Origin of the sequence: Oscillibacter valericigenes (assembly GCF_021531435.1) — a bacterium.
Taxonomy (GTDB): Bacteria; Bacillota; Clostridia; order Oscillospirales; family Oscillospiraceae; genus Oscillibacter; species Oscillibacter valericigenes_B.
In genome coordinates this window covers 1-56,370 of the sequence record NZ_JAFBIS010000016.1, presented here as the reverse complement: position 1 = coordinate 56,370, position 56,370 = coordinate 1, and the positions used below count along the sequence as shown (strand labels likewise).

General features: G+C 62.5%; 53 protein-coding genes and 6 tRNA genes (1 of these 59 only partly in view). 39 read left to right on the top strand and 20 right to left on the bottom strand.

Going from position 1 to position 56,370, the window contains the following annotated elements:
• From JQM68_RS09920 to nifU, 17 genes are all read left to right on the top strand, one after another.
• Positions 1–459: the end of an SPFH domain-containing protein gene (locus JQM68_RS09920; protein ID WP_235222850.1), read on the top strand. 504 nt of this gene lie to the left of the window's left edge; the window shows 459 of its 963 coding nt (coding positions 505–963); its start codon lies off the left edge, out of view; its stop codon occupies positions 457–459.
• A 13-nt stretch (positions 460–472) separates the two neighbouring features.
• Positions 473–1,306, top strand: coding sequence for a zinc ribbon domain-containing protein (locus tag JQM68_RS09915; protein ID WP_235222849.1), 834 nt, complete (start codon positions 473–475; stop codon positions 1,304–1,306).
• A 373-nt stretch (positions 1,307–1,679) separates the two neighbouring features.
• Positions 1,680–2,153 carry a transcription elongation factor GreA gene (greA, locus tag JQM68_RS09910; protein WP_235222848.1) on the top strand — a complete coding sequence of 158 codons (474 nt, stop codon included), beginning with the start codon at positions 1,680–1,682 and terminating at the stop codon, positions 2,151–2,153.
• 12 nt (positions 2,154–2,165) lie between these two features.
• Entirely contained in the window at positions 2,166–3,671 is a 1,506-nt protein-coding gene (gene lysS / locus JQM68_RS09905; protein WP_235222847.1) for a lysine--tRNA ligase, read from the top strand.
• 72 nt (positions 3,672–3,743) lie between these two features.
• Positions 3,744–4,505 carry a TrmH family RNA methyltransferase gene (locus tag JQM68_RS09900; protein WP_235222846.1) on the top strand — a complete coding sequence of 254 codons (762 nt, stop codon included), beginning with the start codon at positions 3,744–3,746 and terminating at the stop codon, positions 4,503–4,505.
• Between the two features lie 17 nt (positions 4,506–4,522).
• Complete coding sequence (gene dprA, locus JQM68_RS09895) at positions 4,523–5,704, top strand: DNA-processing protein DprA (RefSeq protein WP_235222845.1); 1,182 nt, start codon at positions 4,523–4,525, stop codon at positions 5,702–5,704.
• A 46-nt stretch (positions 5,705–5,750) separates the two neighbouring features.
• On the top strand, positions 5,751–8,054 hold the full coding sequence (gene topA, locus JQM68_RS09890; RefSeq protein ID WP_235222844.1) for a type I DNA topoisomerase: 2,304 nt from the start codon (positions 5,751–5,753) through the stop codon (positions 8,052–8,054).
• Positions 8,055–8,101: 47 nt separating this feature from the next.
• Positions 8,102–9,409, top strand: a complete 1,308-nt coding sequence (trmFO, locus tag JQM68_RS09885) for a methylenetetrahydrofolate--tRNA-(uracil(54)-C(5))-methyltransferase (FADH(2)-oxidizing) TrmFO (protein ID WP_235222843.1) — start codon at positions 8,102–8,104, stop codon at positions 9,407–9,409.
• A complete protein-coding gene (gene plsX / locus JQM68_RS09880; protein WP_235222842.1) occupies positions 9,406–10,452 on the top strand; it encodes a phosphate acyltransferase PlsX in 1,047 nt (348 codons plus the stop codon). The genes trmFO and plsX overlap by 4 nt, the downstream gene beginning before the upstream one ends.
• An 85-nt stretch (positions 10,453–10,537) precedes the next feature.
• A complete protein-coding gene (gene acpP / locus JQM68_RS09875; RefSeq protein ID WP_235222841.1) occupies positions 10,538–10,783 on the top strand; it encodes an acyl carrier protein in 246 nt (81 codons plus the stop codon).
• A 49-nt stretch (positions 10,784–10,832) separates the two neighbouring features.
• Positions 10,833–11,516: a ribonuclease III gene (rnc, locus tag JQM68_RS09870; RefSeq protein WP_235222840.1), complete on the top strand. Its 684-nt coding sequence runs from the start codon at positions 10,833–10,835 to the stop codon at positions 11,514–11,516.
• 123 nt (positions 11,517–11,639) lie between these two features.
• Positions 11,640–12,482, top strand: coding sequence for an undecaprenyl-diphosphate phosphatase (locus JQM68_RS09865; RefSeq protein WP_235222839.1), 843 nt, complete (start codon positions 11,640–11,642; stop codon positions 12,480–12,482).
• A gap of 22 nt (positions 12,483–12,504) precedes the next feature.
• Positions 12,505–15,093 (top strand): FtsK/SpoIIIE family DNA translocase, encoded by a 2,589-nt coding sequence (locus JQM68_RS09860; protein ID WP_235222838.1) that lies wholly within the window; start codon positions 12,505–12,507, stop codon positions 15,091–15,093.
• A 311-nt stretch (positions 15,094–15,404) separates the two neighbouring features.
• Positions 15,405–16,607: a pyridoxal phosphate-dependent aminotransferase gene (locus JQM68_RS09855; protein ID WP_235222837.1), complete on the top strand. Its 1,203-nt coding sequence runs from the start codon at positions 15,405–15,407 to the stop codon at positions 16,605–16,607.
• 1 nt (position 16,608) lies between these two features.
• Positions 16,609–16,890, top strand: a complete 282-nt coding sequence (locus JQM68_RS09850; protein ID WP_235222836.1) for a Dabb family protein — start codon at positions 16,609–16,611, stop codon at positions 16,888–16,890.
• Positions 16,891–17,090: 200 nt separating this feature from the next.
• Positions 17,091–18,278, top strand: coding sequence for a cysteine desulfurase NifS (nifS, locus tag JQM68_RS09845; protein WP_235222835.1), 1,188 nt, complete (start codon positions 17,091–17,093; stop codon positions 18,276–18,278).
• A gap of 16 nt (positions 18,279–18,294) precedes the next feature.
• Positions 18,295–18,741 carry a Fe-S cluster assembly scaffold protein NifU gene (gene nifU, locus JQM68_RS09840; protein ID WP_235222834.1) on the top strand — a complete coding sequence of 149 codons (447 nt, stop codon included), beginning with the start codon at positions 18,295–18,297 and terminating at the stop codon, positions 18,739–18,741.
• Positions 18,742–18,790: 49 nt separating this feature from the next.
• Here the strand turns inward: nifU and JQM68_RS09835 are convergent, their stop codons facing one another.
• From JQM68_RS09835 to JQM68_RS09825, 3 genes are all read right to left on the bottom strand, one after another.
• Positions 18,791–19,276 (bottom strand): hypothetical protein, encoded by a 486-nt coding sequence (locus JQM68_RS09835; RefSeq protein WP_235222833.1) that lies wholly within the window; start codon positions 19,274–19,276, stop codon positions 18,791–18,793.
• A 73-nt stretch (positions 19,277–19,349) separates the two neighbouring features.
• Positions 19,350–19,817, bottom strand: coding sequence for a metallophosphoesterase (locus JQM68_RS09830; RefSeq protein WP_235222832.1), 468 nt, complete (start codon positions 19,815–19,817; stop codon positions 19,350–19,352).
• A 248-nt stretch (positions 19,818–20,065) separates the two neighbouring features.
• Complete coding sequence (locus JQM68_RS09825) at positions 20,066–21,484, bottom strand: FAD-dependent oxidoreductase (protein ID WP_235222831.1); 1,419 nt, start codon at positions 21,482–21,484, stop codon at positions 20,066–20,068.
• A gap of 114 nt (positions 21,485–21,598) precedes the next feature.
• Here JQM68_RS09825 and JQM68_RS09820 point away from each other — a divergent pair, with 114 nt between their 5' ends.
• A complete protein-coding gene (locus JQM68_RS09820; protein ID WP_235222830.1) occupies positions 21,599–21,892 on the top strand; it encodes a hypothetical protein in 294 nt (97 codons plus the stop codon).
• Between the two features lie 27 nt (positions 21,893–21,919).
• Here JQM68_RS09820 and yfcE read toward each other — a convergent pair whose 3' ends face one another.
• Positions 21,920–22,462, bottom strand: a complete 543-nt coding sequence (yfcE, locus tag JQM68_RS09815; protein WP_235222829.1) for a phosphodiesterase — start codon at positions 22,460–22,462, stop codon at positions 21,920–21,922.
• A gap of 135 nt (positions 22,463–22,597) precedes the next feature.
• On the opposite strand from yfcE, the gene JQM68_RS09810 reads away from it, so the two are divergent.
• A complete protein-coding gene (locus JQM68_RS09810) occupies positions 22,598–23,260 on the top strand; it encodes an acyltransferase (protein WP_235222828.1) in 663 nt (220 codons plus the stop codon).
• A gap of 377 nt (positions 23,261–23,637) precedes the next feature.
• On the opposite strand, the gene JQM68_RS09805 is transcribed toward JQM68_RS09810, so the two are convergent.
• Positions 23,638–23,726, bottom strand: a tRNA-Ser gene (locus JQM68_RS09805).
• A gap of 94 nt (positions 23,727–23,820) precedes the next feature.
• On the opposite strand from JQM68_RS09805, the gene JQM68_RS09800 reads away from it, so the two are divergent.
• The 6 genes from JQM68_RS09800 (at position 23,821) to JQM68_RS09775 (ending at position 25,057) form a co-directional block, all read left to right on the top strand.
• On the top strand, positions 23,821–24,426 hold the full coding sequence (locus tag JQM68_RS09800) for a gamma-glutamyl-gamma-aminobutyrate hydrolase family protein (protein ID WP_235222827.1): 606 nt from the start codon (positions 23,821–23,823) through the stop codon (positions 24,424–24,426).
• A gap of 99 nt (positions 24,427–24,525) precedes the next feature.
• Positions 24,526–24,600, top strand: a tRNA-Gly gene (locus JQM68_RS09795).
• Positions 24,601–24,605: 5 nt separating this feature from the next.
• Positions 24,606–24,682, top strand: a tRNA-Arg gene (locus JQM68_RS09790).
• A 57-nt stretch (positions 24,683–24,739) separates the two neighbouring features.
• A tRNA-His gene (locus tag JQM68_RS09785) sits at positions 24,740–24,815 on the top strand.
• Positions 24,816–24,864: 49 nt separating this feature from the next.
• Positions 24,865–24,939 (top strand) — tRNA-Gln (locus JQM68_RS09780).
• Positions 24,940–24,981: 42 nt separating this feature from the next.
• Positions 24,982–25,057, top strand: a tRNA-Lys gene (locus JQM68_RS09775).
• Positions 25,058–25,388: 331 nt separating this feature from the next.
• On the opposite strand, the gene JQM68_RS09770 is transcribed toward JQM68_RS09775, so the two are convergent.
• Positions 25,389–26,765 (bottom strand): ROK family protein, encoded by a 1,377-nt coding sequence (locus JQM68_RS09770; RefSeq protein ID WP_235222826.1) that lies wholly within the window; start codon positions 26,763–26,765, stop codon positions 25,389–25,391.
• A 144-nt stretch (positions 26,766–26,909) separates the two neighbouring features.
• Positions 26,910–28,040, bottom strand: a complete 1,131-nt coding sequence (locus tag JQM68_RS09765) for an anaerobic sulfatase maturase (protein WP_235222825.1) — start codon at positions 28,038–28,040, stop codon at positions 26,910–26,912.
• Between the two features lie 203 nt (positions 28,041–28,243).
• On the opposite strand from JQM68_RS09765, the gene JQM68_RS09760 reads away from it, so the two are divergent.
• The 8 genes from JQM68_RS09760 (at position 28,244) to JQM68_RS09725 (ending at position 38,319) form a co-directional block, all read left to right on the top strand.
• On the top strand, positions 28,244–29,029 hold the full coding sequence (locus tag JQM68_RS09760; protein ID WP_235222824.1) for a sulfite exporter TauE/SafE family protein: 786 nt from the start codon (positions 28,244–28,246) through the stop codon (positions 29,027–29,029).
• Between the two features lie 124 nt (positions 29,030–29,153).
• Positions 29,154–30,605 (top strand): sulfatase-like hydrolase/transferase, encoded by a 1,452-nt coding sequence (locus JQM68_RS09755; protein WP_235222823.1) that lies wholly within the window; start codon positions 29,154–29,156, stop codon positions 30,603–30,605.
• A 14-nt stretch (positions 30,606–30,619) separates the two neighbouring features.
• Entirely contained in the window at positions 30,620–31,402 is a 783-nt protein-coding gene (locus tag JQM68_RS09750) for an ABC transporter permease (protein ID WP_235222822.1), read from the top strand.
• Positions 31,378–32,169 (top strand): ABC transporter ATP-binding protein, encoded by a 792-nt coding sequence (locus tag JQM68_RS09745; RefSeq protein ID WP_235222821.1) that lies wholly within the window; start codon positions 31,378–31,380, stop codon positions 32,167–32,169. Before JQM68_RS09750 ends, JQM68_RS09745 begins: the two co-directional genes overlap by 25 nt.
• A 54-nt stretch (positions 32,170–32,223) precedes the next feature.
• A complete protein-coding gene (locus JQM68_RS09740; RefSeq protein WP_235222820.1) occupies positions 32,224–33,282 on the top strand; it encodes an ABC transporter substrate-binding protein in 1,059 nt (352 codons plus the stop codon).
• Positions 33,283–33,523: 241 nt separating this feature from the next.
• A complete protein-coding gene (gene cysK, locus JQM68_RS09735; protein ID WP_235222819.1) occupies positions 33,524–34,456 on the top strand; it encodes a cysteine synthase A in 933 nt (310 codons plus the stop codon).
• A gap of 144 nt (positions 34,457–34,600) precedes the next feature.
• Entirely contained in the window at positions 34,601–36,085 is a 1,485-nt protein-coding gene (locus JQM68_RS09730; protein WP_235222818.1) for a DUF1846 domain-containing protein, read from the top strand.
• A gap of 74 nt (positions 36,086–36,159) precedes the next feature.
• Positions 36,160–38,319 (top strand): Tex family protein, encoded by a 2,160-nt coding sequence (locus JQM68_RS09725; RefSeq protein ID WP_235222817.1) that lies wholly within the window; start codon positions 36,160–36,162, stop codon positions 38,317–38,319.
• Positions 38,320–38,349: 30 nt separating this feature from the next.
• On the opposite strand, the gene JQM68_RS09720 is transcribed toward JQM68_RS09725, so the two are convergent.
• Genes JQM68_RS09720 through JQM68_RS09705 form a run of 4 tightly spaced genes read right to left on the bottom strand, consistent with a single transcriptional unit; the run spans position 38,350 to position 40,238 of the window.
• Entirely contained in the window at positions 38,350–38,673 is a 324-nt protein-coding gene (locus JQM68_RS09720; RefSeq protein ID WP_235222816.1) for a hypothetical protein, read from the bottom strand.
• Positions 38,660–39,277 (bottom strand): hypothetical protein, encoded by a 618-nt coding sequence (locus JQM68_RS09715; RefSeq protein ID WP_235222815.1) that lies wholly within the window; start codon positions 39,275–39,277, stop codon positions 38,660–38,662. The genes JQM68_RS09720 and JQM68_RS09715 overlap by 14 nt, the downstream gene beginning before the upstream one ends.
• A 3-nt stretch (positions 39,278–39,280) precedes the next feature.
• The gene (locus tag JQM68_RS09710; protein WP_235222814.1) at positions 39,281–39,739 is read right to left on the bottom strand and encodes a hypothetical protein; all 459 of its coding nucleotides are present in this window, start codon (positions 39,737–39,739) and stop codon (positions 39,281–39,283) included.
• Positions 39,720–40,238, bottom strand: coding sequence for an RNA polymerase sigma factor (locus JQM68_RS09705; protein WP_235222813.1), 519 nt, complete (start codon positions 40,236–40,238; stop codon positions 39,720–39,722). The genes JQM68_RS09710 and JQM68_RS09705 overlap by 20 nt, the downstream gene beginning before the upstream one ends.
• Before the next feature lie 136 nt (positions 40,239–40,374).
• Here JQM68_RS09705 and JQM68_RS09700 point away from each other — a divergent pair, with 136 nt between their 5' ends.
• The 4 genes from JQM68_RS09700 to rd all read left to right on the top strand — a co-directional run bounded on the left by JQM68_RS09700 (position 40,375) and on the right by rd (position 44,443).
• A complete protein-coding gene (locus tag JQM68_RS09700) occupies positions 40,375–41,373 on the top strand; it encodes an XdhC family protein (protein ID WP_235222812.1) in 999 nt (332 codons plus the stop codon).
• Between the two features lie 89 nt (positions 41,374–41,462).
• Positions 41,463–41,963 carry a deoxycytidylate deaminase gene (locus tag JQM68_RS09695; RefSeq protein WP_235222811.1) on the top strand — a complete coding sequence of 167 codons (501 nt, stop codon included), beginning with the start codon at positions 41,463–41,465 and terminating at the stop codon, positions 41,961–41,963.
• Positions 41,964–41,987: 24 nt separating this feature from the next.
• Positions 41,988–44,198 (top strand): Coenzyme F420 hydrogenase/dehydrogenase, beta subunit C-terminal domain, encoded by a 2,211-nt coding sequence (locus tag JQM68_RS09690; RefSeq protein ID WP_235222810.1) that lies wholly within the window; start codon positions 41,988–41,990, stop codon positions 44,196–44,198.
• 86 nt (positions 44,199–44,284) lie between these two features.
• A complete protein-coding gene (gene rd, locus JQM68_RS09685) occupies positions 44,285–44,443 on the top strand; it encodes a rubredoxin (RefSeq protein WP_235222809.1) in 159 nt (52 codons plus the stop codon).
• Positions 44,444–44,500: 57 nt separating this feature from the next.
• Here rd and JQM68_RS09680 read toward each other — a convergent pair whose 3' ends face one another.
• The 4 genes from JQM68_RS09680 to dusB all read right to left on the bottom strand — a co-directional run bounded on the left by JQM68_RS09680 (position 44,501) and on the right by dusB (position 47,691).
• Complete coding sequence (locus JQM68_RS09680) at positions 44,501–45,001, bottom strand: QueT transporter family protein (protein ID WP_235222808.1); 501 nt, start codon at positions 44,999–45,001, stop codon at positions 44,501–44,503.
• A gap of 283 nt (positions 45,002–45,284) precedes the next feature.
• Positions 45,285–46,118 (bottom strand): anti-sigma factor family protein, encoded by an 834-nt coding sequence (locus tag JQM68_RS09675; protein WP_235222807.1) that lies wholly within the window; start codon positions 46,116–46,118, stop codon positions 45,285–45,287.
• Entirely contained in the window at positions 46,115–46,723 is a 609-nt protein-coding gene (locus tag JQM68_RS09670) for a sigma-70 family RNA polymerase sigma factor (RefSeq protein ID WP_235222806.1), read from the bottom strand. Before JQM68_RS09670 ends, JQM68_RS09675 begins: the two co-directional genes overlap by 4 nt.
• Positions 46,720–47,691, bottom strand: a complete 972-nt coding sequence (gene dusB, locus JQM68_RS09665) for a tRNA dihydrouridine synthase DusB (protein ID WP_235222805.1) — start codon at positions 47,689–47,691, stop codon at positions 46,720–46,722. Before dusB ends, JQM68_RS09670 begins: the two co-directional genes overlap by 4 nt.
• A 192-nt stretch (positions 47,692–47,883) precedes the next feature.
• On the opposite strand from dusB, the gene JQM68_RS09660 reads away from it, so the two are divergent.
• Together JQM68_RS09660 and JQM68_RS09655 are read left to right on the top strand one after the other, a co-directional pair.
• Positions 47,884–49,920, top strand: coding sequence for a SpoIIE family protein phosphatase (locus JQM68_RS09660; RefSeq protein ID WP_235222804.1), 2,037 nt, complete (start codon positions 47,884–47,886; stop codon positions 49,918–49,920).
• Between the two features lie 79 nt (positions 49,921–49,999).
• Positions 50,000–50,272 (top strand): hypothetical protein, encoded by a 273-nt coding sequence (locus tag JQM68_RS09655; protein WP_235222803.1) that lies wholly within the window; start codon positions 50,000–50,002, stop codon positions 50,270–50,272.
• Between the two features lie 39 nt (positions 50,273–50,311).
• On the opposite strand, the gene JQM68_RS09650 is transcribed toward JQM68_RS09655, so the two are convergent.
• The 5 genes from JQM68_RS09650 to infB form a co-directional block, all read right to left on the bottom strand.
• Complete coding sequence (locus JQM68_RS09650; RefSeq protein WP_235222802.1) at positions 50,312–51,208, bottom strand: bifunctional riboflavin kinase/FAD synthetase; 897 nt, start codon at positions 51,206–51,208, stop codon at positions 50,312–50,314.
• 1 nt (position 51,209) lies between these two features.
• Positions 51,210–52,076 (bottom strand): tRNA pseudouridine(55) synthase TruB, encoded by an 867-nt coding sequence (gene truB / locus JQM68_RS09645; protein ID WP_235222801.1) that lies wholly within the window; start codon positions 52,074–52,076, stop codon positions 51,210–51,212.
• Positions 52,077–52,100: 24 nt separating this feature from the next.
• On the bottom strand, positions 52,101–53,057 hold the full coding sequence (locus JQM68_RS09640) for a DHH family phosphoesterase (RefSeq protein WP_235222800.1): 957 nt from the start codon (positions 53,055–53,057) through the stop codon (positions 52,101–52,103).
• A gap of 3 nt (positions 53,058–53,060) precedes the next feature.
• Positions 53,061–53,453 carry a 30S ribosome-binding factor RbfA gene (gene rbfA / locus JQM68_RS09635; RefSeq protein WP_235222799.1) on the bottom strand — a complete coding sequence of 131 codons (393 nt, stop codon included), beginning with the start codon at positions 53,451–53,453 and terminating at the stop codon, positions 53,061–53,063.
• Between the two features lie 320 nt (positions 53,454–53,773).
• Positions 53,774–56,122, bottom strand: a complete 2,349-nt coding sequence (gene infB, locus JQM68_RS09630) for a translation initiation factor IF-2 (RefSeq protein ID WP_235222798.1) — start codon at positions 56,120–56,122, stop codon at positions 53,774–53,776.
• Positions 56,123–56,370: the final 248 nt, after the last annotated feature.

The following is a 56,370-nucleotide window of genomic DNA, read 5'->3' as shown; positions in this document are numbered from 1 at the left end:
GCCATTGCAGAAGCAATTTCTGAATTAAAGATTCCTGTACTGGATATTGCTTCCGACTATCGAAAACTCGCAGCACTGATTAAGGAAAAAGTTCAGCTCAAGGCACAACCTCTTGGCATCGAAATCGTTGAGACAACGATTGAAAATATTAGTTTGCCTCCAGAGGTAGAAAAAATGATTGATGAACAGTCTGGCATAGGACTTGCTTCAAAGGATATGAGTACCTTTATGCAGTATCAAACAGCCAGAGCTATGCGTGACGCTTCAAAACAGCATGGAGGTCTGGCAGGACTTGGCGCTGGGATGGCATTGGGAAATCAGGTTGCAAAGGCTGTTAATGACGTAGTACCAGAAGTAAGCCCGACCGAAAAATTGAGGGAATACAAGAAACTTTTGGATGAAGAAATCATTACCCAAGAGGAGTTTGATTCTCTTAAAAAGAAATTGCTAAAGATTTGAGGAGGAAGATTAGATGGTTACAAAATGTGATTCATGCGGTGCTCCTGTTGAAAACGGACGTTGCACATATTGTGGAAAGATGTTCACTGACCACAATGCGGTGCCTTCTCAGCAAGCGGCACCTTCCGAAGAGAAGGTAAGCTATTCTGAACCAAAGCTGGATAAAAAGGCACTGAAAAAAATGACAAAGTGCAAGTCCTGCGGTTCAATGATTGCAAAATCTGCAAAAGTATGTCCTTCTTGCGGGGCAAAGAACAAGAAACCGTTTTATAAAAAATGGTGGTTCTGGCTTTTAGTCATACTTATCATTGGCGGATTGGGTGGACAATCCAATTCCGATAAGGACAAAACCCCTTCCACCGTGGATTCAACTATCGAAGAAAGTGCATCTGTTAACGCAAATAACACAAATAACGCAAATACTGAAAGTACGGATATAACCGAAACTCCGTCCCAAGATACCGATTCTTCTACCCAATCTGATGAACCTGTGGAATCTGCACCCGCAGGCAATAGCACAGGATTGACTGCGGAAGAAAGATACCAGAGCATTTTGGATGAATATTCCGAAAAGTTGAAGGCTGCAACCCCCGGGTTGATTGAAGAATACAAGGCAGAAGAAGCGAATAACACATCCGGCCTTGAAGGCTTAGCCCAGCTTTCCAACGAAAAAATTGAAGAACTTGCTGCAATCGCCAATGATGGTGTCGCTGAAATGGCTAAGGTCATGTATAAAACAGGTAGCGGTAGCTATGACGAGTACGAAGAATGGGCAAGCAAATTGTATGACGTCTACATGGACGAGGCATCCAAAATTACAGATGCCTATATGGATTCAGCAATGTAATATAGTTGACTCCAAATTAGTCTCTCAATACTAACCTAATAAAAGCTCTCACCACTTTCAAAAGCTGGTGAGAGCTTTTCATCTGCTTATTTATAAAAACAACTACCCCACATTAAACTTGGAAGAAGTTACTCCTCGAAAATGGGCCGTTTATCGAGCAAACCCACATAAACCTTGGAAGAAGTTACTGCCAAGGAAAGAGCGATTTTCAAAATAACCCACATCAGATTTGGAATAGCCTTGGCGGAGGGCGGGCTTGACATTCTGAAAATCAACCTCTATAATATTACGCTATGATAATATAGAATAAGTATGTGCGGCGGAGAGTCTCCGGATTTTTCCCGCGCAAGATAGCAGAAAGGAAACGACCGATATGGAAAAAGAATACAAAATGAGCGCTGCCCGTGCCCAGGAGCTGCAGGAAGAACTGAACTACCTCAAGACCACCCGCAGCGATGAGGTGGCTGAGCAGATCAAGGTGGCCCGGGGCTTCGGCGACCTGAGCGAAAACAGCGAGTATGACGAGGCCAAGAACGAGCAGGGCAAGCTGTATTCCCGTATTGCCGAGCTGGAGGAGATCCTGCAGCACGTGGTCATCGTGGACGAGAGCACCGGCGCTACCAACGAGGTGACCATCGGCTGCACCGTCACGGTGGCTGACGCCAGCGGCAAGACCATGCCCGCCTATAAGATCGTGGGCTCCCAGGAGGCCGATCCCATGCACGGCATCATTTCCGAGGAATCCCCCTTCGGCAAGGCGCTGCTGGGCGCCAAGGAGGGCGACACCGTCACTGTGGAGGCTCCCCGGGGCGCCATCACTTACACGGTGCAGAAGATCGAACGCTAAGGAGAAGCTGACATGTCTGAACAGAAGAACAACCAGCAGGCCCAGCCGGAGCAGGACCTGAACCAGCAGCGCAAGGTCCGCCGGGAGAAGCTGGCCGCTCTGCAGGAGGCGGGACAGGACCCCTTCCAGCAGACCCGCTTTGACTGGGACGCCACTTCCCAGCAGATCAAGGACAATTTCGACGCCATGGAAGGGAAGCCCGTCAAGGTGGCGGGCCGCCTGATGAGCAAGCGCGGCATGGGCAAGGTCAGCTTCTGCGACCTCCAGGACCGGGATGGCCGTATTCAGCTCTACGCCCGTCAGGACGAGATGGACGAGGCCGTTTACAAGGCGTTTAAGAAATACGACATCGGCGACATCGTGGGCGTGGACGGCGAGGTCTTCCGCACCCAGCGGGGCGAGATGAGCGTCCGGGCCAAGAATATCACCCTGCTGAGCAAATCCCTGCTGCCCCTGCCGGAGAAGTTCCACGGCCTCCAGGACAAGGAGCTGCGGTTCCGCCAGCGGTATGTGGACCTGATGGTGAACCCCGAGGTGAAGCGGAACTTCGTCATCCGCGCCCAGTTCATCAAGTTCATGCGGGAGTACCTGGACAACATGGGCTATATCGAGGTGGAGACCCCGGTGCTGAACACCATCGCCGGCGGCGCCGCCGCCCGGCCCTTCGTCACCCACCACAACACCCTGGACATCGACATGTACATGCGCATCGCCACGGAGCTGCCTCTGAAGCGGCTCATCGTGGGCGGCATGGACCGGGTGTATGAGATCGGCCGTATCTTCCGCAATGAGGGCATGGACCCCAAGCATAACCCCGAGTTCACCAGCGTGGAGCTGTACCAGGCCTACACCGACTTCCACGGCATGATGGACATTGCCGAGGGCATCATCTCCGGCGCCGCCCAGAAGATCCTGGGCACCTACGAGGTGGAGTGGCAGGGCGAGAAGATCGATCTGGCCCCCGGTTGGCCCCGGCTTACCATGATCGACGCGGTCAAGCAGTATGTGGGCATCGATTTCGGCGCCATCACCGATGACGCCGAGGCTGTCGCCGCGGCCAAGGCCCACGGCGTGGAGCTGGCGGACGCCGCCGAAAAGACCTGGGGCAACGCCCTGTATGCCTGCTTTGACCAGAAGGTGGAGGAGCAGTTGGTGCAGCCCACCTTTATCACCATGTACCCCGTGGAGGTCAGCCCCCTGACCAAGCGCAGCCCCGCCGACCCCCGGCTCACCGAGCGGTTTGAGTTCTTTATCTGCCGCAGTGAGATGGGCAATGCCTACTCCGAGCTGAACGACCCCATCGACCAGCGGCGCCGCTTTGAAAAGCAGGCGGAGCAGCGGGAGCGTGGCGACGACGAGACGGAGATGCTGGATGAGGATTTCCTGAACGCCCTGGAGTACGGCATGCCTCCCACGGGCGGCATGGGTATCGGCATCGACCGCTGCGTCATGCTGCTGACCGGCGCCGACACCATCCGGGAAGTCATCCTCTTCCCCACGATGAAGCCCCTGGATTAACGAATTTCTGCCTGCGGATGGAGTCATCGTCCCGTCCGCAGGCCGTTTTCAACACGAAAGGAGGGACCTGCCATGGAGACCATCACCAGCCGGAGCAATCCCCTGTGCACCCACCTGCGGAAGCTGGCCTCCGACCGGGCTTACCGCCGCAGGAGCGGCGAGTTCCTCTGCGACAGCCCTAAGCTACTGGAGGAGGCCCTCCTCCACGGCGGAGACCTGCGCACTGTGGTATGCACAGAAGACGCGGCCCTGCCGCCTATCCCGGCGGGGGTGCGGCTGGTGACCGTGCCGGCGGACGTGATGAAGTCCGTCTCCCCGGCCCAGACGCCCCAGGGCGTGCTGGCGGTGTGCGCCATGCGTCCCACGGCCCTGCCGGAGACGCTGCCCGGAAAGCGGTACGTGGTGCTGGACGGCGTCCAGGACCCCGGCAACGTGGGCACCATCCTCCGGACGGCAGATGCCTTCCGGGCCGACGGGCTGTTCCTGGTGAACGCCTGCGCCGACCTCTACAATCCTAAGACCGTCCGGGCCACCATGGGCGCGGTGTTCCGCTGCCCGGTGTGGAACTGTGACATCCCGGACCTGCGGCATCTGCTGACGGCCAGCGGCCTGCCCCTCTACGGCGCCGCCCTCCGGGCGGACACCGTGGACGCCCGCACCCTGGATTACAGCCGGTGCGCCATCGCCATCGGCAGCGAGGGGAAGGGCCTTTCTCAGGAATTGCTGGCGGTCTGTGACCAGACCGCCCTCATCCCCATGAGCGACCACTGCGAATCCCTGAACGCGGCTATGGCGGCCACCGTGCTGCTGTGGGAGGCCGCGCGGAACGACTGATAAAGGGGGAAACGCCCATGTCGGCATTGAAATACTGGGTATGGCTGTCGGAGTGCCGGGGCGTGTCCAATCAGACCCGGCTGGCGCTGCTGCGTCATTTCGGCAGCCCCGAGGACGTGTTTTACGCCGACGCCGGGGAAATTCTGCTGACAGAAGGCATCACCCGGGAGCAGGTCAAGGCCCTGGAGGACCACAATCTGGACAAGGCCGACAAGATTTTGGCGGACTGCCAGCGGCTGAGCCTGCGCATCCTGACGATTCAGGACGCGGAATATCCCGGCAGGCTCCAGAATATCTACGACCCGCCCTGCCTGCTGTACGTGAAGGGCCGCCTCCCCGCCATCGACGAGGAGGCGGCGGTGGCCGTGGTCGGCACCCGGGACTGCACACCTTACGGCGTCGCCTGCGCGGAAAAGCTGGGCTACGGCCTGGCCAACGGCGGCGCCGTGGTGGTCAGCGGCCTGGCCAAGGGCATCGACGCGGCGGCCAGCCGGGGCGCCCTCCGGGCAGGCGGCGTCACCGTGGGCGTGGTGGGCAACGGACTGGATGTCCATTATCCCTATGAGAGCCGCTACCTGTACGAGGACATCGCCGCGGCAGGGGTGCTGCTCTCCGAGTATCCGCCGGGCACCGAGCCGGCGAAAAACCATTTTCCCGCCAGAAACCGCATCCTCTCCGGGCTGTCCCTCGCCGCGCTGGTGGTAGAGGCCCCGGAGCGCAGCGGCGCCCTCATCACCGCCGAGACAGCGCTGGAGCAGGGCAGGGACGTGTTTGCCGTCCCCGGGCCCATCGACGCGCCCAACAGCGTAGGCTGCAACCGTCTCATCCGGGACGGCGCCGGGCTGGTGTCCGACGCCTGGGACATCCTGCGGGAGTACGCGGGGCGGTTCCCGGAGAAACTGAAGCAGGACGGGGCGAAAGAGCAGCCCGCCGCTTTGGGCTATCAGGCCCGGCAGAAGGCGGAGCCGAAGCCCGTGCCCCCGTCCCTGGATGTGCACAAAAGCAGCCTGACAGACGACCAGCTCAACCTGCTGCGGGCGCTGGATGCGGAGGAACCGGCTCTGGTGGACGACCTGATCGAGCAGACCGGCATCCCCACCCGGCGGGTGCTGTCAGCGCTGACCCTGTTGGAAATTGAACAGTTGGTGACACAGCACAGCGGGAAACGCTATACCCGCGCTGTGACGCTTTGTGAATAAATGGCATGAAAGAACGTGCGCCCCGCTGGGGCGCCTGGAGGTAAGTATGGCAAATCACAGCCTGGTCATCGTGGAGTCTCCCGCGAAGGCAAAGACCATCGGCAAGTACCTGGGCAAGGATTTTACCGTGAAGGCCTGCATGGGCCATCTGCGGGACCTGCCCAAAAGCACCCTGGGCGTGGATGTGGAGAAGGATTTTGAGCCCATCTACAAGCCCATCAAGGGCAAAGAGGACATCATCAGCGACCTGAAAAAATCCGCCAAGGCTGCGGATACGGTCTACCTCGCAACCGACCCGGACCGGGAGGGCGAGGCCATTTCCTGGCATTTGAAGCAGCTTTTGAACCTGCCGGATGAAAAGACGAAGCGGGTCACTTTTAACGAAATCACGAAGAAAGTGGTGCAGGAGAGCATCCGGGAGCCCCGGGACATTGACCAGAACCTGGTGGACGCTCAGCAGGCCCGCCGCATCCTGGACCGTCTGGTGGGCTATGAGTTGAGCCCCTTGCTGTGGAAGAAGATCCGCCGGGGCCTCTCCGCCGGCCGTGTCCAGTCCGTGGCAACCCGCATGGTGGACGACCGGGAGCGGGAGATCGAGGCGTTCCAGCCCGAGGAATACTGGAGCCTGGACGCGAATCTCCTGGGCAGCGATGTGAAAAAAATTCCCTTTGCCGCCCATTACCACGGCAAAAACGGCAAGAAGGCCGAGCTGAAAAGCGAGGCGGAGGTGGACGCTGTCATCCGTGAGACGGAAAACGGCGTGTTCACCGTCAGGAGCGTGAAGCGGACCGACAAGCAGCGCAGTCCCTCCCCGCCCTTCACAACCTCCACCCTGCAGCAGGAGGCGTCGAGAAAGCTCTCCATGACGCCCCGCCGCACCATGGCCATCGCCCAGCAGCTCTATGAGGGCGTGGACATCGAAGGCGAGGGCACCGTGGGCCTTATCACCTATATGCGTACCGACTCCCTCCGCATTTCCGAGGAGGCCATCGCCTCCGCCAAGGAGTTCATTCTGGGTCGTTACGGCGCGGCCTACTATCCGCCCCAGGCCCACCGCTACAAGGCCAAGGCGGGCGCCCAGGACGCCCATGAAGCCATCCGCCCCAGCAACGTGAACTGGACACCGGAAGACCTGCGCAAGAACCTGACCGGCGAGCAGTACCGCCTGTACCGGCTGATCTGGAGCCGCTTTGTGGCCTGCCAGATGTCCAATGCGGTCTATGACAGCGTGGCGGTGGAGATCGAGGCCAGCGGCCACAGCTTCCGCGCCAGCTCCTCCAGCCTGAAATTCTCCGGCTATACCGCCGTGTACGAGGAGGGCAAGGACGACGAAAAGGAGGAGAAGGAATCTCCCCTGCCCGCCCTCCAGGAGGGCGAGACCCTGGCCCTGAAGGATTTTACCAAGGACCAGCACTTCACCCAGCCCCCCGCCCACTATACCGACGCCACCCTCATCCGCGCCATGGAGGAGCAGGGCATCGGACGGCCCTCCACCTACGCGCCCACCGTGTCCACCATCATCGACCGGGAGTATGTCATCAAGGAGGGCAAATACCTGCGCATCACCAACCTGGGCCGGGTGGTGACGGAGCTGATGAAGGACAAATTCAGCGACATCGCCGACACGAAGTTCACCGCCCACATGGAAAAAGAGCTGGACTCCGTGGAGGAGGGCACCACGCCCTGGAAGGGCGTCCTGCGGGACTTCTACGGCGACTTTGAGGAGCACCTGAAAAAGGCCGAGCAGGACCTGGAGGGCGTGCGCATCAAGGTGCCCGACGAGGTATCCGAAGAAGTTTGCCCCGAGTGCGGGCGGAACCTGGTGGTGAAGTCCGGCCGGTTCGGTCGCTTCCTGGCCTGCCCCGGCTACCCGGACTGCAGCTTCACTATGCCCCTGGTGGTGGAGATGCCGGGCCGCTGCCCCAAGTGCGGCGGACGGCTGATGAAGCGCACCGGCACCAGCAAAAAGACCAACAAGCAGTACACCTATTACTGCTGCGAGCACCTGAACAGCCGGGACGAGAGCCAAAAGTGCGACTTTATGACCTGGGACGTGCCCGTGAAGGACGACTGCCCGGTCTGCGGCCATACCATGTTCAAGAAAGCCGGTAAGGGTTTCAAGAAGCCTTTCTGCATCAACGAGGCCTGTTCCAATTTCCTCCCCGAGGAGAAGCGGGGCTATCCCAAGCCCGCGGCCAAGGCGGAGGGGGAGTCCCCTGCGGAGGAGACCGAAGAAAAGAAGCCTGCCGCCAAGAAGACAGCCGCCAAAAAGACCGCGGCGAAAAAGCCGGCAGCCAAGAAAACGGCAGCAAAAAAGACTGCCGCGAAAAAGACCGCCGAAAAGGCGTAAAGGGTGCGCCGCCTCCGGGCGGCCATCCCCCACAAAGGAGAATCCCTATGAATGTGACCGTCATCGGCGCGGGCCTGGCCGGCAGCGAATGCGCCTGGCAGCTGGCCCAGCGGGGCATCAGCGTGACGCTCCGGGAGATGAAGCCGGAGAAAAAGACCCCCGCCCACGTGACCAATGATTTCGCGGAGCTGTGCTGCTCCAACTCCCTGCGCTCCGACCAGCTGGAAAACGCGGTGGGCTTGCTGAAAGAAGAGCTTCGCCGCCTGGACAGCCTGATCTTGTCCTGCGCCGACGCTACCCGGGTGGAGGCCGGCGGCGCCCTGGCGGTGGACCGCCACGGCTTTGCCGCCCTGGTGACGGAGAAGATCAAAAACCACCCGAATATCACCGTCGTCCCCGGCGAGGTCACCGACATCCCCGAGGGCGAGGTGGTCATCGCCTCCGGCCCCCTGACCTCCGACGCCCTGGCGGAGCGCCTCCAGACCCTGCTGGGGGCGGACAGCGACCTCCACTTTTACGACGCGGCGGCGCCCCTGGTGTCCGCCGAGAGCGTGGACATGGACAAGGCCTGGTTCGGCTCCCGGTACGACAAGGGCACGGCGGACTACGTGAACTGCCCCATGGACGAGGAGGAGTACGACGCCTTCTGGCGGGAGTTGACTACCGCCCAGGAGGCGGAGGTCCACGGATTTGAGGACAAAATGGTGTTCGAGGGCTGCATGCCCGTGGAGGTCATGGCCCGCCGGGGCCACGACACCCTGTGCTACGGCCCCCTGAAACCCCGTGGCCTGAAGGACCCCCGGACGGGGAAGGAGCCCTACGCCGTGGTGCAGCTCCGGCGGGATAACGCCGACGGTACGGTGTATAACCTGGTGGGCTTCCAGACCCATCTGCGGTTCCCGGAGCAGCGGCGGGTATTCTCCATGATCCCCGCCCTCCACGACGCGGAGTTCCTGCGCTACGGCGTCATGCACCGCAACACCTTCCTGAATTCCCCCCGCCTGCTGGACCGCTATTACCGGCTGAAAGCCCAGCCCCGCATTTCCTTTGCCGGGCAGATGACCGGCGTGGAGGGGTACGTGGAATCCGCCGCCAGCGGGTTCCTGGTGGGCGTGGAGACCGCCCGGCGGCTCCGGGGCAAGCCCCCCATTGATTTCCCGCAGGAGACCGCCATCGGCGCTCTGGGACTGTATGTCTCCAACCAGTCCGTGACGGTGTTCCAGCCCATGAACATCAACTTCGGCATCATCCCGCCCCTCGACCACCGGGTCAAGGGCAAGCGGAACAAGAACGCCGAGCTTTCCCAGCGGTCCCTTGCCATCATCGACCAGATCAAGGAGGAGGTCCTCGCATGAAGATCATCGTAGACGCCATGGGCGGCGACAACGCTCCTCAGGCAATCGTTCAAGGCGCCCTGGACGCCCATAAGAAGCACGGCGTGGACATCCTCCTGGTAGGCCGCGCGGCGGACGTTCTGCGGGCTGTGGAGGCCTGCGGCGAGAAGACGCTGCCAGCCGGTGTGGAGCTGAAAGACGCCAGCGAAGTAGTGGAGATCGCCGACGATCCTGCCACCGCCTTCAAAATGAAAAAGGACTCCTCCCTGACGGTGGGCCTGAACCTGCTGAAAGCGGGGGAGGGCGACGCCTTTGTCTCCGCCGGGTCCACCGGCGCGCTGCTGTCCGGCGCGACGCTGCTGGTCAAGCGCATCCGGGGCATCCGCCGTGCCGCCATGGGCCCCGTCATCCCCACCTTCGGCGGACGGGCCGTTCTGTGTGACTGCGGCGCCAACGCGGAGTGCACACCGGAGTATCTGCTCCAGTTCGCGTACCTCGGCAACTACTACGCCAAGCGGGTCCTGGGGGTGGAAAAGCCCCGGGTGGCCCTGCTGAACATCGGCGCGGAGGAGGAGAAGGGCGACACCCTGCGCCATGAGACCTATGCGCTGCTCCAGGCCGCGTCGGAGGCGGGCCGCCTTCGCTTCACCGGCAACATTGAGGCCAGCGACGTGATGATGGGCGGCGCGGACGTGGTGGTGGCCGACGGCTTCACCGGCAACGTGATGCTCAAGAGCCTGGAGGGTACCGGCAAATTCCTGCTGAAGGAACTGAAAAAAATGTTCCTGTCCAGTACGAAGACGAAGCTGGCCGCCGCCCTGGTGAAGAGCGACATGGCGGACATGAAGAAGCTGCTGGACCCCAGCGAGATCGGCGGCACGCCCTTCCTGGGCATCTCCAAGCCCGTCATCAAGGCCCACGGCTCCTCTGACGCCCGGGCCATCTGCAACGCGGTCCTGCGGGCCAAGGAATACGCGGAAAGCGGCTTCATCGCGGACATTGAGGCCAACATCGACGTTATGAAGCTGGAACGGACTCTGGAACGGACTGCTGAAAAAATATAAGAAGCACTTGACAGCGACGCGGCAGTTGCCGTATGATTGCCTCAACACAACATATAGGGATCATCCCGTAAGGAGTGTAACAGAAATGTCGATTGAAGAAATTTTCCAAACAATGCGTGAGCTGGTAGCCGAGCAGTTTGCCATGGAACCCTCCGAGGTGACCATGGATACCTCTTTTGAGGAGGATCTGGGCGCTGATTCCGTGGACCTGGTGGAACTGGTCATGGCTATGGAAGAGGAGTTTGAAGTGGGCGAGATCCAGGAGGAAGACCTGGGCAAGCTCAAGACCGTGGGCGACGCGGTGAACTATATCGCCGGAAAGCAGAAGTAAAGGAAACGCCCCGCTGTCTGAGCGGGGTTTCCTTTTGGAGGGGAACGCAATGCAGGAACTGGAGAAAAAACTGAATTACACGTTCCGGGACCCGGCCCTGCTGTCCGAGGCCCTGAGCCACAGCTCCTACGCCAACGAGCACCGTGCCGCCGGGCTGAACAGCAACGAGCGGCTGGAGTTTCTGGGCGACTCCGTGCTGGGCTTTGTGACGGCGGAATTTCTGTTCGTCCAGCACCCCGACCTGCCGGAGGGGGATCTGACCCGCATCCGGGCGGCCCTTGTGTGTGAGCAGAGCCTGTACGAGGTGGCGCGGAAGCTGGACCTGGGCAGCTACTTGAAGCTGGGCCGGGGCGAGGAGGCAGGAGGCGGCCGCAAGCGCACCTCCATCCTGGCGGACGCCACGGAGGCGGTGTTTGCCGCCGTGTATCTGGACGGCGGCATCGGCGCTGCCTCGGCCCTCATCCACCGGCTGCTGCTGGACGCGGAGAAGGAGGAGGCGGTGGAGGAACGCCGCCGGGACTACAAGACGGCCCTCCAGGAGCTGGTTCAGCGACAGGCGGGTCAGGAGCTCAGCTACCGCATGGCGGGCGAGCAGGGTCCGGACCACGCCAAAACGTTCTCGGCGGAGGTGCTGCTGAACGGCGCGGTGGTGGGCAGCGGCTCCGGCCACAGCAAAAAAGAGGCTGAACAGGCCGCCGCCAGAGCGGCGCTGGCCGCGCTGGGCGAAACATGACGAAACCACGGGGAACGCTGTGCGTTCCCCGTTTTCTATTTCAATGTTGACATAAATATGACTGGAATTTTTCGGCCTGCCATGCTATACTGTTTTTGTATGTAGATTTGAACCGTAAGGAGCGTGAGCATTTTGTCACTGCTGTCATCCATCCTCCTGGGCCTGATCCAGGGCGTGGCGGAATTCCTGCCCATTTCCAGCTCCGGCCACCTGGCCATCGCGGAGCACCTGCTGGACATGTCCGGAGCCTCCGACATCCCGGAGTTCTTCGACGTGCTTCTGCACCTGGGCACGCTGCTGGCTGTGTTCGCCGCCTACTGGAGCGACATCCGGGACATGGTCCTGGAGTTTTTCCGGGGCGTCAGTGATTTGGTCCACCGCACCACGCCCACGCCCGTGCCGCCCGCCCGGCGGCTGATCCTGCTCATCATCGTGGGCACGCTGCCGCTGCTCATCGTTCTGCCGGTGAAGGATCTGGTGGAGGGCCTGGCCGACAATATGTATTTCGTGGCGGGGGCCCTCATCGTCACGGGCTTCCTGCTGTTTGCCAGCGACCGGGTGAAAAAGGGCCGCAAGACGGAAAAGACGGCGACCATCCTGGATGTGCTGCTGGTGGGCGTTGGCCAGGCCATTGCCACCTGCCCCGGCATCTCCCGCTCCGGCACCACCATCACTGCCGGGTGCTTCGTGGGCTTTGAGCGGAAATTCGCCGTCCGGTTCTCCTTCCTGCTGTCCATCCCCGCCGTGCTGGGCGCCAACATTCTCAGCCTGAAGGACGCCGTTGAAGCCGGCATCAATTGGGGCGATGTTCCCGTATACCTGGTGGGCGTGGCGGTATCCGCCCTGGTGGGCTACGCCTGCATCCGCCTGCTGAAAATGATCGCCGACAAGGGCAAATTTGGCTTTTTTGCCTATTATTGCTGGATCGTGGGTACGATCACCCTGGTCCTGACCATCATTCAGTAATTTCCATCGGGAGGTACATACCGTGGCTTCCACGACACAAAAGAAATCCACAAAAACATCCGCCGCGAAAAAGAGCGGCTCCAGCCGCTCCAAAAAGCAGCCGGCCCAGCCGCAGAAGCGCCCCATCCGCCGGGAGGTGTGGGGCGTTGTCCTGCTGGTGCTGGCCCTGTGCACCGTCGTCAGCTACTTCCGGGTCAGCGCTATTTTCCTGGACTGGTTTGCCGCGCTTTTAAAGGGCCTGTTCGGTTACGGCTACTGGCTAGCCGCCCCGTCCCTGCTGCTGGCCTCCCTGATTCTGCTGTTCCACCGCGGCCGCCCCGTGCGGCTGCGGACAGCCTGCGCCCTGCTGCTGCCGGTATTATTCGGCACACTGGGGCATATCCTGTGCTGTAAGGAGGTCTTTGAGTCCTCCCTGGGGGTCGTGCCGAAGCTCTGGACCAGCGGCAATGCCCTGGCCTCCGGCGGCGTCATTTCCGGCACGCTGGCCATTGGCTCTTCGGCGGTCTTTTCTCCCCTGGTCTCCATGATCGTGTTTATCGTGCTGTTCGTGGTGCTGCTGATGGCGGCCCTGCGGCTGACGGTGGGCGCCATCCTGGAGAAGCACCGGGAGCGTCCCCAGTACGAGGAGGAGCCGGAGGAACCCCACATCCGCATGGTGCCGCTGGAGACGCCCAAGCGCCGGACGGAGGAGCGGCCCAAGCCTCAGATCGACTTCCCCCTGGACGACGAGCCCGCCGTCAAACCGGCGGAGAAAACGCCTGCGAAAGAATCCGAAAAGGCCCCGGAGAAGGAGGGGCGGTTTACCAGCTTCTTCCGCCATAAGTCAGACCAGCAGAAGACGCCCGCGCAGGTGCTGAACGAGAAGCCCGAAAAAACGCCCGCCATTCCCAAGGGCGGCGAGCCGGCTGCTTCCGCCGCACCCGCGCCCGCACCTGCCCCCACGCCTGCTCCCACGCCCGCGCCAGCTCCCGTTCCCCTGGCGGAGGAGCCGGTGTCCTCCAGAAAGGAGAAGGCCAACACCGCGAAAGAGGTGGCGGCCCAGACCGCCGCAGTCACGGCGGAAATTGAGGAGAAGCTGGCGGCGGAGGAGGATGTTTACCAGTTCCCGCCCATTACGCTCCTGCGGGCCAGCCGGGGTGAGAATTTCACCGAGGCCGGCGCTGAGCTGCGGAACAACTCCCGCCGCCTGGCGGAGACCCTCACCAGCTTCGGCGTGGATGCCACCCCCGGCGACGTGGTCCACGGTCCCTCCGTCACCCGGTACGAGTTCGTGCTGGATCAGGGTGTGAAGCTCAGCAAGATCACGAACCTGGCGGACGACATTGCCTTGGCGCTGGGCGCCACCGGCGTCCGCATCGCTCCCATCCCCGACAAAATTTCCGTGGTGGGCATCGAGGTGCCCAACAAGCATGTCACCCCCGTCCTCATCCGGGACGTCATCGAGTCCCGGGACTTCACCGAGCACAAGTCCAAGACGGCCTTTGCCCTGGGCCGGGACATCGCCGGCAGGAACGTCATCGGCGACATTGAAAAGCTGCCCCACGTTCTCATTGCCGGCACCACCGGCTCCGGTAAGTCCGTCTGCACCAACTCCCTCATTATCTCCCTGCTGTATAAATCCACCCCCGACGAGGTCCGCTTCATCATGGTGGACCCGAAGATGGTGGAGCTGGCTCCCTACAACGGCATCCCCCACCTGCTCATCCCGGTGGTGACGGACCCGAAAAAGGCCGCCGGCGCCCTCCAGTGGGCGGTGTTCGAGATGATGAAGCGGTACAAGACCTTCTCGGAAAACGGCGTCAAGAAGCTGGAGGAGTTCAACCGTCTGGCCCGGGCCACCGAGGGCATGGAGACCCTGCCCAGCGTGGTAGTGGTCATCGACGAGCTGGCCGATCTGATGCTGGTGGCGGCGAAAGAGGTGGAGGAATCCATCTGCCGCGTGGCCCAGATGGGCCGTGCCGCCGGCGTCCACCTGGTCATCGCCACCCAGCGGCCCTCCGCGGACGTCATCACCGGCTTGATGAAGGCCAACATCCCCAGCCGCATTGCCTTCGCGGTGGCCTCCTCCCTGGAGTCCCGCATCATTCTGGACAACACCGGCGCGGAAAAGCTGGTGGGCAAGGGCGACATGCTCTACGCCCCCCTGGGCGCCGGAAAGCCCACCCGTGTCCAGGGCTGCTTTATCTCCCCGGAGGAGATCGAGCAGGTGGTGGAGTTCGTCAAGCAGTCCGGCGAGGCCCACTATTCCGACGAGGTCATCGCTAAGATCGAGGAGTCCGTCCAGGAGAAGGAAAAGGGCGGCGCCAAGGGTGCTGCTGCCCCCTCTGAGCCTGCCGAGGACGAGGGCGACGAGCTGCTGCCCGCCGCCGTGGAGGTGGTGCTGGAGACCGGCCAGGCCTCCGTCTCCATGCTCCAACGCCGCTTGAAACTAGGGTACTCCCGTGCCGCCCGGCTGGTGGACCAGATGGAGGAGCGGGGCATCGTCGGCCCCTTCGAGGGCTCCAAGCCCCGGCAGCTCCTCATCACCCGCGCCCAGTGGCAGGAGATGCAGATGGGCGGCGTGCCGGAGGGCGGCGATGAAGAACCGCCGTTTTCGGATGAAGGGGTATGAAATTTCGTACTGCCGGGCTTGACAAAAATTTTGAAACCGCTATAATGGTGCATACTATAAAGCGATGATGAAGCCAGCTTCCTGAAACCGGCTCACAGTGAGAGGGAAACAGTGCAAACCCTCAGCCCACGCCGGGAAGCAGCCACTTCGGAGCGTCCGTGAGGAGCGGAACGATCCATCCCCGTTACCGGATGACGTGAGATGTCCCCAAAGCGGAGGACAGATCAGGGTGGTACCGCGGATACATATTCGCCCCTGACAGGTGTCAGGGGCGTTTTTATTTGAATCATTGTCTCAAGGAGGCTTTCCATATGAAATTTTCCCGTAAAATCGAGGCCTGCAGCCTCTCTCCCATTCGCAAATTCCATCCCTATGTGGTGGCGGCGGAGGCAAAGGGCCGGAAGGTCCTGCATTTGAATATCGGCCAGCCGGACATCGAGACGCCCCGGGCGTTCTTTGATGCCATTCAGAGCTTTGGAGAATCTGTTCTGGCGTATGCCCCCTCTCCCGGTGTCGGGAGCTATGTGGAGGCTGTCCGGGATTATTACACGGGTATGGGCTACCCCATCTCCTGTGACGATATTCTGGCCACCTACGGCGGCAGCGAGGCCCTCCAGATCATCTTCTCCTGCATCCTGGATGAGGGGGACGAGGTGCTGGTGGCCGAGCCCTATTACCCCAATTACGACACCTTTGTCCGTGTCACCGGCGCCGCGATCCGGCCCATCCCCACCTCTCCCGAGGAGGGCTACCGCTTCGCCAGCCGGGAAAAGATCGAACCCCTCATCAACGAGCATACCCGGGCCATCCTGATGACCAACCCGGGCAACCCTACCGGCGTGGTCCTGCGGCCGGAGGAGCGGCGGCTCATGGCGGATATTGCCAAAGAGCATGACCTGTTCCTGGTCAGCGACGAGGTCTACCGGGAGCTGGTCTACGGCGGCGAGAAGCCGTCCTCCATGCTGGAGTACACCGACGCGGCGGAAAACGTCATCGTGGTGGATTCCGTGTCCAAGCGGTTCTCCGCCACCGGCTCCCGGGTGGGCGTGGTGGTCTCCCGCAACAAGGAGCTGATGGCCCACGCCATGAAGATCTGCCAGGGCCGCCTGTGCGCCGCCACCCTGGACCAGGTGGGCGCCGCCGCCCTGTACCGCTCCATGACCCCGGCCTATTACGAGGACCTGCGGGCGGAGTACCAGCGCCGCCGTGACGCCGTGGTGGAGGGCCTCAGCAAGATCCCCGGTGTGCAGTTCAACTCCCCGGAGGGCGCCTTCTATCTGATGGTCACGTTGCCGGTGGACGACGCGGAAAAGCTCCAGTATTTCCTGCTGGAGGAGTTCGAGGACCACGGCGAGACCGTCATGTACGCCCCCGGCGAGGGCTTCTACGCCACCCCCGGCAAGGGCCGCAATGAAATTCGCATCGCCTATGTGACCAACCCCGCGGAGCTGCGCCGCTCCGTGGAGCTGCTGGGCCTGGGCATCGCGGCGTACAACGCCAGACGGGAGGGTTGAGATGATCCGCCATATCGTCATGTGGAAATTCCGCCCCGGCACGGAGGCGGAGCAGAAGCAGTTTCTGGACGGCCTGCGCTCCCTCCAGGGCGTCATCCCCCAGCTGTTGAAGTCCGAGGTGGCGGTAAACGTGGGGGAGGGGAACTACGACGCCGTCCTGGTCAGCGAGTTCGAGAGCCTGGAGGCTCTGGATACATACAAAAACGACCCCCGCCACAAGGCGGTCTCCGCCCTGTGTAAATCCATCCGGACCGACCGGGTGGCCGTGGATTACGAGTTTTAACAAAAACACGCCGCACTTTTGCGGCGTGTTTTTTCAGCTTGCAGGGGGAGTACGAGGGGGCGGCAGTCCCCTCGTGTGAAATCGAATGTTTATAAAACGCCTGCTGATGCAGGCGTTTTATAAATATATCCTACTTGACAAATGGGAAATAATATGGTATCTCTATATCATAGTAAAAAGATAGGAAATGGAGGAATACCATGAACGTCTATGCGGACAACGCGGCCACCACCGCTGTCAGCGATGCGGCCCTGGCCGCGATGATGCCCTGTTTTCAGGAGATCTACGGCAACCCTTCCAGTCTGCACACCCCCGGTCAGCGGGCGGCGGAGAAACTGGCGGCGGCCCGTGAGACCTTTGCCAAGTATTTGAACGCCGACCCCCGGGAGATCACCTTCACCTCCGGCGGCAGCGAGGCCGATAACCAGGCCCTCCGCTCCGCCGCCCTCCTGGGCGCCCGGAAAGGGAAGAAGCACATCATCTCCACCAAGTTCGAGCACCACGCCATTCTCCACACCCTCCAGGCGCTGGAGAAGGAGGGCTATGAGGTCACCCTGCTGGACATCCCGCCTGACGGCGTGGTGACGGCGGAGCAGGTGAAGGATGCCATCCGGCCGGACACCTGCCTGGTGTCGGTGATGTTCGCCAACAATGAGATCGGCACCATCCAGCCCATCCCGGAGATCGGCGCGGTGTGCCATGAGGCGGGCGTCCTGTTCCATACCGACGCCGTCCAGGCGGCGGGCCACCTGCCCATCGACGTGCAGGCTATGCACATCGACATGCTGTCCCTCTCCGCCCACAAGTTCCACGGGCCCAAGGGCGTAGGCGTGCTGTACGCCCGCCGGGGCATCGCCCTGACCAACGTCATCCACGGCGGCGCCCAGGAGCGGGGCAAGCGGGCCGGTACGGAGAACATCCCCGGCATCTGCGGCGCGGCGGCGGCCTTTGAGGAAGCCTGCGCCAATATGGAGAAAAACGCCGCGCACCTGATCCCGCTGCGGGATAAGCTGATCGCGGGCCTGACCGCCATTCCCCATACGGTGCTGAACGGTGACGCCAAGCGCCGACTGCCCGGCAACGTCAATGTCTGCTTCGAGGGCATCGAGGGCGAATCCCTGCTGCTGCTCCTGGACGCCAAGGGCATCGCGGCGTCCTCCGGCAGCGCCTGCACCTCCGGCTCCCTGGACCCCAGCCATGTGCTGCTGGCCCTGGGCCGGCCCCATGAGGTGGCCCACGGCTCCCTGCGGCTGAGCTTCAGCGAGTACAACACGGAGGCGGAGATCGACTATATCTTACAAGAAGTACCCGAAGTGGTGTCCTATCTGCGGAATATTTCTCCGGTCTGGGACGAGCTGGAAAAGGGCCAGCGTCCCCATCTGATTTGAAAGGAGTCATGAAAGCATGGCATTGTACAGTGATAAAGTGATGGATCATTTCCAGCATCCCCGGAACGTGGGCAAGATGGATGACGCCGACGGTATCGGCGAGGTGGGCAACGCCAAGTGCGGCGACATCATGCGCATGTATATCAAGGTGGACCACGACACCCAGACCATCACCGATGTGAAGTTCAACACCTTTGGCTGCGGCAGCGCCATCGCCACTAGTTCCATGGCCACGGAGCTCATTAAGGGCAAGCCCATCAGCGAGGCCCTGACCCTCAGCAATAAGGCGGTGGTGGAGGCGCTGGACGGCCTGCCCGCCCATAAGATCCACTGCTCCGTTCTGGCGGAGGAGGCCGTGCGGGCCGCCGTCCGGGACTATTATGACAAGAACAACATCCCTTACGGCGATGAGCTGCGGGAGTGTGACGGCCACTGCGACACCTGTCACCAGGAGCACGAATAAGGCAAAAAAATCCCGGAACATTTCGTTCCGGGATTTTTGATTGGGCTTATTACAGTTCCCCGCCGCCGTTTTCCGGCTGTGCTTCTTCGGGTCCGGGCTGCTCCGCCGGGGCCTCGATCTGCTCCGCCGCCGTCTCAGCCGGCGCCTGGGGAGCCTTCGGGACAAAGGGATAGCAGTCCGCATAGGCTTCATCGAAGTTTTTCTGATTCTGCTCGTTGTTGGGCGTCATCCGCTGGAGGCAGCAGAGAAAGGCCACGATCATGCCGAACAGATAGCCCACCGTGGGGGCGGTGGATGTAAAGTGGATGACCACGGCGCTGATGACCCCCACCAGAAGCGCGACCATGATGATCACCATCACGATGCGCCGGTAAGCCTTGCCCAGGTCAAATGCCGGATTTTCCCGGCGGCGGCGTTTGGCCAGGGGGATGGAGGAGAACAGGGCGACCAACGCCTGAACGCCCACGCAGGCCATGACGATAAAGCCTCCGGCGGCAGCACCGAAGAAATAGGGAGCTTTTGAAAGAATATCCATAAATACCTCCTTATCCGCTGGATATAAAACCGAATCTATTATAAACGCTTTTTTTCCATTTGGCAAGAGACCCTTATTCCAGGGCTGCGGTCCGGCCATCCAACCGTCCCCGGTCAATGGTCACCACGCCGTAAGTGGGGCGGCGGTAGTCCCCGATGCTGCCGGGATTCAGGAACAGCGTTTTGCCCCGCATGTCCACCAGGGGCTTGTGGGTATGGCCGAACAGGAAGCAGTCCAGGTTCTGCTCCTCCGCCGCATAGCCGGCGCTGATCAGCGACTGCTTTACGCCGTAGGTGTGGCCGTGGCAGATGAGGACCCGCTTGTCCTCAAGAAACAGCAGCCGTTCCGCCGGTTCCTCCGGGCGGCAGTCGCAGTTGCCCGGCACCTGATAAAACTCGATTTCAGGGCAGGCGTCGCGGAGCCGTTCGCCGTCCCGCCAGCAATCCCCCAGGTGGAGGATCATCCGGGGAGACTCCCGTTCCACCGCCTGCAGCATATTGGAAAGATTTCCGTGAGAATCCGAAAGGACAAGGATCTTCATAATGTTCTCCTTTCTGTAATACACGCAGTATACGCCATTTTCCGCCGGGATGCAATGGGGGCCGAACAGGAAGAAATACGGTGAAAACACTTGACAATTTCGACTCCGTCTGCTAAACTCGATTCATAGGTTAGTTAATACTAACTAATGGCGATCGGAAAGCCATAAACTACCTCTTTTTCATACTCCTTATGGAGATCCCCGCGGTCAGGCAGCCGCGGGGATCTTCACGCCTATGGCAGGTCGGTCTAGGCGGGCCCGGTCAGCAGGCGGCCGTAGATGTCGAACCGGGAGCCGTGGCAGGGGCAGTCCCAGCTTTTCTCGTCAGGGTTCCACTCCAGCTGGCAGCCCATGTGGGGGCATTTGGGGACGACGGTGTGGAGCTCGCCCTTTTCATCCCGGTAGACGCCTAATTTTTCGCCGTCCACCTCCGCCACGCCGCCGTGCCCCGGTGGGATGTGGCCGGCGGAGATGCGTCCCGGCTCCAGAAACCGCTTGCTCAGGCCCTTGATGGAGCAGGCGGCGTCCTCCGCTAGCTGGTGGGTGGAAGCGCCCGCCTTGAAGCGGTGAGGGGCGAACACGGCGCTGTCCGCCGGAGGCGTCTGCCCCAGGGCCATGGCGCTCAGAATCTCCGCCGCCACCACCGAGGAGCTCATGCCCCATTTCTGGAATCCGGTGGCCACCAGCCAGTCCGGGCGGCTGTCGGCGTACTGTCCGATATAAGGCACGCCGTCCATGGGCATACAGTCCTGGGCGGACCAGGCGGCGGCCTCCCGGCACTGGGGCCAGTACCGCCGGGCCGTCTGCCGGAGCATTTCGTACTGTCCGCCCTCCCGGTTGTCTCCCGTGCGGTGGGCGCCGCCGCCTAAAAGCAGGTAGTTTCCCCAGGAGCGGAAGGACAGCCCGTTTTCCTCCACGCCCAGGTAGCAGTTCTTCATAAACTTTGCCCCTTCCAGGGCCAGCACGTAGCTGCGCTCCTGGTGCTGCCGGGCGAAGAAGTATCCCGGCACGTTCAGAAAGGGATAGTGGCAGGTGAAAATGACCGTTTCGGCGGTGATGCTGCCGCCATCGACCATGACCCGGCCCTCCTCCACATCCAGCACCCGGCTGTGCTCGTAGATGGTCAGGCCGTCCGCCAGGGCCGCCAGCAGCTTCAGGGGATGGAACCAGGCCTGGTCCCGCAGGCCCAGGGCCAGGGCGGAGAAGGGCAGCTCCGTGTCGTGGGTCAGGTAGACGTCCATTCCCAGCGCCCGGCAGACGTCATATTCCTGCTCCAGCGGCCCCGGCGCCCCGGCGGTGTACAGAAAGCTGTCGCAGTCCTCGAAATCGCAGTCGATGTCCCACTCCCGCACCAGTCGCCGCAGCCGCTCCACGGCGGCGAGGTTGGCCCGGGCGTATTGTCCCGCCGCCTCGGGGCCAAAGTCCTCCGTGAGCTGCTGGTATTTCAGGCCGTGCTGGGCCGTCAGCTTGGCGGTGGTGCCGGCGGTCTGGCCGCCGCCGACGCGGTCCGCCTCGATGACCGACACCTCGGCCCCGGCCCGCCGTAGGAAGCTGGCGGTGAGCAGTCCCGCCAGCCCGCCGCCGATGACCGCCACATCCGCCTCATAGTCGCCGTCCAGCATGGGAAATTCCGGCAGGGCGGCTGTTTTTGTCCAGATAGAGTCCATGTTTCCGCCTCCTTTGTACTGGCGGTAGTATGCCCTGTCCGCGGGAAAAGCAGTCGGCGGTTTGACAGCGGCCCCGGGATTTGGTATCATGGCTCTGGAAAGTGAGGAACGGCGATGAGCGGTCATTTTGATTTTTTGAATATGAACTTTTTCACGAAGGCGTCGGTATATCCCGGCAGCATCGGCACATTCCGCTACCGCTTCCAGCGCACCGGCTGGATGGAGGACGGCAGCATCCAGGTCTGGGTGTATGAGAATACCAGCTTCGAGCTGGCCCAGGACGTGGAGACAGAGACCTTCCCCTGGACGGAGGAGGGCGTGGAGCAAATTCGCGCCTGGCTGGAGCAGAAGCTGGCGGAGCGGGGCACGGAGCCCTACCGCATTCCCTACCCACCGAAAAAGAAATAAAAAACCGCCCGAAAGGGCGGTTTTCGTTTAATTAAGCGGTTCAAACGCCTCTCCCGTCACCAAATCGTGCCAGGTGAACACGCCGTCCTCCAGCGTCATGTAGCTGTGGGGGGTGCCCTCCTTGGGCAGGGACAGGGAGCCGGGGTTCAGATAGGTGAAAGTGCCGCAGTCCCGACGCACCGGCAGATGGGTGTGGCCGCAGAGCAGGAAATCGCCCTGCTTCAGGGGCGGGGGAGCGTCCGGCCCGTGGAGATGGCCATGGGTGGCAAAGATGGTCTTCCTGCCGGCGTACAGCAGGACGGAATCCGCCAGCATGGGGAAGCGGAGCACCATTTGGTCCACCTCGGAGTCGCAGTTGCCCCGGACACAGAACAGTTGGTCGGCCGCGCCGTTGAGCATGGCGGTGACGGCCATGGTGTCGTATTCCTCCGGCAGAGGGTTCCGGGGGCCGTGGTACAGCAGGTCACCCAGCAGCACCAGCCGCTCGGCCTCCTCCCGCCGGAAGGCGTCCAGCAGCAAGCGGCAGTAGTGGGCGGAGCCGTGGAGGTCGGATGCGATGAGCAGTTTCATGGGGAATTCTCCTTTGAAAATCGATTCCCCATCATTGTAGCGTTTCAGCCGGGAAAAAGCAACGCAAAATCTTGCAACTGCTGCAGAGGTGGTATATAATGCGGACTTGAAATCACAAAACAGGAGTGAACCGCTATGAAACTGACAGTTTCTGAACTGCTGGACCTGTCCCACACCCTGGCGGGGGACTATCTGGCGCAATTTGAATATCCCTGGCAGGCCCTGGACGGCATCAAGGACTTCATCCTGGCCCTAGGTCCCACCCTGCCTGCCGGCGAGTATGACCAGCCCGCTCCCAACGTCTGGGTGCATAAGACCGCCAAGGTGTTTCCCTCTGCCTATCTGGGCGCACCCTGCATCATCGGGCCGGAGACGGAGGTCCGCCACTGCGCCTTCATCCGGGGCAGCGCTCTGGTGGGGGCGAACTGCGTGGTGGGCAACTCTGTGGAGCTGAAGAACGTCATCCTCTTCGACAATGTCCAGACGCCCCATTATAACTATGTGGGCGACTCCATCCTGGGCTATAAGAGCCACATGGGTGCCGGCTCCATCACCTCCAACGTGAAGTCCGACAAGACCCTGGTGGTGGTAAAGAACGGCGTGGAGCGCATCGAGACGGGACGGAAGAAGTTCGGCGCCATCCTGGGCGACCATGTGGAGGTGGGCTGCAACAGCGTGCTGAACCCCGGCACGGTCATCGGCCGGAACACCAGCGTCTATCCCACCTCCTCCGTCCGGGGCGCTATCCCGGCAGACAGCATCTTTAAGGCACAAAATGACATCGTTACCCGCAAGTAAAACGGTTAAGCGCCAAAAGAAGGAGACAGGCTCTGCCTGTCTCCTTCTTTTGGCAAGAGGTTCTATTCCGGATATTTTCGTTTCCCAACCCGAACCGGAATCCAGCGAAGCACCCGCAAGGGGTACGCCGCATCCGTAAGGCGGCAAAGCCGCCAACGGCTGCGCAGCGAATCCGGTTCGGAAGCGAGGAGCAGCAGAATGAGCGCACGATGAGTTGGCAAGAGGCTCCAATTTGGATATTTTCGTTTCCCGACCCGAATCGAAGCCCAGCGCAGCGGGTTCGATTCGGAAAGGAGGAGTAAGGGAGCGGGCGGATGACGTTCTTTTGTTCCGCAGGAATAAAAGAACGTCGGAGCAAAGCGGACTTTGCTCCGACGTGGCGCAGCGGGTGGGATTCGAACCCACGTGCCCTTGCGGACAACTTGATTTCGAGTCAAGCTCGTTACGACCACTTCGATACCGCTGCGTATCGGTGTCTAACGGCCATTATGCCATATTTCGGCCAAGCTTGCAAGAGTAAACCGCTCTGCGGCGGCATAAAATACCGTGGAGGGATGCGTATGGCAACGGTATACATCTGGGGCGAGGCGACACGGTACGAAAATTACCGGCGGGCGGTGGAGGCCGCCGGGGGAACGGTGCGCTTCGGCGGAACGCCGGAGGGCTGTGACGCCCTGCTGCTGCCCGGCGGCGGGGATATGGAGCCCTGGCGGTACGGCCAGAGCAACACGGCCTCCCGGGGGCTGGAGCCGGAGCGGGACACAGCGGAGCTGATGCTGCTGGAGCGGTTCACCGCCGCCGGGAAGCCGGTGCTGGGCATCTGCCGGGGCATCCAGGTCATCAATGTGTTTTTCGGCGGAACGCTGTGCCAGGACCTGCCGGGCCACAGCGCCGTGGACGGCCATGACAGCTTTCACACGGTCCGCACGGCCCGCTCGCCGCTGCTGGCGGTCTGCGGCCCCCTCTGCCGGGTGAACAGCGCCCACCACCAGGCGGCAGACGCTCCGGGCCGGGGCCTGCGGGCCGTCCAGTGGGCGGAGGACGGCGCGGTCGAGGCAGTGTGCCACGACTGCCTTCCTGTCTGGGGCGTCCAGTGGCACCCGGAACGGCTGCCGGGAGAGCTGGGCGGAAGGCTTCTGCGGGCATTTCTGGCCCTCTGCTTCTGAGGATTTTCGCAAAAGTACAAATAAAATCAGCTTTCCGCTTGACACAGCAAATTTTTCATGCTAATATATCAAAGCTGACGATTTCCAGGGAGGGCGAACGCAGGTGTAGCACAATGGTCAGGGCACCAGCCTTCCAAGCTGGGGATGCGAGTTCGATTCTCGTCACCTGCTCCATAAACGCGCCAGTAGCTCAGCTGGATAGAGCAACTGCCTTCTAAGCAGTAGGCCAGGGGTTCGAGTCCCTTCTGGCGTACCAGCTCTCCTTATGAAGCGAACGTCGGTGAATAGAATCATTCCGCATCGTTGAGATGTGGTGGGTGTAGTTCAATTGGCAGAGCACTGGATTGTGGTTCCAGGTGTTGTGGGTTCGAGTCCCATCACCCACCCCAGACAAAGAAGGGGATCGGGGCTATCCCGGTCCCCTCTTTCTTTCCACATTGGGGCGTCGCCAAGTGGTAAGGCAAGGGACTTTGACTCCCTCATCCGCTGGTTCGAGTCCAGCCGTCCCAGCCAAGCCGATCCACGCCGCCGGCGTTTAAAATTAAATGAAAGCATGATCCGGTAGCTCAGTCGGCAGAGCAACTGCCTTTTAAGCAGTGGGTCCGGGGTTCGAATCCCCGCCGGGTCACCACGTCGGAGCAAAGTCCGCTTTGCTCCGACGTTCTTTTATTCCCTTGGAACAAAAGAACGTCATCCGCCCGCTCCCTTGCTCCTCCTTTCCAACCGCAATTCGCTGCGCAGCCGTTGGCGGCTTTGCCGCCTTACGGATGCGGCGTACCCCTTGCGGGTGCTTCGCTGGATTCGCGGTTGGCTTTGGGCGACGGCCTCCGCCGTCACCAGGGAGAGCCCGCAGGCGCAGCGCATTCTGATTTATCTGTGAAAAATATGTGCCCCGGCCATAAAAATCCCCCCGGCTGACGGGAACAGACTGTTCCCGTCAGCCGGGGGGATTGGCGTTCAGCTTACTTCATCTCAGGCAGGCTGGCGGCGGCCATGGACTGGCCCACCCGACGGAACTTCTCGTCGGGCAGGGTCAGCTTGAAGCCGGCGGCGGCCTCGGGGTACTCGTCGTTCAATACCTGCTGGCACTTCTCCAGCAGCAGGTCGCCGCCCTTGCCGCTCATCACGCGGCCCAGCAGCAGCACATAGCGGAAGCCGTATTTCTCATAGTAGTAGGCCAGGGTGTGACCCAGGTAGCAGCCGATGGACTCATAGACCTTGGCGGCCCGCTGGTCGCCCTCCTCCATCAGCTTCTGGGTGACCTTCAGCTTTTCGGCGGGGGACAGGCTCTCATCCAGCTCGATGCCGGCCCGGGGCGCCAGCTTGTTCACGCCGTCCTGACAGAAATACTTCACGCCGCAGCCGATGTCGCCGGACCACTCGTCCAGCATGGCGTCGGGGTTGGCGTCCACGGGGACGAAGGCCAGCTCGTTGAGCCAGCCGGTGATCTGGCCGTTTTCATCCACGTAGCCCACGGCCTCGCTGGTGCCCATGGCGATGCCCAGCACGTTGTTGTCGTTCAGGCTCATGGTGCCCGCCAGGGCGGACACGTCGCCGTCGTTGGCCACGGCGTAGGGCACGTCGCCGAAGGTGTCGGTGATGGCACGGATGAAAATGTCCTTCACCTTGGCCTCATACAGGTCCTTGGGGACCTTCAGGAAAAGGGAGGCCTTCATGGTGCGGTTGTTGATGTAGATGCCGGCGGAGGAGACGCCCACGGCGTCCACCCGGGGCATGTGGGCGGCGGCGGACTTCAGGGCGGAGACAATGCCCTCGTAGTGGTACTCCGGGTCGGGATTGACTTTGGGAAGCCACACGACCTCCTCGGAAAAGACGGTCTCGCCGTCGATGACAGCGGAGACCTTGCGGTCGGAGCCGCCGGCGTCAAAACCGATGCGGCAGCCCTCCAGATGGCCGCCCATGGGGACGGGTTTGTCCAGCGTCTCGGGGATGTCCTCGGTATAGACCACCTCAAAGGGCTTCTCAAAGACGTCAGCCATGAATTCCCAGTCAAAGGCCCGCTCTCCGCCGGCGCAGTACACGCCGCGAAGGTACTCATAGATGCCCTGGTCGCTCACATACACCTTGAAGCCGCCCTTCATCCACAGCTCGGTCTTCACCAGGCGGTCGATGTAGTAGCGGTCGGCGGCGGCCATTTCCGGCGTGCCGTGGATGAAGGTGTGGGTGGTGGCGATCTGGCCGTCGGCACGCTCGACAGCGATGGAGACCGGCTTGGCGGCGTCCTTCAAAAAGGCACGGTTAAATTTCAGAATGGGGGTAAATTCAGGGTCCAGAACAGGCACGTTTTTTACGTCAACAGAAATACCGTAACGTTCCATGGAATGTCCTCCTAAATCAGATAGTTTCCTGCGTCACATATCGTTATCACTGGTTTTAGTTTAGCACACGGCCGCTGCTATGTCATTAGTTTTTTAGAAAAAAATCAAAACCGGGAGAAAAAACAGACAAAAAACCGTCAGAATTCACAAACCCGCTCTGCGCCGCAGCAGCTGATAGACCTCCATCAGCCGGGGGGCGGCGTAGTCCAGAAATTCCCGGTACGCTTCGCAGAAATAGTTTTTCCCGGTGGAATCCGCCGTCACCGGTTCCCGGTTGCGGCGGCAGCCGTTGCGACAGAGCATGACATACCGGCAGGCGCGGCACTCCTCCGGCAGGCGGCGGGACCACTGGATGAAGCCCAGTTCCTGCCGCTTCTGCTCCATCTCCGGGAAGGAGTCCGTCAGGATATTGCCCAGCCGCCACCGGTCCAGGGCGTAGAAGTCGCAGGGGTAGACGCTACCGTCCGCCTCGATGACCCACTGGGGGGCGCAGACCCCCTGAAGGTTGCAGCTCTCCGGCGCCTGGCCGGAGAGGAGCATCATCAGGTTTTCAAAATAGCGGTTGTAGACATACCGCCCGGCCTTCATGTCCAGATACCAGGCGTCGAACACGGCCTTGAGGAAGGCACCGTACCGCTCCGGGGTCAGGGAGTACTCATTGCCGCCGGGGGCCTGGCCGATGGGGTCCAGGCACTCGATGTACTGCTGGTAGCGGAACCCCTGCTTTTTGAAAAACTCGTATACCTGCCGGCCCCGGCGGGCGTTGGCGGCGCTGACCACCGTCAGGATGTTGAAGTCCACTCCGTGCCGCTCCAGCAGGCGGATGGAGGCCATCACCCGGTTGAAGGTGCCCTTGCCCGCCCGGTCCACCCGGTAGCGGTCGTGGAGCTCCTTGGGCCCGTCCAGGGAGATGCCCACCAAAACCTTATTTTGGGCGAACCACTGGGCCCATGCCTCATCCAGGGCGTAGCCGTTGGTCTGGAAGGCGTAGTGGACCCGGACGCCCCTGGGGTTGGGGTGGGCGGACACGTAGTCCGTCAGGCCCCGGAAAAAATCCAGCCCCGCCAGAGACGGCTCCCCGCCCTGGAAGGCAAAGGTGCAGTCCCCATCGGCCCAGGCGAGGGCCTTGTCCGCGATGAGGCGCATGGCCTCCGGGGTCATGCGGCCCATAGAGGCCACGGCGCGGTTTTCCGCCTCGTCGGTATAAAAACAGTACCGGCAGCGCATGTTGCAGCTTCCGGAGGCCGGTTTGATGAGCAGGCTGATGGGGGGCATGGGCACCTCCTTGGGATTCCCGGCGGCGGACCGCCTGAACTGTTCCCATGATACCCCCTTTTTCCCGGAAGGGCAAGACAGAGAAGCCCCCCTTGGGTAGATTTCCGCTTGACTTTCCCCCGCCGCACCGATACCATGGATGTAACGAATTCTGTGGGCATGGGGGAAGACGCTTCGCCATGCTTGAAAGGATGAAAGGAAAAATGGTCATTCTTCTGGTATTCCTGGTCTGTTTCCTCGCCTCCGTGGCGGGCGCCATCTGCGGCATCGGCGGCGGCGTTATCATCAAGCCCGCCCTGGATGCCTTCGGCATCATGGACGTGGCCACCATCAGCTTTCTCTCCGGGTGCACGGTGCTTTCCATGACCACCTATTCGGTGCTCCGGTCCCGCCGCAGCGGTGCCTCCGCATTTGAGCGCGCCACCGGCCTGCCCATGGCCCTGGGCGCGGCGGTGGGCGGCGTTGTGGGCAAGCAGCTGTTCCAGTTCATCAAGAGCATGAGTGCCGATCCGAACCGCGTGGGCGCCGTCCAGGCCACCTGCCTGCTGGTCGTGACCCTGGGCACCCTGGTCTACACCCTGTTCAAAAGCCGCATCCCCACCCACCGGGTGACCAACCCGGCCGGCTGCGCGGTGATCGGCTTCTTCCTGGGCATCATGTCCTCGTTCCTGGGCATCGGCGGCGGTCCCATCAACCTGGTGGTGCTGTTTTTCTCCTTTTCCATGGACACCAAGACCGCGGCGGAAAATTCCCTGTACATCATCTTTTTCTCCCAGCTGGCCAGCCTCGCCGCCAGCATCCTCACCCATTCCGTGCCTGCTTTCTCCGTCGGCATGCTGTGCCTGATGGTGGGCGGCGGCATTTGCGGCGGCATCTGCGGCCGGGCGGTCAACCGGAAACTGGACAGCCGCGCCGTGGACAAACTCTTTATCGCGCTGATGATCCTGATGATCTTCATCAATGTCTATAATATCTATAAATTCCTCTGATACCGGCAAATTTCAATTTCGGTTGACAAATTCTACAATTTGGACTATGATAAAAATATAAGTTTACACTATTTTGACCAATCCATCCTGGCTTGGGATGAAACAAGGAAAGAAGGAAGCTGGAATGGCAAAACGCAAGAACGTGCTGCTGATCCTTTCTGACCAGCAGCGGCTGGACACGGTGAGCGCTTACGGACTGAACCAGATCTGCAAGACGCCCCACATCGACCAACTGGCTGCGGAGGGCATGAAGTTCACCAACGCCTATACGCCGTCGGCCATCTGCGCGCCGGCCCGTGCCAGCGTAATGACCGGCCTGTATCCCCACAAGCACGGCGTGATCGATAACTTTACCTGCATCCGGGACGGCATCCCCCTGCTGGGGGACTGCATGCACGACGCCGGCTACTACTGCGGCTACGCCGGCAAGTGGCATGTCACGCCTGACAAGCCTCCTGAGGAGTGCGGCTTTGACGACGGCAAGCCCTTTATGGGCTACGGGTTCCCCGGCAGCCAGGTGTTCCCCCACCTGATCTTCAACCAGCCGCCTGACAACAAGCCGAACTACTACGAGGAGTACCTGAAGGAGAACGGGTTTGAGAATATCGACGTCTCCCACGGCTTCCTGGGCGACAACCCCGCCCTCCAGATCCAGGAGATGTTCTGCAAGCACGAAGGCCCGGTGGAGAGCACCATCGAGTATTTCGTGGCCCATGAGACCAACCGGCTCATCGACAAGGCCAGGGAGGAGGACAAGCCCTTCTTCATCTGGGCCAACTTCTGGGGGCCCCACAGCCCCAGCATCGTCCCGGAGCCCTACTACTCCATGTATGACCCGGATGACATCCCGGAACACCCCAGCTACTGCGACGACCTGCTGGACAAGCCCTACGGCTACTACCTCAGCGAGAAGATGTGGGGCCTTGGCAACTACGGCTGGAAGGGCTTCCAGGAGATCGCGGCCCGGTACTACGGCCACTGCACCATGATCGACGACATGGTGGGCATGATCGTGGACAAGCTGAAGGCCGAGGGGCTGTACGACGATACCATCATCATTTACAGCGCCGACCACGGCGACTGCCTGGGCGCCCACAAGCTCATTGAAAAGGGCGCGTTCACCTTCGATGAAATTTACCACATCCCCATGGTGGTGAAGGGCGCCGGTACCAAGGACAACGACAGCTTCGTCTACCTCCATGAGATGATGCCAACGATCCTGGATGTGGCCGGCGTCAAGCCGCCAAAGCCCGTGGACGGCGAGAGCATCCTGCCCCTGATGATGGGCGAGGAGGAGAGCAACGGCCGCACCGAGGTCTACGGCGAGTTCCACAGCCACTTCTACGTGGGCCGCCAGCGGATGGTCCGGGACCACGACTACCAGCTCACCTTCAACGAAAGCGAGCGGGGCGAGCTGTACGACCTGAAAAAGGACCCCTACCAGCTCCACAACGTCTGCTATGACCCGGCCTACGCCGATGTGAAGAAAAAATATCTGGACATCATGTCCAAACATATGAAGGAGCTGGACGACCCTGCCGGCACCTGGTTCCACCGAATCAAGGAATTCTATTGAACGGAGAGTTTAACATGGATGATAAGAAGAAAAGCAAGATCCAAATACCAAACTGGGGATGGCTGCTCATCTCCTTCCTGGTAGCCATGGCGCTGTGGTTTTTCCTGTCTGTCAATCCCAAGACGGCCCGCAGCTTCCCCTTCCTCCCCGCGATTTTGCAGGCTCTGGCCACCGTCATTGAGCGGGGCATCCTGGCAACGGACTTCATCAGCAGTATGATCTCCGTGGTGGCGGGCTTCGCCCTGGGCTTTGTGACCGCCGTCCCCATCGCGTTCCTGATGGCCTGGTACCTGCCGGTCCGGAACATCCTGGAGCCCTGGATCCAGTTCATCCGCAACATTCCCCCGCTGGCCTACGTCCCCCTGGTGGTCATCGCCGTGGGCGTCGGCCGCAAGCCCCAAATCATCGTCATCTGGCTGGCAACTTTCCTGATCATGACCGTGACCATCTATCAGGGCGTCCGCAATGTGGACGAGACGCTGCTGAAGGCGGCCCGGGTGCTGGGCGCCAAGGACAAGGACCTGTTCATCAAGGTCGTGTTCCCCGCCACCACCCCCTTCATTCTCACCGCTGTCCGCCTGGGCGTCTCCGTGGCCCTGACCACCCTGATCGCCGCCGAGTCCACCGGCGCCTCCGCCGGTATGGGCATGCGCATCCGCTCGTTCAGCAACAGCTTTGAAGTGGCACCCATGCTGCTGTACATCATCCTGATCGGCATTATCGGCATCACCTCTGAGAAAATCATCAAAACGTTAGAAAGGAAGTTCACGGGATGGCAGGAGAAGAGAGAAATCTGAAGGTCAAGATCGACCATGTGGAGAAGATCTACGACGGCCGTCAGGGCAAAATGGTCGCTCTGAACGGCGTGGACCTGGACATCTATGAGAACGAGTTCATCTGCGTGGTCGGACCCTCCGGCTGCGGCAAATCCACTCTGCTGAACATCATCGCGGGCCTTCTGGAGCCCACCAGCGGCGCCGTTTATCTGGACGGCAAGAAGGTGGAAGGCACCGGCACCGAGCGCGGCGTGGTGTTCCAGCAGTACGCCCTGTTCCCCTGGCTGACCGTTATGAAGAACGTCATGTTCGGCCTGAAGCTGAAGGGGATGCCGGACGACCAGGCGAAAGAGATCGCCATGAAGTACATAAAAATGGTGGACCTGGAAGGCTTTGTGGACGCCTACCCCAAGGAGCTGTCCGGCGGCATGAAGCAGCGCGTGGCCATCGCCCGCGCCTACGCCGTGCAGCCCGAGGTCCTGCTGATGGACGAGCCCTTCGGTGCCCTGGACGCCCAGACCCGCACCCAGCTGCAGGCGGAACTGACCAAGACCTGGCAGGAGGAGAAGAAGACTTGCTTCTTCATCACCCACGACGTGGAGGAGGCCATCATCCTCGCCACCAAGGTCATCGTCATGAGCGCCCGCCCCGGCCGCATCAAGAAGATCATTGACATCAATCTGCCCTATCCCCGCACCCAGGATTTGAAAATGCAGAAGGAATTCCTGGACCTGAAGGCCCAGATCTGGGGCGAGGTCTACCAGGAGTATCTGGAGGTCCGCAAGTAAGAACCATTTCGGGCGTCTGCCCGGTGGGAAATAAACATTTTTTGGAGGTACAAGATGAAGAACAAATTCATTGCAATGCTGCTGGCTCTCGCGATGGTCCTGTCCCTGGCCGCCTGCGGCGGTAAGACGGAGCCCGCTCCCGCAGAGACCAAGGAGCCCGAGCAGACCGAGCAGCCGGCAGATACCACCCCCGCGGAACCCGCTGAGGAGCCCATCACCCTGAATGTTGCTTACATGCCCAACTACGGCAGCCTGTGGGCTGTGACCACCGCCATCAACAAGGGTTATTTCGAGGAAGCCGGCATCACCGTGAAGCTGGTGGAATTCGCTGACGGCCCGACCATCATCGCTGCTATGGAATCCGGCACCATTGACATGGGTTACATCGGCCAGGGCGCTCACAAGCTGTGCATCAACGGCAACGCCAAGATCTTCGCCCTGTCCCACATCTCCAACGGCGACGCCGTCATCGGCGGCCCCAACGTCAAGACCCTGGAAGACCTGAAGGGCAAGACCGTGGCTTATTCCTCCGGCACCTCCAGCGAGGACATCCTGAAGATGGGCCTGGACAAGGCCGGCCTGACCATGGATGACATCAAGGCTATGGATATGGATGCCTCCAACATCGTGACCGCCATGCTGTCCGGCGGCGTGGACGCCTGCGCCACCTGGTCTCCCAACAGCCTGAAGATCATGGAAGAGCTGGGCGCCGACGGCACTCTGCTGTGCGACAACCTGACCTTCTCCGATACCTCCGTTTCTCTGGCCAGCTGGATCGTGACCCCCAAGTACGCCGAGGCCAACGCCGACAAGATCCTGCGCTTCACCAAGGCTCTGTACAAGGCCATGGACTACGCTGCTGACGGCAACTACGACGAGGTCGCCCAGTATGTGTCCGACCAGACCAAGACCGACTATGATTCTGTCTACGCCGAGCGCGGTGTTGCCGACTGGCTGACCGGCAAGGAAGTGGCCGCCGGCGCCGCTGACGGCACTATCGAGCATTACTACAAGGTCCAGCAGGATAACTTCATCGCGGCCGGCGCCGTGGAGAAGGAAGTTCCCGTCGCTGATTACGTCATGTTCGACAACATGATCGAGGCCGGTAAGTAAGGTTTCCGGATCCCCAGAGAAGCAGGGCTAGTTAGCCCTGCTTCTTTTTTGATCTGAAACAGAAAAAAATCCGTGATACCCCTTGACAAACAGGGGAGAGGAGGCTATAATCCACAACAACCTACTTGAAAGGTTGGTAATAAATGAAGCTGGAACTTTTGCACTTCCGATGTCGATGTTGTTAAACAGTGGAGAAACCCCGTATCTGAACAACATTTATGGCATATAGGAGGAATTGAATATGAGTAACATTTATACATCCGCCGACCAGCTGATCGGCAAGACCCCGCTGCTGGAACTGGTGCACATCGAAAAGGAAGAGGGCCTGGAGGCAAAGGTCCTGGCCAAGCTGGAGTATTTTAACCCCGCCGGCAGCGTGAAGGACCGCATCGCCAAGGCCATGATCGACGACGCAGAGGCCAAGGGCCTTTTGAAGCCCGGCTCCGTCATCATTGAACCCACCTCCGGAAACACCGGCATCGGTCTGGCTTCTGTGGCCGCCGCCCGGGGCTACCGCATCATCATCGTGATGCCGGAGACTATGAGCGTGGAGCGCCGCCAGATCATGAAGGCCTACGGCGCGGAGCTGGTGCTGACCGAGGGTGCCAAGGGCATGAAGGGCGCCATCGCCAAGGCCGATGAGCTGGCCAAGGAAATTCCGGGCAGCTTCATCCCCGGCCAGTTTGTGAACCCCGCCAACCCCGCCGTCCACAAGGCCACCACCGGCCCGGAGATCTGGGCGGACACCGACGGCAAGGTGGACATCTTCGTGGCAGGCGTCGGCACCGGCGGCACGGTCACCGGCACCGGCGAATATCTCAAGAACCAGAACCCCAATGTAAAGGTGGTGGCGGTGGAGCCCGCTTCCTCTCCCGTGCTGAGCAAGGGCACCGCCGGCAGCCATAAAATTCAGGGCATCGGCGCCGGCTTCGTTCCCGATGTGCTGAACACCTCCGTGTACGATGAGATCATCGCCGTAGAGAACGACGACGCCTTCGCCACCGGCAAGCGCATTGGCAAGAAGGAGGGCGTGCTGGTGGGCATCTCCTCCGGCGCGGCTGTGTGGGCCGCCATCCAGCTGTCCAAGCGGCCGGAGAACAAGGGCAAGACCATCGTGGCCCTGCTGCCCGACACCGGCGACCGCTATCTCTCCACCCCGCTGTTCGCGGATTGAATAGGACCCCCTCTCCGGAGCGGCCGCTGTACGCAGCGGCCGCTCTGTTTTTGACGGTTTCTGCCGAAAACGGGCTTTCCAAATTCGAGCGGATATGATATACTTTCCAGTGTTTGATAATTCGGCAAAGAGGGGAAAATCAACATGGGAGCTATTGGATTTGACAATCAAAAGTACCTGACCACCCAGTCGGAGCAGATCAAGCGCCGCATCGCCCAGTTCGGCGGCAAGCTGTATCTGGAGTTCGGCGGCAAGCTGTTCGACGACTACCATGCCTCCAGGGTCCTGCCGGGCTTCGAGCCGGACAGCAAGATCCGGATGCTCCAGCAGCTCAAGGAGGATGTGGAGATCGTTATCGCCATCAACGCGGCGGACATTGAGAAGAACAAGGTCCGCGGCGACCTGGGCATCACCTACGACGACGATGTCCTGCGCCTCATCGACATCTTCCGGGGATTGGGCCTGTATGTGGGAAGCGTGGTCCTGACCCGGTACAACGGTCAGGCCGCCGCCGACGCCTTTTTGAAGCGTCTCACCGCCCTGGGCATCCGCTGCTACCGACACTATCCCATCGCGGGCTATCCCTCGGATGTGCCCCACATCGTCAGCGACGAGGGCCTGGGGAAGAACGACTACATCGAGACCAGCCACTCCCTCATCGTGGTGACGGCGCCCGGCCCCGGCAGCGGCAAGATGGCCACCTGCCTGAGCCAGCTCTACCATGAGCACAAGCGGGGCGTCACCGCCGGGTACGCCAAATTTGAGACGTTCCCCATCTGGAACCTGCCTTTGAAGCATCCGGTGAACCTGGCTTACGAGGCCGCCACGGCGGACCTGGACGATGTGAACATGATCGACCCCTTCCACCTGGAGGCCTACGGCAAGACGGCGGTGAACTACAACCGGGACGTGGAGATCTTTCCGGTGCTGAACGCCATTTTTGAAAAGATTCAGGGCAAATCTCCTTACAATTCCCCTACGGATATGGGCGTCAACATGGCGGGCAACTGCATCGTGGACGACGAGGTCTGCCGCGCGGCCTCGAAGCAGGAAATTCTGCGCCGCTATTACACCGCCTGCGTGGAAAAGCTCCAGGGCAAGTGCGGCGACGAGCCGGTGCGGAAGCTGGAGCTGGTGATGCAGCAGGCGGGCGTGACGCCGGACATCTGCCCGGCGGTGTCTGCCGCCCTGGTAAAGGCGGAAGCCACCCACGGTCCCGCCGGCGCCATGGTCCTGCCGGATGGCCGGGTGGTCACGGGAAAGACCTCCGACACCCTAGGGGCTGCCTCGGCGCTGCTGCTGAACGCCCTGAAAGCCATGGGCGGCATCGGGGACCAGTTCGAGCTGATCTCCGCCCAGGTCCTGGAGCCGGTCTGCCGCCTGAAAACCGCCTATCTGGGCCATAAGAACCCCCGCCTCCACACCGACGAGGTGCTGATGGCCCTCGCCATTTCCGCCCTGACTAATCCCTTGGCGGACCTGGCCCAGCAGCAGCTCCCGCTGCTCCGGGGCTGCGATGCTCACTTTAGCGTGGTGCTCTCCGACGTGGATGAAAAGCTGCTGAAGCGGCTGGGCATCAACGTCAGCTGCGAGCCGCGGTACGAGACGAAGAAGCTGTATCATAAATGAGAGCCGCGGCCTCCCTCGGGAGGCCGCGCCCCGTCCCCCGCAGGGGGGACATTTTTTGTGAAAGGAATCAGACTATGGACATCATCCAAATCCTGGCCCAAGAGCTGGATAAAGACCCCCGCCACGTGGCCAATGTCGTCCAGCTTCTGGACGAGGGCAACACCATCCCCTTCATCGCCCGCTACCGCAAGGAACTCCACGGCGCCATGGACGACACCTCCCTCCGCACCCTGGAGGAGCGGCTGAAGTACCTCCGGGGCCTGGAGGAGCGCCGGGAGGCGGTGAAAAAATCCATCGAGGACCAGGGCAAGCTGACGGAGGAGCTGTCCGCCGCCATCGACGCCGCCCGGACCCTGGCAGAGGTGGAGGATCTGTACCGCCCCTACAAGCAGAAGCGCCGCACCCGGGCCACCGCTGCAAAGGAAAAGGGGCTGGAGCCTCTGGCCCTGCTCCTGTTCGCCCAGGCCCCGGATTGTCCCGACCCGCTGACCGAGGCCGCCCGTTACATCGACCCGGAAAAGGGCGTGGAGACGGCGGAGGACGCCCTGGCGGGCGCATCCGACATCATCGCCGAGCAGATTTCCGACGACGCCGACCTGCGCAAAAAGCTCCGGGACCTGCTGGCGAAGAACGGCCTGCTCCGCAGCGTGGCCGCCACCGACGAGGACACCGTCTACCGCCTGTATTACGACTTTTCCCGTTCCCTCGCTAAGCTCCAGGGCCATCAGGTTTTGGCCATCGACCGGGGCGAGAAGGAGGAAAAACTGAAAGTTTCCGTGGAGTTGGACCGGGAGATGGCCCTCCGCACCGTCCGCCGCCACGCGGTCATCCCCGGCAGCGCCGCCATGGAGTTCGTGAAAGCCGCCGCCGAGGACGCCTACGACCGCCTGATCTTCCCCTCCCTGGAGCGGGAGGCCCGGTCCGAGCTGACCGCCTCTGCCTGCGAGGGCGCCATCGGCCAGTTTGCCCTGAACCTGCGGCCCCTGCTGATGCAGCCTCCTGTGAAGGGCAAGGTGACTATGGGCCTTGACCCCGGTTACCGCATGGGCTGCAAGGTAGCGGTGGTGGACGGCACGGGCAAGGTGCTGGATACCGCCGTGGTGTACCCCACCTACGGCGAGCGGCAGAAGAACGAGGCCATCGTGACCCTCTCCAAACTGATTAAAAAGCACCGTGTGGAGCACATCGCCATCGGCAACGGCACCGCCAGCCGGGAGACGGAGCAGATGGCGGTGGAGCTGATCCGGCAGGTGAATGCCGCCGGCGCCAATGTCAGCTACATGATCGTCTCCGAGGCGGGGGCCTCCGTCTACTCCGCAAGCCCCCTGGCGGCGGAGGAATTTCCCCAGTACGACGTGAACCTCCGCTCCGCCGTGTCCATCGCCCGGCGCTTGCAAGACCCCCTGGCGGAGCTGGTGAAGATCGACCCCAAGGCTATCGGCGTGGGCCAGTACCAGCACGACATGCCCCCGAAGCGGCTGGACGAGGCCCTGGGCGGCGTGGTGGAGGACTGCGTCAACGCCGTGGGCGTGGATGTGAATACCGCCTCTCCGTCCCTGCTGCAGCGGGTCTCAGGCCTGAACGCCACCACCGCCAAAAACGTGGTGGCCTACCGGGAGGAGAACGGCCCCTTCACCTCCCGGGCGCAGCTGAAAAAAGTGCCCAAACTGGGTCCCAAGGCATTCCAGCAGTGCGCGGGCTTCCTCCGCGTGCCGGAGAGCAAGTCTGTGCTGGACAACACCGCCGTCCACCCGGAGTCCTACGACGCCGCCAAGCAGCTCCTGGAGCTGACGGGCCATTCTCTCGCGGATGTGAAGGCCGGGAACCTCGGCAGCCTGCCTGCCCAGGTGAAAGCCTACGGCGAGGAAAAGGCCGCCGAAGCCATCGGCGTGGGCGTCCCCACCCTGCGGGACGTGGTGAGCGAGCTGATGAAGCCGGGCCGGGACATCCGGGACGACCTGCCCGCCCCCATTCTCCGCACCGACGTCATGGAGATGAAAGACCTGAAGCCCGGCATGGTCTTGACGGGCACCGTCCGCAACGTTATCGACTTCGGCGTGTTCGTGGACATCGGCGTCCACCAGGACGGTCTGGTCCACATCTCCCAGGTGGCGGACAAGTTCATCAGGCACCCCTCGGAGGTGGTCTCCGTGGGCGACGTGGTGAAGGTGGTCGTGCTGGAAGTGGACGAGAAGAAAAAACGCATCAGCCTGTCCATGCGCCAGGCAAAGTAAAAAAGAGGTGGACGGAAGTCCACCTCTTTTTTACAGGATAAAGCCGTATTCCGGCCCGTATAGTAACCACCACGCAGCGGCGTACAGGCACAGCGCCGCGCACACCAGCACGAAACACAGCACCATGCCTACCCAGTCGTACTTCACTTTTCCACCGCCTTTTGCCGCCACCAGCGTCTCCGCGCCCAGGCCGATGAGGATGAGGGGTGAGCATTTCAGCGCCCATGCCCAATCCAGCTGGGGCCAGAACATGGAGACCAGCATCAAAACGCCGGAAACCACCAGCACCACGCCCAGGGTAAAGGTCCCCACCCGGCGCTGTTTTTCGGGCGCGGTCCGCTCATTCGTCTCCATGTCCGGCCTCCTGCGCTTCCTCTGCGGGCTCTGCTTCCTCAGCATTCCCACCCGCAGGCTCCTCCGGCGGCGTGAAAGCCGGAATATCCTCGGCCTTTTTCGGCCCCCGGATGAACCACACGCCCAGGGCGATGATGCCCACCGTCACCGCCAGCCGGGGCACGTCGTAAGACAGGATGCGGCCGATCCACCAGGCGTCGAAGAACTGATAGAAAAAGTCCGTCACCCAGTCGGCCGCGGTGGTGTAGAAAACATAGACGCCCAGGATCACCAGCCCCCAGCCCACCAGACTGTGGCGCTTGCGCAGCAGGTCGCTCATCCGGCGGCTGTCCATATCGCTGAGACCGAACAGATAGGCGTCGGGATTGGATTCCGCCTGGGCGTCGGTCTGGCCCCGGAGATTGTAGCTGTCAAAAAAGGAGAACAGCCACAGCGGGATCATCAGCACCGCCAGGGCGCCGATCTCCAGAAAGACCGCCAGGGCAAAGACGGCGCAGAAGGCCGTCAGAATGGAGATGCCCCGCTTCATGTAGCCCTGGTACATCTCGCCGCAGCCGGGGATGCAGGCTGCGATAAACAGCAAAAGTCCGTGCTTTCGTTTCATGGTTTACTTACCTCCCTGGGCGGGCGGCGCCTGCCGGCTCAGCCCGTCAAAAAATTCGTTCACCCCGGACATGGCGCTGTCCAGGGATTCATTCCATTTCCGCAGCCCGTCGGAGACGGTGGGCCGGTCCTCCGGCAGCTCCGGCAGGCGGATGCTCCCGTACCCACTGCCCCAGACCAACGTCAGGGCCAGGACCACGCCGGCCGCGGCCGCCGCATACCGGCTTGTAAAAATCCGCACTGTCCGCGCCCGGATGCGCCGCCAAAGACTCTCCTGACAGGACCGCTCCGCCGTCAGCAGGGGAGCGAGCGCCAGGACGTCGGTGTACCGCTGGAGACACAGGTCGCAATAGGCCAGATGCTCCGCCAGCTCCAGCCGGGCCGTCTCATCCAGCGGCGCTCCGGATGTCAGCGCCGCCAAAGCCTCGTTTGTCAGGTGCCCGTCATGTCGAAAGATTTCCATGTGTCTCACTCCTCTCCAGCCGCTCCCGCAGGAGCCGCTTTCCCCGGGAAAGCTGGGTATGTATCGTTTTCACGGGCCTGCCCAATGCCAGGGCCGCCTCCTCCGGGGACTTTTCCTCCAGCAGGCACAGCCTGCATACCGGCCTGTACGGTTCCTTCAATTCCGCGACAGCCGCCCGGATGTCGTCAGCCCCGGCCCGTTCCAGCACGACCTCCTCGGCGGGCGGCGCCAGACCCGGCGGGATCCCCTCGTCTCCCGGCAGCACCGCGCGGCGGTTCCAGGCACTTTGCAGGTAGTCCTTGGCTTTGTTGGCGGCGATGCGCGCCAGCCATTGCCGTTCGTAGCCCTCCGGCATGGACTCCTGGTGGAGGTAGGCGGCGAGAAAGGTCTCCTGGGTCAGGTCCTCGGCGGCGGGGCCGTCCCGGACCAGCTGGAAGCAGACGGTGTACACCAGCCGTTCATATTGCCGGACCAGCTCCGAAAACCGGTCCCTTGTCATCCCGGACACCGCCTCACCTCCTCCGCTGTCCACTGTCTTTCTATCATACGATTTGAAAAAGCGGATTTCTTCAAAAGTTTGTAAAAAAACCGCCTTCTGTGATACAATGTAAAAAAACAAAAAGGAGAACGGAACTATGCGTGCTTTGCTTCGTCAGTTGGTACATGCTCTGGAAAAAGGACAGGATGCGGAGCTGGTGACGGTGCTGGCCTCCAGCGGCTCCACGCCCCGGGGGGCCGGGGCGGTGCTGGCGGTGTTCCCGGACGGGACCAGCATTGGCACCGTGGGAGGGGGCAATGTGGAATATGAGGCCCAGAAACTGGCGTCCAAGCTGCTGAAAACGGGGGAGAACGCCCTCCGGGAGTTCCGCTTCGTCCAGGGGGATGCTGCCAGTCTGGGCATGGTCTGCGGCGGCGATGTGACCCTCCATTTCCACTGTCTCGCCGCGTCGGACAGCCATGTTGTCACGGTTTTCCGCGCCCTGCTGGACGCCACGGCGGGCAGCACCGACACCTGGCTGGTGCGGAAGCTGGACGGCGCAGCCGTCACCGACATGGGCCTGGCGGACCGCACCGGGACGCACTATATTGAAGACATTCCCGCCGGACTGCTGGAGAGCCGGGCGGTGTTCCGGGAGGGCTGGTTCGTCCTGCCCGCCGTCCGGGGCGGAAGAGTGTATATCTTCGGCGGCGGCCATGTGTCCCAGGCGCTGGTGCCCGCTATCGCGGCGGTGGGCTTCCGCCCGGTGGTCTACGATGACCGCCCGGAGTTCGCGGACCCGGCCCTGTTTCCTCAGGCGGAGGCGGCCCTGTGCGGGTCCTTTACCGCCCTGGCGGAGAGAATCAAGGTAACGCCTGACGACTATGTGGTCATTATGACCCGGGGCCACCAGGCGGACTATGAGGTGCTGACCCAGACCCTCCGCAGCGGGGCCAAGTACATCGGCTGCATCGGTTCAAAGAAGAAGCTGTCCATCTGCCGGGACCGCCTGCTGGCGGCGGGTTTTACGGCGGAGGAGTACGCCAAAGTCCACGCCCCCATCGGCCTCGCCATCGGCGCGGAGACGCCGGAGGAGATCGCGGTGTCCGTCACGGCGGAGATGATCGCTGTCCGGGCGGGACATGAGCTCCCCTGAACGGGTGCGTCCCTGGGAAAACCACCCTCTTGCGGGGGCCTGCAAACCATGCTAAAATACCATCAGAGAACGTTTACGGAGGGCTGCCTATGGACCGCATCAGTAAGGAAAATTACTATCTGGACATTGCCGAGACCGTCCTGGAGCGGGCGACCTGCCTGCGCCGGGTCTACGGTGCCATTATCGTGAAAAATGATGAGATCATTTCCACCGGCTATAACGGCGCCCCCCGGGGCCGCGCTAACTGCGTGGATATGGGCTATTGCTCCCGGGAGGCCATGAAGGTCCCCAGAGGCGAGCGGTATGAGCTGTGCCGCAGCGTCCACGCCGAGGCCAACGCCATCATCTCCGCCTCCCGGCGGGACATGGTGGGCGGCACCATCTATTTGGTGGGCCGGGACGCCCGCACCGGCGAGCTTTTGGCGGATGCCACCTCCTGCCTGATGTGCCGCCGTATGGTCATCAACGCGGGCCTGGAAAAGGTGGTCATCCGCCGGACGGAGACGGAGTTTGAGGTGGTCCCCGTGGCTGATTGGATCGCGGAGGACGATCTTCTGACGCCGCAGAACGTTGTGATGGATCTGAAGTGATTTGAAAGAAAGGAAGTCTCTCTTTTGAAAGCAGGACTGCTTACCTTTTGTCAGACAAATCAAACCGGCACGCTGCTTTCCGCGGCGGCTCTGGAACATGCCGCGGAAGCGCTGGGCGCGGATTGCGAGATCGTCAACTATCGCCCCGGCGGGCAGCCCGCCCAGTCCGGACATGGGCGGCAGAGCCGGGAGAAAGCGGGACATCCCTTGCCCGGTCTGCGGATCTCCGGCCATTGCTTTTCCAGCCTGGAGGAGCTGCGCAGCGCCGAGCTGCCCTATGATGTCCTGCTGGCCAGCGGCCCGGTGTGGGCTGGAGAAAAGCAGGACCCGGTCTTTTTCGGCACGTTCACCCAGCGGCGGAAGATCGCCTACGCCCCCTCCTTCGGCGGAGGCAGCCGGTCGGAGACGGCGGAGCTGGAGCGGTATCTGGCGGGGTTCTCCCACCTGTCCGCCGCCGGATACCGGGACAAGGCCATCCTGGAGGAAGCGGCCCACCGGAACGTGCCGGTGGTGCTGGACCCCATGCTGCTGCTGACGGCGGAGGAGTGGACAAATACCCTGGGAGAACATGCGAAGAATGCCCCCGGGGAGTATCTTCTGTGGGACTGCGGCGGACGCCCCGGCCCCCTGGCACCCTACGTCCGGAAGCTGGCGGAAAAAACCGGATTGCCGGTGGTCCGGCTTCACGGCGGAAAAGGAAAGGGCCGCCATATCGAAGATCCCGGCCCGGCGGAGTACCTGGATCTGATCCGGAACGCCGCCTGGGTCTGTACGGATTCCTTTGCGGGCGCGGCCCTTTCTGTCGTTTTCCAAAAGCCGTTCTTTGCCTCCGCTCCGGCGGCGGAGCTGATGGTCCCGGAGACTTCCCGTCTGTTCGGCCTGCTGTCCCCCCTGGGGCTGGAGCGCCGCATCGTGGGCAAGGGCGACGTGGACGGGCTGGATGACACCATCGACTGGGATACTGTCTCCGCCCGGCTGACGGCGCAGCGGACAGCGTCTCTGAATTTCCTCCGCGCCGCCCTGACGGGAGAGGGAGAAATTCCCGAAACCATTGTGCCCCAAAAGATAGAGACGGATCTGCCCCGGCTGGCGGCGCAAAACCGCTGCACCGGCTGCGGCGCCTGCGCCAGCGGCTGCCCCAGGGACGCCATCGCCATGACCCGGGGGAAGGACGGCTTCTCCTATCCCGCTATCGACCCGGAGAAATGCGTTCATTGCGGCCACTGCACCGCCGTTTGTCCCCTGTTGGCCCAGCGGGAGCCGAAGCCCCTGCCCGCGGCCTTCGCCGCCTGGAACCGGGACGACCAGATCCGCAAGGATTCCACCTCCGGCGGTGTGTTCACCGCGCTGGCGGAGTATGTGCTGGAGGGTGGCGGCGTGGTGTTCGGTGCCGCCATGGACGGCAGACAGCATCTGCGCCATGTGGCCTGCTTCCGCAAGGAGGACCTGTGGCGGCTCCGGGGCACCAAGTACGTCCAGAGCGACCTAGGGGACACCTTCCGGGAGATCAAGCTGATTTTGAAAACCAGGCCGGTGCTGTTTTCCGGCACGCCCTGCCAGGTGGACGGCCTGTACCACTTTCTGGGCGGCCGCCCGGAGAACCTGACCACCTGCGACCTGGTGTGCCACGGCGTGCCCTCTCCCGGCGTGTGGGAGAACACGGCCCGCTCCATTGAGCAGCGGAAGGGCAAGGGCATCCAGGCCGTGCGGTTCCGCAACAAGGTCACCGGCTGGAAGGACAGCCACTTCACCACCGTCTATGACGACGGCACCGTGGACACCGCGCCGCTGTTCAGAACGGAATACGGCCGTGCCTTTGGCCGGGCGCTGTTCCTGCGGTCCAGCTGCCACTGCTGTGCCTATACGAATCTGAACCGCCCCGGCGATTTCACCCTGGGCGATTTCTGGGGATTGAAGGACGACGAACTGCCGGAGCAGCAGAAAAAGGGCGTCAGCCTGCTTCTGGTGAATACCGCCCACGGCAGCCACATCTTCGACAAGCTGCCCCTCAGCCGCCAGGTGTTCCCCGTGGAGCGGGCGGTGGCCGGGAATCCCCGGCTGGCGTCGCCCATCCAAGCCGCCCTTGACCGCGCCGACTTCTTCTCCGCCTATGCGCTGGAGCCCTTCGACCAGGTGCGTAAAGCGTTCTGCGCTCTGCCGCCCCTGCCGGTGCGCATCGCCGGCAAGCTGCTGTCCCCGGAGGTCAAGGAAAAAATTCGGAAAAAGCTGCGCTGATGGGAAAACTGTTGCATATGCGGCAGATTGTAGTTTGCGGAAGGAGTATGATAAAGCCATCCAAAAAATCATGGGAGGCTGTCGATATGAAACAGTACGAGTGCAAACCCTGCGGCTATATTTACGACGAGGCGGCTGGAGACCCTGATAACGGCATCGCCCCCGGCACCAAATGGGAGGACCTGCCCGCTGACTGGGTGTGCCCCATCTGCGGTGTGGGCAAGGAAGAATTCGAAGCTCTGTAAATGCACAAAAAGCACCGGAAACCAACAGGTTTCCGGTGCTTTTTTGCGTGGATGAAATCAGGCGGCGCGGCGGAGGGCGGGGACCTTATCCAGCGCCCGGAGCAGCAGCGTGCCCAGGACGAAGCAGGCGATGGCTTCGCCCAGGCCCACGGTAAAGGCGTTCAGCGCGTAGGCGGGCCAGAAGGCGGCACCGTCCAGCGTGGCGAAGTAGGCGATCTCCGCGCCCACGATGACCGCGTTGCACACCACCGGGGGCAGGGGCGCCAGCCAGCGGTTTTTCAGCTTGGACGTCCAGATGGCCGCCAGCAGGGTGGCCAGAGTGCCGAAGACCCAGTCCAGCACATAGGGGGAGCCCAGCAGGTTCGCCAGGAAGCAGCCCACGGCCAGGCCGGGGATGGCCTCCGGGATGAGGAAGGGCAGGACCGTCATGGCCTCCGCCACACGGAGCTGCACGCCGCCGTACTGGGGGATGGGCAGCAGCAGGGTCAGACCGGCGTAGACGGCGGCGATGATGCCGGCAGTGGCCAGCTGGCGGGTGGTGAATTTGGATTTGGACATGAAAAAAGACCTCCTGGGGTGGAGGCCTGAAAATGCACAGCACATACCCGCGAAAGGCGCGGGTGACCTCCATTTTTTTGTTTAGAGAACGGTCAGCGGATGCTGCCGAACGAACACCGGGAGCCCGGTGCTTGGACAGGGAGATGGCACCTGTCAAAGAGGGAGTATAGCATACTCCCGGAGAGATTGCAAGAGGGAAAATCACGGGGGCTGGGGGCATACAATGCGCCTCTCTTTGCCGCAGAGAATATCCACAGCAAAGAGAGGCACCGTTCTGCGTTGTTTATTTTTCCAGGATGACCAGCACGGTATCGGAGTCCGCATCGTCCAGGGTGAAGGCAATGTCCGCCTGGGTCAGGGATTCCGTCAGGACGTCGCAGTCCTGGCGGGTCAGCTCATAGCGGGCCTCCGTATCCGTCTCCTCCACGGGAGCAAAATCCGCCAGCAGGGAGGCGGCCTCCGGCGGGAGGGTCAGGGTGGAGATGCTTCCGCCGTCAGCGGCCTGCATCTGGACGTCGGGAGAGTTCGCTTTGAACGAAGCCTGGTCCTCCTCCGGCCCGGCGGCAGCGGCGGCGGGAGCCTGCGGCTCTGCTTCGGCGGTTCCGGCGGTGTAGTACGTTTCTGCGGCAGGGGCTTCGGCGGGAGCCGCTTCCTCAGCGGCCTCTTCGCTGGAGACCATAGCCCGCTCCGTGGACGCGGCGGTATCGGCGGCAGCGGCGGGCGCCTCTGTTTTGGCACCGCCGGAGAACAGGGGACCCACCAAAAGCACGATGGCGCAGCAGGCCGCCAAAGACGCCAGGGCTTTCAACCAGGGGCGGGAGGGTTTCTTTTTGTGGGCGGTTTCTGCCCGGGGGACGGCCTCCGTCTGGGAGGCGGCCTCCGCCCGGGGGACAGCCTCTGCCTGGATGCGGGCCATGACGCTTTCGGCAAAGCCGTCGGGAAGCTCTGTGTCCTCCGCGTCGGGGAAGGCGGCCCGGATGGCCAGGGCGTCGTCCACATAGGCGCGGCAGGCGGGGCATTCGTCCAGATGGGCCTGGACACGGGCCATCTCGCCGGGAGACAGCTCGCCATCGACAAACGGGTCCAGCAGGGCCGCGAAATTTTCACAGTATTTCATTTGCAGCCCTCCTTTTCTGATTCTTTGGACGCAGGAGGGACGGAAAAGTTCCCGCTTTCCAGCAAAATTTTTCGCAGCCGCTTCCGCCCCCGGTTGATGCGGGACTTCACCGTGCCGAGATCCAGGGAGAGGATGTCCGCGATTTCATCGTAGCTTCGCTGGTGCAGCTCCCGGAGGATGAGCACCTGGCGGTAGTCCGGCGGCAGGGCGGCAAGACCGTTCTCGATATGTTGGCGCAGCTCCGCCCGTTCCGCCTCATCGTGGGGGGACAGGGAGCCGTCGGGGAGGTCGATGGCGGCATCCTCGTCATCCAGGGAGGCGGCGGCCTGGTGGCGGACCTCCCGGCGGAGAACATCCACACAGGCATTGGACGCCAGACGGTACAGCCAGGTGGAGAAGCTGGCATCCCCCCGGAAGAAGGGCAGGCCCTGCCAGGCGGCCAGGAACGCCTCCTGGGCGGCCTCCTCCGCGTCGGCGGGGTTGCGGCACATCCGGGAGGTCAATGCGTAGACTCGCTTTTCATACAGCCGCACCAGCTGCTCAAAGGCATCCTGGTCGCCCGTTTGGGCGGCGGCGATCCAGTTTTGTTCCTGTCGATCCATCATGCAAGGTCCCTCTTGATGCCCTTTGTCACCGCATACACGTCTTCCAGAGTGTTCATTTTCACGATTTGCTCCTTATAGTAACCGGAGTGGGGCACGCCCTTCAGATACCAGCAATAGTGGCGGCGGGCCTCCAGAACCGCCACCCGCTCGCCCTTGTTGGCCGCCGCCAGCTCGAACTGGCGCACGGCGGTGTCGCACCGCTCCGCGAGGCTTGGCAGCGGCGGGACGGGACGGCCCTCCAGCACGGCTTTCGCCTGCTGGAACAGCCAGGGGTTGCCGAAGCTGCCCCGGCCGATCATGGCCATGTCCGCCTTTGTGTGCTGCAGGATGCGGGCGGCGTCCTCCGGTTTCCAGATGTCGCCGTTGGCGATGACCGGGATGGAGACGGCCTCCTTCACCTGGCGGATGCAGTTCCAGTCCGCCTGGCCGCCGTAGACCTGGGCCCGGGTGCGGCCGTGGACCGCCACGGCGGCGGCACCTGCCTGCTCCATGATTTTAGCGAACTCCACGCAGTTGCAGCTGCCCATGTCCCAGCCCCGGCGGAATTTGGCGGTGACGGGGACGTCCGGCAGGGCCTTGACCACGGCCTCCATGATGCGGCCCGCCTTGTCGGGGTCTTTCATCAAAGCGGCGCCGTCGCCGTTGTTCACGATCTTGCCCATGGGACAGCCCATGTTGATGTCCAGAATATCCGCCCCGGTGTATTCCATGGCGATCTGGGCGGCCTCCGCCATGCAGACGGGGTCGCTGCCGAAGATCTGGACGGCGGCGGGGTGCTCCCCGGGGAACTGGGTCAGCAGGGAGAAGGTCTTTTTGTCGTGGTAGCACAGGGCCTTGGAGGAAATGAGCTCCGTCACCGTATAGCCCGCCCCCAATTCGGAACAGATCTGGCGGAAGGCCGCGTCCGTGACGCCGGCCATGGGGGCCAGGGCCAGCTGAGAGTTGATTTCGACATTGCCGATGCGCATGGGCGGCGCTCCTTTCTGAGAGATTCGTATTTTTGTATCATACCATGAAAAGGAGGAAAAGTCCACTCTTTCAGGGCGGGAGCCGAACTGGAGCCGAACTGATGGGAAAAGCGGCGGGAACATTTCCCGACGGGATTTTTCAGGAAACTCCTGTAAAATGATGGAAAACCATCACTGCGGGAGGGACAAGCTGTGGAACACGGTCCGATCACATTGGGAAAAGAGCAGTCGGCGAAGCTGCTGGCCTTGGGAACGCGGTTCTTTCTGGCTGCGGCACTGACCGCCAGCCAGACGCCGGGGGGCTACGCGCCCTTTGCCCTGGGGCTGGTGGCGGCAGCGGGACCGGGGATGAACGGCGCCGCCGCCCTGACGGGAGCCGGACTGGGGGCGCTGCTGTTCATGGACTTTGCCGGCGCCCTGCCGTTTCTGGCGACGGGGGTGCTGATTCTTACCGCGGCCACTGCCTTTCAGGGCAGCCAAAAGCTGACCCGGCCCGGCGTGGCGGCGGTGACGGCGGCGGGGCTGTTCCTGGCGGTGGGGGGCATCTACGTCCTCCAGTCCCTGTCACCCCTGCGGCACCTGACGCCCTGTCTGGCCGCCGCCGGCCTGACGGGGGCCGCCGCCTGGTTCTTCTGCCCGGTGTTCCGGCCAGAGGAGGGGCGGTCCGCCCCTGATGGCCTGCTGTTCCTGGCGGCGGCACTGATTTTGGCACTGGCGGACCTGGAGGTGCTGGGGGTCTCCGTGGGACGGACGCTGCTGTGCGTTCTGCTGCTCTACACCGCCTACGAGCGGGGCGCCCTGGCGGGGGCCGCGGCGGGCCTGGGCCTAGGCCTGACGGCGGACCTGTGCGCCGGGACAAGCAGCGGCGTATTCGCCGCGGGCCTGGGTCTTGCGGGGCTGTTGGCGGGGAAGTGCGCGCCGCGGCGCCGGGGAGAGGCGGCGCTGGCGTTTTTGGCGGCGTCCCTGGTGAGCCTGCTGCCATCCACGGAGCCTCTGGCGGAGCCGCTGGTGCTGGAGGCAGCCATTGGAGCGGGACTGTTCCTGCTCCTGCCGGGGCGTCTGTTCGGCGGAAAGCGGGTGAAGCGGCAGGAGGCCGGCAACCCGGCCTCCGCCGGGCAGCAGCTCAAGGAGCGGCTGACAAAGGCTGCGGGGGCCCTGCGGGAGCTGTACGACAGCATGGGCCGGACGCCCAAAACCAATGAGGAGAACCCCGCCATCATCTTTGACCGGGCGGCGGAGCGGGTGTGCCGGGGCTGCGCCCTGTGTGACCTCTGCTGGCAGCGGGAGTACACCGGTACCTTCAACGCCATGAATGACGCCACGCCCCTGATGCTGGAGCGGGGACGGATGATGGCCAAGGACTTGCCCAAGCATTTCTCCGACCGCTGCATCCACCTGACGGAGTTCATCACGGCGGTGAACGGGGAGCTGTCCGCCTTCCTGCTGCGGCGGCAGTACCGGCGGCAGCTGGAGGAGACCCGGCGCAGCGCCCAGGGTCAGTATGCCCAGCTCAGCGAGCTTCTGACCGCCACCGCCGCCGGGCTGGGGGAGGCTGTCCCCACCGCCGGGGAAGGGGCCTTTGCCTGCCGGGTGGGGGCCGCCCTGCGGCCCAAGGAGGGGGAGACCGTCTGCGGCGACACCGTGACGTCCTTCCAGACGGAGGCGGGGCAGTGGTGCCTGCTGCTGGCCGACGGCATGGGCAGCGGCGAACCCGCCCGGAAGGAGTCCGCCCTGACCTGCCGCCTGCTGCAGCAGTTCCTGGAGGCGGGCATCGCCCCGGAGGCGGCCATGAAGACCCTGAACTCCGCCATGGCCCTCCGGGGGGCGGACACGGGCAGCTTTACCACCATTGACCTGTGCGTGTTCCAGCCCGCCACGGGAGACCTGGCGTTTTACAAGTACGGCGCGGCCCCCAGCTACCTGAAAAAGGGCGGCACCGTGCGGCGGATCACCGGGGCCAGCCTGCCCGCGGGACTCCGGGGCGGCCCGGCATCGCCGGATGTGACCCGGCTGCGGCTGGAGCCCGGCGGCTTCGCGGTGATGGTTTCCGACGGCGTGACCGACCCCGGCCGGGACGAGTGGCTCCAGGACCTGCTGGCGGGCTGGGAGGGGGAGGACCCCCAGGCCCTGGCGGGGCTGATTTTGTCGGAGAGCATCCGCCGGGAGAAGCTCCAGGATGACTGCGGCATCCAGGTGCTGTACCGGGCGGAGGAAAAGCGGAAGGTGTGAGATTTTTCCGGGAGAAGCAGTATAAACTTCCAGGCGGCGCGGAAAAATGGAAGTATCAAACACGCAGGAGGCATGGACGATGGTGAAAGGTATTTCCAGACGGGTAGTCGTGGTGGATTCCCCCGACCAGCGGTTTTTCGAGCAGGCTATTTTTATCGTGCGGAACGACGCCGCCGGGGAGGGCGTGACCTCCCGGGAGCTGGTGGAGGAGGCCCGGCGGGTGGCCCGGAACTACGCCGGAGGCGACCACGGAAAGTTCAGCCGGGTGTGGCGGGAGCTGAGCCCGGCGGTGTACACCCTGATGGGCGCGGGGGCCATCGGGCTCATCTGGCTCATCGTGGCGCTGATGTAGGAAAAAAGGCAGACGCGGAAGCGTCTGCCTTTTGCCGTATTACAGAGAAGCGAAGTATTGGCGGGTGGTCTCGGCGTTCCGGGTGATCTCCGCCTTCAGAGCGTCCAGGGAGTCGAAGCGGATCTCATCCCGGATGTGGTGGTAGAACTCCACCCGGACCGTCTGGCCGTACAGGTCGCCGTCAAAGTCCAGGAGCCAGGCCTCCACCGTGACGTCCGTGCCGTTGTTCACCGTGGGACGGGTGCCCACGTTGGTGACGGCGGGATAGGAGGTGCCATCGGGCAGGTATACCCGGGTGGCGTAGACGCCGTGGCTGGGGACCAGCACGTGGGGCGGCGCCGTCAGGTTCACCGTGGGGATACCGATGGTGCGGCCGATTCGACGGCCATGGCGCACCGTCTGGGTCAGGGTATGGGGGTGGCCCAGGAAGCGGTTGGCCCGCTCGATCTGCCCCAGCTCCACCAGGCGGCGGATGTAGGTGGAGCTGACGGTGATGCCGCCGACCTCCACCTTGGGGATGATGTCGCAGCCAAGGCCCAGCTCCGCGCACTTTTGCACCAGAAGCTCCGGGGAGCCCTGATTTTTATGGCCGAAGTGGTGGTCGTGGCCCGCCACCAGGTGGACGGCGTGGTAGCGCTCCACCAGAATTTTCGTGACGAAATCCTCCCAGCTGGTGGTCCGCATCTCGTCGTCGAAGGGAACCATGATGACGTCCCGGATGCCGTAGAGGCGGCGCACCAGGTCGGCCCGGTCCTCCGGGGAATTGATGAGGGGGCAGGGAATGCCGGTGAGGACCTCCTTCGGCACCCGGTCAAAGGTGAACACCGCCGGGGTGACGCCCCGGGCGGCGGCTTCCTCCGCTGTCCGGCGGAGCAGGGCGGCGTGGCCCAGATGGACCCCGTCAAAGAAGCCCAAGGCAATGACTCTCTCTTTCATGTTACGCTCCAAAGAAGTTCTTGATGGATGTCAGCGTGCCGTGCTCGGCACGGGAAAGACATAGGAAATCCCCGTTTTTGCCGTAGACCCGGTAGGTGCCGTCGGGCAGGGAAGCGTCCGTGATGGCGCCGCCGTTGCGGACACGGTTTTCCTTCCCGGCGGAGGGGACAGTGTAGGCGGGATACTGGGCGAATAACGTGTCAACAGGCTGGAGAAGGGATTCGCCGTGCTCCTGGACCTCCTCCAGGGTGTGGGCCTGGGCGGTGGTATAGCCCGCCGCCATGGTGCGGCGGAGGCTGTACAGCGTGCCGCCGCAGCCGAGGGTCTGCCCGATGTCGTGGCAGAGGGTGCGGATGTAGGTGCCCTTGGAACAGACGCAGCGGAAAAGGTAATCCGTCTCGCCGGCCTGCTCCAGCAGCTCCAGCTCGTAGATGGTGACGGGGCGGGGCCTGCGCTCGACTTCTTTTCCGCGCCTCGCCAGGTCGTAGAGCTTCTGGCCGCCGATCTTGATGGCGGAGTACATGGGAGGTATCTGCTGAATGTCCCCCCGGAAGCATCCAAGGGCGGCTTCCACGTCCCGGCGGGAGGCGGTGACGGGGCGGGTCTCCAACGTCTCGCCGGTGACGTCCTGGGTGTCCGTCACCTGGCCCAGGCGCAGGCCCGCCACGTATTCCTTGCGGCTGTTCTCCGCGAACTCCACGGCGCGGGTGGCCTGTCCCACGAACACCGGCAGGACGCCGGTGGCCATGGGGTCCAGGGTGCCGCCGTGGCCTACCCGCTTTTCATGGAGGATGCCCCGGATCTTGGCGCAGACGTCCATGGAGGTCCAATTCTGGGGCTTGTCGATGATGAGGATTCCGTTGGGCATGGGAGGCTCTCCTTTGTTCGGGACTTATCTGGTGAAGTCGGGCACGTTTTGGGCGATGGCGTTCAGGACGCGCTCCTTGCAGTCGGCCCAGGGGCCCTCGATGGTAGCGCCCGCCGCGGCCCGGTGGCCGCCGCCTCCCAGAAGACGGCAGACGTCCGTGGCGTTGACCCGGTCGCCGGTGCGCAGGGACAGCTTCCACACATCCGGCCGCAGCTCCCGCATGGTAACGGCGCAGTCCACGCCCTCGATCTGGGCGCCCAGGGCGGAGAGGTCCTCGGCGTCAGTCTCCGTGGCCTGGAAACGCTCCATCAGGGAGCGGGGGACGGAGAGGATGGCCACCCGGTTGTGGTCGTAAAACTCGCAGTCGTTCATCATGGCGCCCTCCAGCTGCATCCGCTTCCGGGATTTTGTGCGGAAGAACACCTTGTTGACGGTCTTGTAGTCAATGCCGGTGCGCAGCAGCGCCGCCGCCACCGCGTGGGTATCGGCGGTGGTGTTGGCGTAGGCGAAGCAGCCGGTGTCCGTGGAGACGCCCACGTACAGCGGCAGGGCGATCTCCGGCGTGATGGGGCCCAGGGAGGCCAGAATGTCGTACAGCAGCTCCGCACAGGCGGCGGCCTCCGGGCGGACGATATTGGCCTTGCCGAAGTGCTCAAAAGAGGGGTGGTGGTCGATGGCCAGGTCCACCCGCCCGGCGTAGGGCTTGGCGTTTTCCGGGAAAAGTCCGGTGGTGGCGATGTCCGTGGAGACCACCTTGTCCGGCACGAACCCCGCTGGGGCTGCATAGGGCGCGGCGTAGGGGCCCACGGTGTCTGTCAGCTCCGGGTTGGGCAGCAGGTACGCGGTCTTGCCCAGGGCCCGCAGCCCGGCGCACAGGGCGGCGGCACAGCCCACGGTGTCGCCGTCGGGGCGGACGTGGGTGAGAATAAGCACATTGTCAAAGCTCCGCAGCAATTCGGCGGTCTCGGAGACAGTCAGCATGGCTCACGCCTCCTCGTCCGGCAGGACGGCGTCGTTGTCCGGGTTCACGGGCTTGACCTGGTTGGGGTCCCGCAGCATCTCCAGAATGTGGGCGCCGTGCTGGATGGAGTCATCGGGGATGAACTGCAGCTCCGGGGTGTAGCGGAGCTGCAGGGCGCGGCCGAGCTCCCGCCGGAGGAAGCCGGCGGCGGATTTTAGGCCCTTTAAGACTTCTTTTTCCTGGCTCTTGTCCAGGGCGCTGACGTAGATGCGGGCGTAGCGCAGGTCGCCGGTGGTGTCCACCCGGGTGATGGAGACCATGCCGGAGGAGACGCGGGGGTCTTTCAAGCGGCGGAACTGGTCGGACAGTTCCCGCTGGATCTCTTCGTTGATGCGGCCGATTCGGTTGCTGGGCATAGGGATGACCTCCTTTGAATGAGGAATCGCGCCGCTTTGCGGCGCAGGGATATTCACGAAAAAACCAGGGGCGGCGACGCGGTCGCCGCCCCTATTGTGTCCATTACTGGGGGATTTCCTCCATGGTGAAGGCTTCGATGATGTCGCCTGGCCCATGAAAACGGGTTTTCATGGGGACCCGGTCAAAAATCCTCGGCAGGCGGAGCCCGCCTCCGGCAAGGTTTTGCTGCGCAAAACGCTTGGACCCGCTGACGCGGGGCGCCGCTTTGCGGCGCGGGAAGGCGACAGGGGAGGCAAATGCGGAAGAAAAACGGCTGCGGTTACTGGGGGATTTCCTCCATGGTGAAGGCTTCGATGATGTCGCCCTCCTTGATGTCGTTGAACTTCTCGATGGTCAGGCCGCACTCGAAGCGCTGGACGACCTCCTTGGCGTCGTCCTTGAACCGCTTCAGGGAGGCCAGACTGCCCTCATGGATGACGATGCCGTCCCGGACCACACGGACGGAGCAGGAGCGGACGATCTTGCCGTCCTGGACGTAGCAGCCGGCGATGGTGCCCACGCCGGAGACCTTGTAGGTCTGGCGGACCTCCGCGTGGCCCAGCACCACCTCTCGGTACTTGGGCGCCAGCATGCCCTTCATGGCGGCGGTGATCTCGTCGATGCAGTCATAGATGACGCGGTACATCCGCATATCCACGTTCTGTCGGGCCGCGCCGTCACGGGCGGCGGCGTCGGGGCGGACGTTGAAGCCCACGATGATAGCGTTAGAGGACGCGGCCAGCATGACGTCGGACTCGTTGATGGCGCCCACGCCGCCGTGGATGACCCGGACGTTGACTTCGTCGTTGCTGAGCTTCTCCAGAGAGGATTTTACCGCCTCCACGGAGCCCTGGACGTCGGCCTTGACGATCAGGGCCAGCTCCTTGCGCTCGCCGGCCTGGATCTGGTCGAACAGGTTCTCCAGAGATACCTTCTGCACGGGCGCGGCGGCCTTGGCCTTTTCCTCGGCCTTGCGCTGCTCCACCAGCTCACGGGCCATGCGCTCGTCAGCCACGGCGAAGAAGGGACTGCCGGCAGTGGGGGCTTCGCTGAGGCCCGCAATCTCCACGGGGACGGAGGGACCGGCCTCGGTCAGGCGGTTGCCCTTGTAATCCAGCATGGTGCGGACACGGCCCACGGCGGTGCCGGCGATGATGATGTCACCCTGCTTCAAAGTGCCGTTCTGCACCAGCAGCGTGGCAACGGGGCCACGGCCCTTGTCCAGACGGGCCTCGATAACAGTGCCCTGGCCGGCGCGGTTGGGGTTGGCCTTCAGCTCCTGAATCTCGGCCAGCAGCACCAGGTTTTCCAGCAGGTTGTCGATGCCGATGTTCTTCTTGGCGGAGATCTTGCAGCAGATGGTGTCGCCGCCCCAGTCCTCGGGCACCAGGCCGTACTCGGTCAGCTGCTGGAGGACGCGGTCGGGGTTGGCGTTTTCTTTATCAATTTTGTTGATGGCGACGATAATGGGGATGTTTGCTGCCTTGGCGTGGTTGATGGACTCCACGGTCTGGGGCATGATGCCGTCGTCCGCCGCCACCATCAAAATAGCAATATCGGTGATCATGGCGCCGCGGGCACGCATGGAGGTGAACGCCTCATGGCCCGGGGTATCCAGGAAGGTGATGGGCTTTCCATTGATCTGCACCTGATAGGCGCCGATGTGCTGGGTGATGCCGCCGGCCTCGCCCGCGGCCACGTTGGTGTTCCGCACGGCGTCCAGCAGGGAGGTCTTGCCGTGGTCGACGTGGCCCATGACCACGACGACAGGGGCGCGGGGAACCAGGTCCTCGGGCCGGTCCTCGGAGACGTCGATGAGCTTCTCCTCAATGGTGACGACGACTTCCTTCTCCACCTTGCAGCCCATTTCCTCGGCGATGATGGCGGCGGTGTCGAAGTCGATCATCTGGCTCAGAGAGGCCATGACGCCGTTCTTCATCAGGCACTTGACCACCTCGGCGCCGGTTTTCTTCATGCGGCTGGCCAGCTCGCCGACGGAAATTTCATCGGGGATCTGGACTTTGACGGGGGCTTTTTTGGCGATCTCCAGCTGGAGACGGCGCATTTTCTCGGCCTCATCCTGCTTGCGCTTGTTGGAGAAGGTCATGCCGCCCTTGCGCTGGTTGTTGCGGAACTTCTCCTTGCCGCCCTTCTGCTGCATCCGCTGACCGCGCTCGCCGCCCAGGTCCTCCAGGCGTTCATCGTACTTGGCCAGGTTCACGTCGCCGCCCTTGCGGGTGTCCACGATCTTCTTCTGGGGGACGCGGGTAGTGGGCTGCACAGGCTTGGCGGACTGCGCAGGCTCCTGCTGCTTGGAAGCGGCATCCTTCCGGGGAGCCTCTGCCTGCTGCTTGGGCGCGGCAGCGGGCTTCTCGGCCGCCTTTTCAGCGGGCTTGGCGGGAGTCTCCGGGGCCTTGGGCTGCGCCTGATAGGTGTCTGCGAAGATCGCCTGAATGCCGGAGACCTGGTTGTGCTGGGTCAGATAGTCAAAAATCACGGAAAGCTCATGGTCGCTCAGGACCTGCATATGGTTCTTGGGCGCGGCCACGTATTTCGTCAAAATCTCGGTAATGGTCTTGGTGGGAAGGCCGAAGTCCTTGGCCACCTCATGCACTCTGTATTTTTCCATACCCAATCAAATACACCTCGTTAAGGCAGCGGGGGTTGAGCCCGTGCCGGGAATTTTTATGTCATGCGCTCACGACTGCTCTTTCTTACGGAAAGAGCCCTTGCCCTTTTTCACCGGGCGGCTGTGAGCGTAGGGATCAGTCCGCGGCTTGGGGCGGTTTTCCTTGGAGGAACGGGACTTGCGGTGGGGAGCTGCGTCCCCGGCGGGCCGGGCGGATGTCCGGGACTTCCGGGTGGGGGCTTTCGGGG

Bases quoted from the DNA above. Each gene is read 5' to 3' on its own strand.
- JQM68_RS09750 (WP_235222822.1), top strand. From the start codon at position 30,620: ATGGATGATAAGAAGAAAAGCAAGATCCAAATACCAAACTGGGGATGG.
- JQM68_RS09710 (WP_235222814.1), bottom strand. From the start codon at position 39,739: ATGGAAATCTTTCGACATGACGGGCACCTGACAAACGAGGCTTTGGCG.
- JQM68_RS09695 (WP_235222811.1), top strand. From the start codon at position 41,463: ATGGACCGCATCAGTAAGGAAAATTACTATCTGGACATTGCCGAGACC.
- JQM68_RS09670 (WP_235222806.1), bottom strand. From the start codon at position 46,723: ATGATGGATCGACAGGAACAAAACTGGATCGCCGCCGCCCAAACGGGC.
- JQM68_RS09915 (WP_235222849.1), top strand. From the start codon at position 473: ATGGTTACAAAATGTGATTCATGCGGTGCTCCTGTTGAAAACGGACGT.
- JQM68_RS09900 (WP_235222846.1), top strand. From the start codon at position 3,744: ATGGAGACCATCACCAGCCGGAGCAATCCCCTGTGCACCCACCTGCGG.
- greA (WP_235222848.1), top strand. From the start codon at position 1,680: ATGGAAAAAGAATACAAAATGAGCGCTGCCCGTGCCCAGGAGCTGCAG.
- JQM68_RS09760 (WP_235222824.1), top strand. From the start codon at position 28,244: ATGGTCATTCTTCTGGTATTCCTGGTCTGTTTCCTCGCCTCCGTGGCG.
- JQM68_RS09830 (WP_235222832.1), bottom strand. From the start codon at position 19,817: ATGAAGATCCTTGTCCTTTCGGATTCTCACGGAAATCTTTCCAATATG.
- JQM68_RS09705 (WP_235222813.1), bottom strand. From the start codon at position 40,238: ATGACAAGGGACCGGTTTTCGGAGCTGGTCCGGCAATATGAACGGCTG.
- JQM68_RS09720 (WP_235222816.1), bottom strand. From the start codon at position 38,673: ATGGAGACGAATGAGCGGACCGCGCCCGAAAAACAGCGCCGGGTGGGG.
- JQM68_RS09745 (WP_235222821.1), top strand. From the start codon at position 31,378: ATGGCAGGAGAAGAGAGAAATCTGAAGGTCAAGATCGACCATGTGGAG.
- JQM68_RS09835 (WP_235222833.1), bottom strand. From the start codon at position 19,276: ATGGATATTCTTTCAAAAGCTCCCTATTTCTTCGGTGCTGCCGCCGGA.
- JQM68_RS09650 (WP_235222802.1), bottom strand. From the start codon at position 51,208: ATGAAAGAGAGAGTCATTGCCTTGGGCTTCTTTGACGGGGTCCATCTG.
- nifS (WP_235222835.1), top strand. From the start codon at position 17,091: ATGAACGTCTATGCGGACAACGCGGCCACCACCGCTGTCAGCGATGCG.
- plsX (WP_235222842.1), top strand. From the start codon at position 9,406: ATGAAGATCATCGTAGACGCCATGGGCGGCGACAACGCTCCTCAGGCA.
- JQM68_RS09725 (WP_235222817.1), top strand. From the start codon at position 36,160: ATGGACATCATCCAAATCCTGGCCCAAGAGCTGGATAAAGACCCCCGC.
- JQM68_RS09640 (WP_235222800.1), bottom strand. From the start codon at position 53,057: ATGCTGACTGTCTCCGAGACCGCCGAATTGCTGCGGAGCTTTGACAAT.
- JQM68_RS09800 (WP_235222827.1), top strand. From the start codon at position 23,821: ATGGCAACGGTATACATCTGGGGCGAGGCGACACGGTACGAAAATTAC.
- yfcE (WP_235222829.1), bottom strand. From the start codon at position 22,462: ATGAAACTGCTCATCGCATCCGACCTCCACGGCTCCGCCCACTACTGC.
- JQM68_RS09740 (WP_235222820.1), top strand. From the start codon at position 32,224: ATGAAGAACAAATTCATTGCAATGCTGCTGGCTCTCGCGATGGTCCTG.
- topA (WP_235222844.1), top strand. From the start codon at position 5,751: ATGGCAAATCACAGCCTGGTCATCGTGGAGTCTCCCGCGAAGGCAAAG.
- JQM68_RS09770 (WP_235222826.1), bottom strand. From the start codon at position 26,765: ATGGAACGTTACGGTATTTCTGTTGACGTAAAAAACGTGCCTGTTCTG.
- dusB (WP_235222805.1), bottom strand. From the start codon at position 47,691: ATGCGCATCGGCAATGTCGAAATCAACTCTCAGCTGGCCCTGGCCCCC.
- JQM68_RS09855 (WP_235222837.1), top strand. From the start codon at position 15,405: ATGAAATTTTCCCGTAAAATCGAGGCCTGCAGCCTCTCTCCCATTCGC.
- JQM68_RS09810 (WP_235222828.1), top strand. From the start codon at position 22,598: ATGAAACTGACAGTTTCTGAACTGCTGGACCTGTCCCACACCCTGGCG.
- infB (WP_235222798.1), bottom strand. From the start codon at position 56,122: ATGGAAAAATACAGAGTGCATGAGGTGGCCAAGGACTTCGGCCTTCCC.
- lysS (WP_235222847.1), top strand. From the start codon at position 2,166: ATGTCTGAACAGAAGAACAACCAGCAGGCCCAGCCGGAGCAGGACCTG.
- rnc (WP_235222840.1), top strand. From the start codon at position 10,833: ATGCAGGAACTGGAGAAAAAACTGAATTACACGTTCCGGGACCCGGCC.
- nifU (WP_235222834.1), top strand. From the start codon at position 18,295: ATGGCATTGTACAGTGATAAAGTGATGGATCATTTCCAGCATCCCCGG.
- acpP (WP_235222841.1), top strand. From the start codon at position 10,538: ATGTCGATTGAAGAAATTTTCCAAACAATGCGTGAGCTGGTAGCCGAG.
- rbfA (WP_235222799.1), bottom strand. From the start codon at position 53,453: ATGCCCAGCAACCGAATCGGCCGCATCAACGAAGAGATCCAGCGGGAA.
- JQM68_RS09730 (WP_235222818.1), top strand. From the start codon at position 34,601: ATGGGAGCTATTGGATTTGACAATCAAAAGTACCTGACCACCCAGTCG.
- JQM68_RS09680 (WP_235222808.1), bottom strand. From the start codon at position 45,001: ATGTCCAAATCCAAATTCACCACCCGCCAGCTGGCCACTGCCGGCATC.
- JQM68_RS09755 (WP_235222823.1), top strand. From the start codon at position 29,154: ATGGCAAAACGCAAGAACGTGCTGCTGATCCTTTCTGACCAGCAGCGG.
- JQM68_RS09675 (WP_235222807.1), bottom strand. From the start codon at position 46,118: ATGAAATACTGTGAAAATTTCGCGGCCCTGCTGGACCCGTTTGTCGAT.
- JQM68_RS09655 (WP_235222803.1), top strand. From the start codon at position 50,000: ATGGTGAAAGGTATTTCCAGACGGGTAGTCGTGGTGGATTCCCCCGAC.
- JQM68_RS09765 (WP_235222825.1), bottom strand. From the start codon at position 28,040: ATGCCCCCCATCAGCCTGCTCATCAAACCGGCCTCCGGAAGCTGCAAC.
- JQM68_RS09825 (WP_235222831.1), bottom strand. From the start codon at position 21,484: ATGGACTCTATCTGGACAAAAACAGCCGCCCTGCCGGAATTTCCCATG.
- trmFO (WP_235222843.1), top strand. From the start codon at position 8,102: ATGAATGTGACCGTCATCGGCGCGGGCCTGGCCGGCAGCGAATGCGCC.
- JQM68_RS09820 (WP_235222830.1), top strand. From the start codon at position 21,599: ATGAGCGGTCATTTTGATTTTTTGAATATGAACTTTTTCACGAAGGCG.
- dprA (WP_235222845.1), top strand. From the start codon at position 4,523: ATGTCGGCATTGAAATACTGGGTATGGCTGTCGGAGTGCCGGGGCGTG.
- JQM68_RS09700 (WP_235222812.1), top strand. From the start codon at position 40,375: ATGCGTGCTTTGCTTCGTCAGTTGGTACATGCTCTGGAAAAAGGACAG.
- cysK (WP_235222819.1), top strand. From the start codon at position 33,524: ATGAGTAACATTTATACATCCGCCGACCAGCTGATCGGCAAGACCCCG.
- truB (WP_235222801.1), bottom strand. From the start codon at position 52,076: ATGCCCAACGGAATCCTCATCATCGACAAGCCCCAGAATTGGACCTCC.
- rd (WP_235222809.1), top strand. From the start codon at position 44,285: ATGAAACAGTACGAGTGCAAACCCTGCGGCTATATTTACGACGAGGCG.
- JQM68_RS09715 (WP_235222815.1), bottom strand. From the start codon at position 39,277: ATGAAACGAAAGCACGGACTTTTGCTGTTTATCGCAGCCTGCATCCCC.
- JQM68_RS09850 (WP_235222836.1), top strand. From the start codon at position 16,609: ATGATCCGCCATATCGTCATGTGGAAATTCCGCCCCGGCACGGAGGCG.